38 protein-coding genes are annotated in these 43,544 nt (G+C 39.4%); 12 read left to right on the top strand and 26 right to left on the bottom strand.

The features are described 5' to 3' along the window. Positions 1-89: 89 nt before the first annotated feature. The 13 genes from ACR65F_RS16840 to ACR65F_RS16780 all read right to left on the bottom strand — a co-directional run bounded on the left by ACR65F_RS16840 (position 90) and on the right by ACR65F_RS16780 (position 14,488). Positions 90-929 carry a DUF3888 domain-containing protein gene (locus ACR65F_RS16840; protein ID WP_440505129.1) on the bottom strand — a complete coding sequence of 280 codons (840 nt, stop codon included), beginning with the start codon at positions 927-929 and terminating at the stop codon, positions 90-92. Positions 930-1,211: 282 nt separating this feature from the next. After that, complete coding sequence (locus ACR65F_RS16835) at positions 1,212-2,651, bottom strand: M1 family metallopeptidase (protein ID WP_440505128.1); 1,440 nt, start codon at positions 2,649-2,651, stop codon at positions 1,212-1,214. Between the two features lie 536 nt (positions 2,652-3,187). Next, positions 3,188-4,177, bottom strand: a complete 990-nt coding sequence (locus ACR65F_RS16830; protein WP_440505127.1) for a phosphotransferase — start codon at positions 4,175-4,177, stop codon at positions 3,188-3,190. 334 nt (positions 4,178-4,511) lie between these two features. Beyond that, positions 4,512-5,009 (bottom strand): P-loop nucleotide/nucleoside kinase family protein, encoded by a 498-nt coding sequence (locus tag ACR65F_RS16825; RefSeq protein WP_440505126.1) that lies wholly within the window; start codon positions 5,007-5,009, stop codon positions 4,512-4,514. Positions 5,010-5,226: 217 nt separating this feature from the next. Next, entirely contained in the window at positions 5,227-5,691 is a 465-nt protein-coding gene (locus tag ACR65F_RS16820) for a GNAT family N-acetyltransferase (protein WP_440505125.1), read from the bottom strand. A 996-nt stretch (positions 5,692-6,687) separates the two neighbouring features. Continuing rightward, complete coding sequence (locus tag ACR65F_RS16815; RefSeq protein ID WP_440505124.1) at positions 6,688-6,864, bottom strand: hypothetical protein; 177 nt, start codon at positions 6,862-6,864, stop codon at positions 6,688-6,690. 102 nt (positions 6,865-6,966) lie between these two features. Next, positions 6,967-7,533, bottom strand: coding sequence for a hypothetical protein (locus ACR65F_RS16810; RefSeq protein WP_039044250.1), 567 nt, complete (start codon positions 7,531-7,533; stop codon positions 6,967-6,969). A gap of 712 nt (positions 7,534-8,245) precedes the next feature. Further along, a complete protein-coding gene (locus tag ACR65F_RS16805; RefSeq protein WP_440505123.1) occupies positions 8,246-8,689 on the bottom strand; it encodes a GNAT family N-acetyltransferase in 444 nt (147 codons plus the stop codon). A gap of 804 nt (positions 8,690-9,493) precedes the next feature. After that, positions 9,494-9,721, bottom strand: a complete 228-nt coding sequence (locus tag ACR65F_RS16800; protein ID WP_440505130.1) for a TIGR04104 family putative zinc finger protein — start codon at positions 9,719-9,721, stop codon at positions 9,494-9,496. A 271-nt stretch (positions 9,722-9,992) separates the two neighbouring features. Next, on the bottom strand, positions 9,993-10,265 hold the full coding sequence (locus ACR65F_RS16795; RefSeq protein WP_440505122.1) for a YesK family protein: 273 nt from the start codon (positions 10,263-10,265) through the stop codon (positions 9,993-9,995). A 123-nt stretch (positions 10,266-10,388) separates the two neighbouring features. Further along, on the bottom strand, positions 10,389-10,811 hold the full coding sequence (gene fosM / locus ACR65F_RS16790) for a FosM family fosfomycin resistance protein (RefSeq protein ID WP_440505121.1): 423 nt from the start codon (positions 10,809-10,811) through the stop codon (positions 10,389-10,391). A 154-nt stretch (positions 10,812-10,965) separates the two neighbouring features. Continuing rightward, the gene (locus tag ACR65F_RS16785) at positions 10,966-11,739 is read right to left on the bottom strand and encodes a GNAT family N-acetyltransferase (RefSeq protein WP_440505120.1); all 774 of its coding nucleotides are present in this window, start codon (positions 11,737-11,739) and stop codon (positions 10,966-10,968) included. Between the two features lie 949 nt (positions 11,740-12,688). After that, positions 12,689-14,488: a DNA/RNA non-specific endonuclease gene (locus ACR65F_RS16780; RefSeq protein ID WP_440505119.1), complete on the bottom strand. Its 1,800-nt coding sequence runs from the start codon at positions 14,486-14,488 to the stop codon at positions 12,689-12,691. Between the two features lie 2,121 nt (positions 14,489-16,609). Here ACR65F_RS16780 and ACR65F_RS16775 point away from each other — a divergent pair. Continuing rightward, a complete protein-coding gene (locus ACR65F_RS16775) occupies positions 16,610-17,575 on the top strand; it encodes a S8 family peptidase (RefSeq protein ID WP_039043389.1) in 966 nt (321 codons plus the stop codon). A gap of 620 nt (positions 17,576-18,195) precedes the next feature. Here the strand turns inward: ACR65F_RS16775 and ACR65F_RS16770 are convergent. Together ACR65F_RS16770 and ACR65F_RS16765 are read right to left on the bottom strand one after the other, a co-directional pair. Further along, complete coding sequence (locus tag ACR65F_RS16770) at positions 18,196-20,241, bottom strand: CocE/NonD family hydrolase (RefSeq protein ID WP_440505118.1); 2,046 nt, start codon at positions 20,239-20,241, stop codon at positions 18,196-18,198. A 15-nt stretch (positions 20,242-20,256) separates the two neighbouring features. Beyond that, the gene (locus ACR65F_RS16765) at positions 20,257-21,771 is read right to left on the bottom strand and encodes a BCCT family transporter (protein ID WP_039043387.1); all 1,515 of its coding nucleotides are present in this window, start codon (positions 21,769-21,771) and stop codon (positions 20,257-20,259) included. Between the two features lie 248 nt (positions 21,772-22,019). Between ACR65F_RS16765 and ACR65F_RS16760 the strand changes: the two genes are divergently transcribed. After that, the gene (locus ACR65F_RS16760; protein ID WP_440505117.1) at positions 22,020-22,676 is read left to right on the top strand and encodes a TetR family transcriptional regulator; all 657 of its coding nucleotides are present in this window, start codon (positions 22,020-22,022) and stop codon (positions 22,674-22,676) included. 39 nt (positions 22,677-22,715) lie between these two features. Here the strand turns inward: ACR65F_RS16760 and ACR65F_RS16755 are convergent, their stop codons facing one another. The 3 genes from ACR65F_RS16755 to ACR65F_RS16745 form a co-directional block, all read right to left on the bottom strand. Continuing rightward, entirely contained in the window at positions 22,716-23,453 is a 738-nt protein-coding gene (locus ACR65F_RS16755) for a DUF4309 domain-containing protein (protein WP_440505116.1), read from the bottom strand. A gap of 98 nt (positions 23,454-23,551) precedes the next feature. After that, positions 23,552-25,348 carry an adenylate/guanylate cyclase domain-containing protein gene (locus ACR65F_RS16750; RefSeq protein WP_440505115.1) on the bottom strand — a complete coding sequence of 599 codons (1,797 nt, stop codon included), beginning with the start codon at positions 25,346-25,348 and terminating at the stop codon, positions 23,552-23,554. A 7-nt stretch (positions 25,349-25,355) separates the two neighbouring features. Beyond that, positions 25,356-26,498 (bottom strand): HD domain-containing phosphohydrolase, encoded by a 1,143-nt coding sequence (locus tag ACR65F_RS16745; protein WP_440505114.1) that lies wholly within the window; start codon positions 26,496-26,498, stop codon positions 25,356-25,358. 131 nt (positions 26,499-26,629) lie between these two features. Here ACR65F_RS16745 and ACR65F_RS16740 point away from each other — a divergent pair, with 131 nt between their 5' ends. Continuing rightward, positions 26,630-26,980, top strand: a complete 351-nt coding sequence (locus ACR65F_RS16740) for a DUF3307 domain-containing protein (RefSeq protein ID WP_440505113.1) — start codon at positions 26,630-26,632, stop codon at positions 26,978-26,980. A gap of 69 nt (positions 26,981-27,049) precedes the next feature. On the opposite strand, the gene ACR65F_RS16735 is transcribed toward ACR65F_RS16740, so the two are convergent. Continuing rightward, a complete protein-coding gene (locus tag ACR65F_RS16735) occupies positions 27,050-28,099 on the bottom strand; it encodes an NAD(P)/FAD-dependent oxidoreductase (protein ID WP_039043383.1) in 1,050 nt (349 codons plus the stop codon). Between the two features lie 118 nt (positions 28,100-28,217). Here ACR65F_RS16735 and ACR65F_RS16730 point away from each other — a divergent pair, with 118 nt between their 5' ends. The 4 genes from ACR65F_RS16730 to ACR65F_RS16715 all read left to right on the top strand — a co-directional run bounded on the left by ACR65F_RS16730 (position 28,218) and on the right by ACR65F_RS16715 (position 32,010). Further along, complete coding sequence (locus tag ACR65F_RS16730; RefSeq protein WP_440505112.1) at positions 28,218-29,012, top strand: ABC transporter ATP-binding protein; 795 nt, start codon at positions 28,218-28,220, stop codon at positions 29,010-29,012. Between the two features lies 1 nt (position 29,013). Beyond that, entirely contained in the window at positions 29,014-29,940 is a 927-nt protein-coding gene (locus ACR65F_RS16725) for an iron-hydroxamate ABC transporter substrate-binding protein (RefSeq protein WP_039043381.1), read from the top strand. Positions 29,941-30,007: 67 nt separating this feature from the next. Continuing rightward, a complete protein-coding gene (locus tag ACR65F_RS16720; RefSeq protein ID WP_082003388.1) occupies positions 30,008-31,006 on the top strand; it encodes a FecCD family ABC transporter permease in 999 nt (332 codons plus the stop codon). Next, the gene (locus ACR65F_RS16715) at positions 31,003-32,010 is read left to right on the top strand and encodes a FecCD family ABC transporter permease (RefSeq protein WP_440505111.1); all 1,008 of its coding nucleotides are present in this window, start codon (positions 31,003-31,005) and stop codon (positions 32,008-32,010) included. The genes ACR65F_RS16720 and ACR65F_RS16715 overlap by 4 nt, the downstream gene beginning before the upstream one ends. A 41-nt stretch (positions 32,011-32,051) precedes the next feature. On the opposite strand, the gene ACR65F_RS16710 is transcribed toward ACR65F_RS16715, so the two are convergent. Further along, the gene (locus ACR65F_RS16710) at positions 32,052-32,807 is read right to left on the bottom strand and encodes an SDR family NAD(P)-dependent oxidoreductase (protein WP_440505110.1); all 756 of its coding nucleotides are present in this window, start codon (positions 32,805-32,807) and stop codon (positions 32,052-32,054) included. A gap of 289 nt (positions 32,808-33,096) precedes the next feature. Between ACR65F_RS16710 and ACR65F_RS16705 the strand changes: the two genes are divergently transcribed. Both ACR65F_RS16705 and ACR65F_RS16700 read left to right on the top strand, forming a co-directional pair. Further along, positions 33,097-34,506, top strand: coding sequence for a purine-cytosine permease family protein (locus ACR65F_RS16705; protein WP_440505109.1), 1,410 nt, complete (start codon positions 33,097-33,099; stop codon positions 34,504-34,506). A 156-nt stretch (positions 34,507-34,662) separates the two neighbouring features. After that, positions 34,663-36,159, top strand: coding sequence for a BCCT family transporter (locus tag ACR65F_RS16700; RefSeq protein ID WP_440505108.1), 1,497 nt, complete (start codon positions 34,663-34,665; stop codon positions 36,157-36,159). Between the two features lie 113 nt (positions 36,160-36,272). Here ACR65F_RS16700 and ACR65F_RS16695 read toward each other — a convergent pair whose 3' ends face one another. Together ACR65F_RS16695 and ACR65F_RS16690 are read right to left on the bottom strand one after the other, a co-directional pair. After that, entirely contained in the window at positions 36,273-36,500 is a 228-nt protein-coding gene (locus ACR65F_RS16695) for a hypothetical protein (RefSeq protein WP_039043376.1), read from the bottom strand. Between the two features lie 21 nt (positions 36,501-36,521). Continuing rightward, entirely contained in the window at positions 36,522-36,758 is a 237-nt protein-coding gene (locus tag ACR65F_RS16690) for a hypothetical protein (protein ID WP_440505107.1), read from the bottom strand. 180 nt (positions 36,759-36,938) lie between these two features. Here ACR65F_RS16690 and ACR65F_RS16685 point away from each other — a divergent pair, with 180 nt between their 5' ends. After that, positions 36,939-37,853: a S1C family serine protease gene (locus ACR65F_RS16685; protein WP_440505106.1), complete on the top strand. Its 915-nt coding sequence runs from the start codon at positions 36,939-36,941 to the stop codon at positions 37,851-37,853. Positions 37,854-37,895: 42 nt separating this feature from the next. On the opposite strand, the gene ACR65F_RS16680 is transcribed toward ACR65F_RS16685, so the two are convergent. From ACR65F_RS16680 to ACR65F_RS16665, 4 genes are all read right to left on the bottom strand, one after another. Next, on the bottom strand, positions 37,896-38,039 hold the full coding sequence (locus ACR65F_RS16680) for a YfhE family protein (RefSeq protein ID WP_251659676.1): 144 nt from the start codon (positions 38,037-38,039) through the stop codon (positions 37,896-37,898). Positions 38,040-38,107: 68 nt separating this feature from the next. Next, positions 38,108-39,028: an HPr(Ser) kinase/phosphatase gene (gene hprK, locus ACR65F_RS16675; protein WP_125103355.1), complete on the bottom strand. Its 921-nt coding sequence runs from the start codon at positions 39,026-39,028 to the stop codon at positions 38,108-38,110. Between the two features lie 530 nt (positions 39,029-39,558). Then, entirely contained in the window at positions 39,559-40,317 is a 759-nt protein-coding gene (locus ACR65F_RS16670; protein ID WP_440505105.1) for an SDR family NAD(P)-dependent oxidoreductase, read from the bottom strand. Then, a complete protein-coding gene (locus tag ACR65F_RS16665; protein WP_440505104.1) occupies positions 40,304-41,248 on the bottom strand; it encodes an MBL fold metallo-hydrolase in 945 nt (314 codons plus the stop codon). Before ACR65F_RS16665 ends, ACR65F_RS16670 begins: the two co-directional genes overlap by 14 nt. Positions 41,249-41,398: 150 nt before the next feature. Here ACR65F_RS16665 and proC point away from each other — a divergent pair, with 150 nt between their 5' ends. After that, the gene (gene proC / locus ACR65F_RS16660; protein ID WP_440505103.1) at positions 41,399-42,232 is read left to right on the top strand and encodes a pyrroline-5-carboxylate reductase; all 834 of its coding nucleotides are present in this window, start codon (positions 41,399-41,401) and stop codon (positions 42,230-42,232) included. Between the two features lie 59 nt (positions 42,233-42,291). After that, complete coding sequence (gene namA / locus ACR65F_RS16655; protein ID WP_440505102.1) at positions 42,292-43,311, top strand: NADPH dehydrogenase NamA; 1,020 nt, start codon at positions 42,292-42,294, stop codon at positions 43,309-43,311. The last annotated feature ends 233 nt before the right edge of the window (positions 43,312-43,544 follow it).

The raw sequence follows: 43,544 nt of genomic DNA, 5'->3' as shown, positions 1-43,544 counted from the left end.
TGTAGATTCTCCTCATCTCTTTGGTTGTATTCTACAAGACCCTAACTTTATTGTCCAAGTAAGTGTAGCCTATACAAAAGCCTACTGAATTAATCAGCAGGCTTGTTATTCCCCCAAATATACCATGGTAATTTATAATCCATTTTCTTTCCTTGTTTACTATTTTTATCTGTTACTATCCAATTTCCAGCTTTCTTTTGTACTTTATAAATTACATTTGTACCACCGGACTTTTTGAAGAGTATATAACCTGTGTTGTCTTTCAGAAAAGTAACAGGGTCAATGACATTTTTATTGGGTATCTTTCTCTCAGGAACCAGTATGTTGGTTTCTATTTCTTCCGCAATAGTAAAAAGGGATTTAAATTCATTTTTTATTTCTGCTTGATATTGCAATTGATTGTATTTGTAAGCAGTGTAAGACTCCAGATTCAAATTAAAAGACTGTTTTATATCTGAAAGTGTTGCTTTATAAAATTCATCTATATCTTTTTCTAATTTATCTCCCTTATGCTGAAAGCTAATTGTTTTAACACCAGATGGGTCTACATTGAAAGTCATTGTTTCCTTCCCAAAAGGAGGGTCATCTGCATGCTCAAATGTTGTGACTTGGACTTTTACATTAAAATCAAAACTTCCCTCATGCTCTCTTGTAATACTCAGAATCTTAGCATCATATAAACCATATTGCTTGAGATAACCATAATAATTAGTAATTTCCTTTTGTATAGATGGGTCAAGTGTTGTAAGCAATGTATCATACATAATTTTATAATCAGGTTGCTCACTTTTTGAATTAAGATTTCCTGAAGTAGTTAACAAAGCATCTTTGTATAAGTCCTCATTCATGGGTTTTTCCGTAATCATTTTATGGTTAATAATATAGATAGTAAGAACAACAAAAGATAATATCACCAGGATTTTCCTCATCGAATACTCCTTTAATATGGATTTAGTTAATGAGTATTTTCCCCTGAAATCATTTAATTATTCTTCAACTACCTGACGTTATTGTTGTGCAGCCCTTATGAATGAATTGTCTCCGATGCTTTAACAAAGTTTTATTGTAATAGCTAGATTACTAACATAAATATGATTAGAAACGATATCGTATAAAGTTTTCTCTTAGACAAATTATCCTCTCTTTTCACAAGGTCGTTAATATTTGATTTTTGGATAACAGCAGTTTATTAATGACACTTGCGGAGGTTGTTAATCATTCAGTTCCAACCAAGTTTCAAACTCAGAGATGTCTTCTAGGTTAAAATAGTATTGAGCAAATCGTACGAATTCCTTTGTGTTTACTTCTTTATATTTATAAAACTGGTAATAGTTTTTTAAAAACTTTTCTGCCTCTTCTCGGCCTCCATCTTTTTCAAATAATCTCCATAACATTGTGGAAGATTTTCCATAAACATATGAACTCACATTAGATTCGTATTGGTCCAGCGGTAAATTTACTGGATGCTCTAGATGTTCAATTTGTTTGTACATGGATTCATAAGGGACACTTTCTTTCGTTTTTGAAAAGTGATATAGGCTCGTAGCAAAGCTCGTGAAGCCTTCATCTAACCATGCATCACGATAAGGATCGTTGCTGATAATTCCATAAAAATATTGATGAGCAATTTCATGTATTACGATATCTTTAAGTGCATTGGGATGGATCGAACTCCCCTCACGAATTGTATGAGCCGTCACAATACCGGGGTATTCCATTGCTATCCCGTCTATTACCACATCTAATTGTTTGAAAGGATAAGGTCCCATAATGTCTTCGAAATATTTTATAGCAGTCGATGCTTCGTCACCAATTTCTTTATATAATTCTTGATTTTCTTCTTTTAGTCCAAACACCCGAATGGCAATGTCCCCTTCTTTCTCCATTAGTGTTGGGTTTTTTAAAATAGCTAGAAAAACTTCCTTCACATTCTTGACTTCAAATGAACCTTTGTTAGGACTAGGAAACACTTCGTGATCAAATGAAGATACTAAGTTGTACTCTTCAGGAATTTCATAAGTTAATTTGAAATTACTAAATGTGGTATGGTAAGTCTCTCCTCTATCCCTGTACTCTTCCTTATTCCATTGATGATTTCTATACGTAGCCAGCATTGGATAAAATTGAGCTAGATGAAAATTTTCATTACTCTTGGTAAATCTAAAACCCTCTTCAGGAAGGGTTAAATCATACGAAAAATCCACTCTAATTTCTTGATTGGGCTCCAGTTTGTCCGAGAGCTTAATGTATAATGTATCCTTCTCCAAAGTAAAGATTGCTTGTTCTCCATTAATCGAGATGTTATGAAAATCGACGGTGGAAGGGTGTTCCAAATCAGGTGAAACACTTTTTGTATACATATTAGGGATAAAATAAAAAACTAATTGTTCCCAAGGATCCTCTGAGATATTTATTATTTCGACCGATGTTTTTAATCTGAATTTTCCGTCCATATCCATTTTCAAATTAATATCATACTCACTTGTGTTGCCTGGTGATACAGTTTGGGGTGAAAATTTTTTCTTTACGGGATTTTCAATTCCTATTTTTTCTTCACTTGCAATTTGTGGGGTAAGTTTCAGAAAAACAAAAAACAACAAAAATAGAACGATGAAAGATAATATTAATAGTTTTTTTCTAATGATCTTCACTCCATTTTTTAATTATCATCATATAAGTTAATTCTATTCTTGAAAAATTGTTAAATTCCTATAGTTCGATTCCTTATCTTTAAAATGTCCCAATTCCTTCCTTTTTTTTGTAATATTCACTCATTTTAACCGATGAATTCTTACTAGCATTATTTCTATTCTGTAGTTGGAGAATCCTGTTTTTCCATTCGGCCGGTTCTTCGTTTTGAGCGATAAACTTCTACCAGCAATCCCCCGTTTTCTTATCGAATATGATTACATTGCTTTCATCGGCTGGAATACGTTCGTATCTGTATTGCTCTCCTTTTGACGGGCTTACATTATTGCTAAGTGATTTTGCAACCAGCCACGAACCTAAAAGAATACATACTCCTAAAAAGAGGAGAGCTATAAACTGCAAATTCTTACTCATACCCCCCATACTGTCGTTATATTAGCGATTTGAAACACAGTCCTTATCCAGTAACTGCACCTGCTTGTTGAGTGGCTGCTCTATTGACTTGGTCAGATAATCTATATCTACTAAAGAGGAGAACCTATATTTCCTCTAACATGAACTCTAATTCTTTTTGATTTTCCGATAGCCATAGCATTTCCTTTGCAAAACGTTCTGATGGCCCACTATGCAAATCCATACTTGAAGTTATCCACCATGTACTTTCCATAAACCACAACATTCTAAGAGAGCTAATTATTGACCTTTTTTCAATTAAATGTTGCTCACTATATCCTTCTATAAATGCCTGAACAAGAGAGACATTGAGTTCATATTCATTTAATGCCCCAGATATAATTGCCCTAGCGATATCAAGATGAGGGTAGTCATATTTCATTCTATCAAAATCTAGAACAGCGCTTATTTTCTTCTCTTCAAACAATAAATTGTCTACCCAGAGATCCCGATGAGCCCAACCAGTTTTATTAAGATCAAAATCTCTCAAATCTATAGTTTCCGTTACTTTATATTGCGTTTCTACTATCGGTAACAAATGCGATTTCCCAGTACTTTTCGCAATATCCCAAACGGACTTCCAATGGCTTAAGCGATCCTTACGACTTGGTGGGATGAACACAGGGTGGCTCGTAACGCTAAGTGTACCGTCGTTTAACAAATGATGCATATACCCGGTTACGCGACCTAAATCATACATTTGATGATCATTTAACTTTCCTGGAGGGATTACTATTCCATTACAATAATCCATTAACATAAAAAGTTCGCCCTTCTCAGATTCAATAAGAAACTGACCATCATGAGAATAAAGCTTTGGGCATGGAAGGCCATTATTATATAATCGCATTTGTTGTGAATGAGCTAGTACAAGTTCTTCACGGGTATATTTTTTGTATCTTTCCTTGTTGAATTGCTTTATTAAAAAAACACCAGAATCTGTTATTATTTTCCACTTTAAATTTAGCCAGCCTCGTTTTATAGGTGTAGCTTCTGACACCTTAAAACCAAAACAACGATTACAAGTATTAATAAGATCGTTTAGTATCATTTCTTCCGTTAATAAAGAATCCATGCTTCATCTCCTTGAATTCTCTTTCATTTCTAAGCGATTTTAATAAAGTTTCATTACTAAATAGCTCAGATTCTGTATACCTAATCGCGCTCAATAAGCTATGTATGTTTTCAGAAAATAATTAGCTACTTTTTGATTTTATACGTCTTATTATCCAGACAATCAAGGCAAGTACGAAGACTATCAAAATTAAACCTGGAATGCCCACACTAGTTAACAAAGTAAATCATTTTTTTATATTTTTCAATTATTTTTTAGCTGTTTGAAGCGTAATGGTTATGCAATAAATGCCCCCGTTAGTTGAAATCTACACAAAGTTATATTGAATTCTTTGTTAATCCTTTCCACTAAACTCTAAAATATTTAACCCCTCGGATGCTTCTGGTGCTTCAAAAAAATTAGTAACATGAATAAACACCGCTTCCGTGTCAAAATCTGCTCGTTCAGGTTGTTCATTTCTCCTTTGTGCAATTTGACTTAGACATTGTTCGTTATTTAGATTAAGGAAAATTAGTTGATGGTTCGCATTGACCTCTAACACCATATCCAAAAACCACGTTCGCAGCTTTTGAGTATTAGCTGGAAAGTCCATCACCACATCTGTTCCAACACTTAGTATATTTTGGACATGTTTTTTCACAAATGGCTTGATCTGCTCTGAATATTTCAGATAATCTTCAAATGATTCGATTTGATTAGGATAAAAAGATGCGAGCAATTCATCCTCAGACAACAGTACCGCATGTTTTTCTATTGATAATTGTTTTGATTTGGTTGTTTTCCCTGCACCCATTTTCCCACAGAAAAAGTATAGCGTCCCCGATTGTTTCATATTTTTAAACCTCCTAGCTTATTTTAATAATTGTTTTCCCACCTTGTAAAACATGTTCTTCGACAAAAAATGGCCAGATTTAAGAGCAGTACATCTATCACAACTGCCCCCGTTTGAAGCGCAAGCCTTGTGCCTTTAAAGCCCCTTTTTGTTTAAGACTCGGAATCGAGAAATCTAAAGCTGGCTCTAATAATACGTATCTCGGATTACAATCCACTTATAAGGTTTTCTCCATCGATATTCTCGTATTTAAATATCCTAGCTTCTTGTATAATCGGTAAGCCCCCTCATTTTTTCCAAAAACACTTAACCCAATTGATTTTATTCCCTGTTCTTTGAGCGTATCTTGAAGCTTTTCAATCGTATTTGTCCCAAAACCTTTTCCTCTATGATTTTCATCTATTAAGATATGGTATAAGTATGCTCCATTAATCTCTGGAATTACGCTGTACCATAGGAGACCTAAATGTTCATTTGAGTCAGCGTGTATTACTTTGTGTACACATTGCCCCTCCGTAGCCAATCCATCCTTAAACATATCATCCATCATCATCTTAGATTCCTCTAGCGCTTGCTCAGCTGTTAAGTTGAAATTTTGAGTGATTTTTTCAGCATTGTCAGAAATCATAAACTCTTTATACCTTATAAATTCTACTTCATCCAAATTACTTAATTTAATCATTATATCTCCCTTTCTATAAAACTGTGCCTGAACCTTGATATCTTACATTGGTAGAGGGAAGGTGTTGTGGCCTCGGTATTAATACTATTTATTGAAAAGCGATTATACTTATTGCACAATCGTTTGCGATAGGTAAGCCTTTGAAATCATCTCTAGCTTTTCCCCTGCTCCACACAAAGCTTGCAAGTTTCCCTGCACTTTGCGTTCCATCTAACTTCGTATACTAGACTATAAGTTCCTCGTTACCCTTTGACTAGAAGATACTTGATATCTTTCTTCTAAGGGCTCGCACTGTGGAAATCCCCACGTTCCTACCCGATCGGTGCGATGAACGCTTGGAAAATAATCGTTCATTCCGCTAGACTTGGGGCTGTTCCTCCACTTCCATTACAGAAGTTTCATCAGTCATACCCCTACCCTCACAAGGATGAATGGATTTCGGCATGTGCCTTATAACAACCATTTCGGATGACAGTTCTTGTTTCAATGTTCCTTGCTTTCCAAGGCCCTTACAACATAGCTTTTCGTTCTAGACGTAAGTGTTTCCTATAGGCCCGTGAGCTGGATATCGCCTTTGTTCGGTATAGCGTATTTCAGAGGGGGCGCATTTACTAAACACCACTCACCCCATCGTTGGATGGGCCATAGCTTTCACTATGTTCACTCTATAGACCCATACCTTCAGAAATTCGTTAGTTCCTTTAGAGTGGAACATTCTCACCCTATCTAGTTTTTCAACCACCCGGCATACCAGTTGGCATATCTTTTCTAAAGAATGGCTCTAGCCTTCTTTCTGCCCACTCTACCTGAGCTTCGAACCCTATGAACTGTCACTCATAACGCACGCAGGAGTATCGGTGAGATAGTTTCGGAATACATGGTTTCCTCATTCCTATCTTCTGTTGTAAAGTTGAAATTTGTATTCTAGATTCCCTGTGTTTTCGTGCCGAAGGGATTTATCACAGAACTTGTCGCGCGCGCCCTATAGTTGAAGTATTAAAAAGGACCAGTGTTTTGGTCAATCCGTCCCACTTCCCGTAAAGCATCGCTTCCTGCTGAGTTCTGATTCAATGATTTTTCCTGTTCTTCAAAATTGTGTTTTCGTCCAGTCAATAAATCCACGAGATAGGCACCTACAATCACAGCTACGAAGAAACCCCAGAAAATCCACATTATATTCCCTCCCTTCTTTTTAATACATGCGTAGTATTTAGATAAAAGTTACATTTAACTTTAATTCAACTAAAAGCGTGGCCTGATTGAAGAACAAGCTTCTTATTCGTCTGAAGAGAATAACTCCTCAGATAGTCCGTTGTCTTCACCATATTCAAACTTGCCAATTTTACCATTCTCCTTAGTAGAGAACAGAACAACTCCAGATACATCTGCTGTCCTTTCTTTCTCACCATCTTTTGTATAACCGACAGTTGCAGTGAATGTATATCTGTTGGAATCCTTTTCAGGTTGTTTAACGACTGTGTCTTTCAAACTTAATTCGTAACCTGAAAATGCTGCCGCAGTAGGATATCTTAGCCCTTGTATTTGAAGAAATGGGACTAGATAATCTTCTGTAAAATAATCTCCATATATTTCTGTGATGTACTTATCGAACTTCTCATTGACCTGCTTACCATCCACAATCTTTGTGTTATCAGGATTATCAAGCAAATCCATCATCTTTTTATCAGGACCGTTGAACTGAAGCTTAATGACTTTTTCGACAATACCTAGATTGGGATCACTTGCGTCATCATTTGAACAGGCAGCGAGTAATCCCCCAGTAAGAAGCAAGATAAAACTAATAAATGACACTTTGAACAATTCCATTTTTTTATTTGACATAATATTTCCCTCCCTTGCTTTATTTACGCAATTCGTTTCTGTAAAGATTCAATTGTCATTACAAATCATTTTTTTTACTCATCCATTTGGCCCGTTTGATGAATGGACACTTTATTTATAGTACTCGCCGTTGCTTAGAGCGGAAGACGGCCGACTCCGTAGGGATCAGCGTGCGCCTTGAGACCCCGCAGGGAGCGTTTTTTGCGACCGAGGAGGCTCAAGCCACGCCCCTCGGAAAGCGTTCCGTCTGGAGCGCAAAGCAACAATTTGCATACTAGATAGTGGCTTTATTGTTGTACAGGCTTCTTCTGCATATGCCCCCTATTGCTAGCGAATGATATGACTTCACTTTTTAGACTTAACCTTAACAAAATACATAACTACAACTATAATGAGTGAAGCTAATATGGAATAACATGCGAGACTAAAGAAAAAGTCTGGATAAGAAGCTTCTACAAATGAAGTCATGCCATTAACGTCCGTTGTACTTTTTGTTCTAGGTATAAGTACAAATTGCAATAAAAAAGAAATAATAAACGAATACACGGCTGTTTTCACTAAAAATTTCTCTACCTAAATCACCTACTAACATAATTAAGATTCTGGCCCATTTGCAGCACGGGTCTTATTCTTTTATTGCGCCCGTTAGTGAAACAAGAACGCTTATGAAAAAATCGTATCTTTTTATGGAGATTAGTTCCATTTTATACACTTAGACATATTTTTCTGGTATGTACATCCGCATATAAATATAACCATCTTCTATATCGTTTGAAAATTCAAAGCCTAAGTAGCTCCAAAATTTTTGTGCGGGTATATTTCCTAGATTAACTGGTAAGGAAATCCTAATTGCACTGTGTTCCTTGCACAAATATTCAACGCAAAGCTTAGCAGCTGCTGTTCCATAACCTCTTTTTTGAAAGCGGCTATCGATCATAAAATTTACGATTTGAGGGTTGTTTTCGACAATAAGCATTGAAACATAGCCCACCATCTCATTATCGGCATAGATTGCAAATGGGCGTGCATCATCACCAAATACCCACGCTTCGGCTAATGACCACGATACAGGATCTATAAAGTCCTCATTTGCATCCGTTATATTCAAGCTTAAACATTCTTGATAATTGTCCTGATTAATTGTTCTTAACTCCACCAAAAAATATCACCTTCCAAATATAGTTAAGGATGTTTAATGTAAATAATTCAACTTTTGAAAAGTTGAATTAGCAAAATTAATACAACAAAATGGCACGATTCTTGAATGCACGCTTTATAATAACTACACTCCGTTGCTTGAAGCGGAAGACGGACGACTCCGGAGGGATCAGCGTGCGCCTTGAGACCCAGCAGAGAGCGTTTTTCGCGACCGAGGAGGCTCAAGCCACGCCCCTCGGAAAGCGTTCCGTCTGGAGCGTAATGCAACAATTTGCATGCTAGATAATGGCCCGATTCTGGCACAACTTTTATTCCGTTAATGCCCCGTTACCTGTTTATTTCTAATATCCTTTCTTAATTATATGTGATACAAAAATAGAATTGAAGTAAGAAAAACTATACTTCATTCGGAGTTATTACTACTTTTTACACCAAAGCTTAAGTATAGAGAATAAAAGGTTCCACCGAGAAAAAAGATTCTCCCTAGAAAATTCATAACACGGTTACCTTGCTCCCCCAAGCTACCTATTGTTACGGACATCATAAAAACACCAATAAGCATTAAAATTATCAAAGAAATTTTTTTCACTACATAATCCTCATTTCTTAATAACTCCTGCATCATTACTTTTTCAGGTTAATCTTCAGCAATTTTTTATTCTACCTCGTCATTTTCATCTCTAGTTACTCGAATCTAAAAAATGGCCCGTTTGCGATATTGGCGCGATTATTTGTGCAGCAATAGCGCCGGATTCTGGTACAAAGCTTTGCAATTAAATCCCCCTATTCTTGGCCAAACACTTCACTGTTCGCCTATGTACCTCTCTTTACTACTCAATTCCACAAAAAATGGATATAAAAGAAAAACGATAACAGCGAAAACAGGAAGTAAGCTAAACAGGATAATTACTGGTATATCAAAGAAGATTTGGATTAGTAGTGGTGATAAAATAATTACAGTTAGAAAGTTGATCCTCTTTTTAGATTTCTGTGTTTGATATTGCTTTTCTCCGCAGTTAGGACAAGTCATTGCAGGGTCCAACGTTGTCGTTTTTTTATTGTTTGTTTCCAATTCCACTCTTTATTACAATTCTGGCAAGTCGGCATTATATCCCACCTCCCTAAATCCAACGTCCATAATTAAATGTCCCGATTGATGAACGGACGCTTTATTTTTAGTATTCGTCGTTACTTATAGCGAAAGACGGACGACTCCGAAGGGATCAGAGTGCCGTCTCAAGCGGAAAGTAACAAGTTTCGCAGACGGTTAACAAATATAGCGCATGTCATTTGTTATTTTTCTATAACTGCTTTTTTGCCATGATATTCGCCATCATAAAAGAAGCTATTGCAAAACTAACTAAAAAGAAGGCAAGAAATAAATAGGCAGCCCCTTCAAATCCTCTAATTGTTACAAAGCCGATGTAAAATAGAATGATTGCGGCTATAAGTGTTACGATTCCTGGTAAATTTCTTACAGGTAGTGAAAAATTCTTTTTGATTAAGCCCCAAGTGATCAACAATATAATACTTCCCGATATAACAGCCACTAGGGAAGGTGCTAAAACCATCATTCTAATCCGTCCCTCCATTTTTTAAAAATTCATTACTTTACTATTCCACTCTAGGTAACAACATCATCAATGAATAGGGAGATATTCTGTAGACCAGAATAGCCTGGATTCTGAAAGCTTCGTTTAATTATAAAATTCCATATGTGGTTTATGCTGTTTATAATAATCTAACCTAGATTGCAATGTACCAGTGTGAAATTCAAACTTATGTCCATCTGGATCAGTAAAATAAATAGACTTCTTATCTCTTTCATCTCTAGGACGGCCAGTTAAAATGTTTACGCCTAACCTCTCCAACTTGTCATACGCATTATAAAACTCAACTTCTTCAATCGTAAAAGCAACGTGAGTATATGAATGACTTATTTCATTACGTGGAACATCTTTTTCCAAATTAAGTGCCAACCACATTCCATTTAAATCAAAATAGGCAGTGCTTCTCCCTTTAACAAGCAATTTAGCATCAAATACATCTTGATAAAATTCAATAGATTTATTCAAATTAGAAACAGAAAATAAAAAATGATTAAGTCCCTTTACAACCAACTATATCACCCCTAAATATTCACTCTCTATAATGGTCTTATTACTTATTTGGCGCAGAAGAATAGCGTCCGATGCTGGCTCATTTTGAAAGCAATTCTGCTTTTTCCTGACTAAAGAAATGAACAATCACTTGAGTTACATCTTCAAAATAAAATCATTTTATGTGATTAATAAAATAAGTATCATATGATTCTTTAAATACGTAACCAAGCTTTTTTGCTAGTTCAACAGATTCAAAATTTGCTCCATCCCAACTGGGGTACTTCCCACTGTCCAGGTAATCCAAAATCAGGGCAGCGGCCACTATAGTGGCTAAACCTTTTCTTCTATATTCGGGATGTGTAGCAATTTCAATCTCGATACCACTATCAAATACACTAAAAGATGTCGCTGCAGCAACAATTATACCTTCGTGTAGTACGGCATAGCCCACACCCCTTTTAATAAAATCATCTACTGATTCAAATTGACTTACAAAATCTTCTGATAGAACATTAAAGGAATGAGCAATTGCTATGTTGTTATCAACCTTCTTAATTTCGTAGCCTTCTGGTAATGAAGACATTAAGTTAACTATGTGTATCCTATTTAAGTGCCCAGGGTTTTTTTCAAAACTGTATCGTTGGAATTTTTCAATCGCACCACTATGAACTGTTTCTATACGATTTTTCCATTCATCAGAATCCACAATTGCTAGGGTGAATTCAGGAAGATTATATAGCATTTCTTCTGCTTCCTTTGTACTTGAATCACCAGCATAAAACACAAAAATTCCTACAGTTATCTGGGCAACCATTGGATTCTCCAGGTCATCCACCCAAGCAGTTCCCATATGACCTTGTAGATATGAAAGAACAATTGTGCTATCAAAACTTTTAAACATAGGTACTAATTTTTTCCTTACTTCAGCATTTGCTTCATAGATCATTAAATACCTACTCTCGAAAATTTATTGTTGAATTAATATTCTACTCATCTTATATCATCATTGTTGGGAGCAATTATTCTTACTCAATTTGACTCTATTCGTTGAATAGCATGACTTACCTCACTTGCTTTGATTATATCAGAGTCACCTTACAAATTCTGTGATTTCTGATTATTAAATATCGCTATCTTGAAAACTGATAAAGTTCAAGAAAATGAAAAAAGCACCGAGCTTCACGGTGCTTTTTGTCAATCAAATCGTGTTATTTGATGTGTTTTCACTCTATTAATGAAAAGTTCGTTTGAATTGATCACGAGATAATGAATTGGATATGCCTGATGCTTTAGCCGCGAGACTTTGTGAGCGATTTATCGTAGTTTATGATTACTGCTCTAGAGTTACAAGCACTTTTTTGTATTTATGACCAATTTCCAGGGGCTATTATCAGACTTTAAGATTTATGAGCATACCTTGGAATTCATGAGCATTTTCCATCATTCATGAGCACATATGGAGCTCTAAGAGCATTTATTTCTCTTTCTCAGGATTTACCCTTTGGATTAATCGATATATCAACCCATCTACCGTAAAAAAGAAGCTGCAGAGGCAAACATTTTCCACTGAAATCCTCTACAGCTTTCATGGTAATACACATTTACGTGAACGTTGCATCAAGTGAGATCGCGTTCCATCTTATCTTCCCACTTCTTGTGGAACACTTCATTATCATTTTCCCACGCTTTCAATTCGTTCATGAGGTAGTATTGAGTTTTATCAGCAGTCATCTTAACTCTAATTTAAACTTCTTATTATTTATAAAGCCTTCATGTATTCGTTACTTACAATTAAGGATTTACCTCTCCTCTTCAACTGCACTAATTGATTAGTGACCGAGTCGTTCCTACAAAAGGAACAATGGATAAATTTTAATGCTTCGCATGTTCAAACTTCAGAGTTTGATATCTTGAGATGCACTAATGACATATCCAATTGTCGATTCTAATTGATTGAGTGGGTCGAAATTACGTAAGTCTTCAAAATCGAGACCTGTAATTGCTTCAATCTTTAAAATTGGTACTTGATATGTTTTATATTCACCGTAAGCAAATTCCAAATCCTCAATAAGACTTTTTTGAGTCTGCAAATAAGCAGTTGCAGATAGGTTCCCATCTTTCTTAACAATGACAGCTATTTTCCAAAACTCTGCCGGTATCTGAACTCCTCTGTAAATAATGTCATCTATCCGAAAAACTGGTCCAGTAAATACTGTCACTTTAAGATTCAAGTTTTCGGCATTGTATAAAATATAATTCTCCAGATCCAGCCAACTTTTTTGATTCAACTTACTGTGCTGTGGAGCACAATTTGTAAAATGGAACGTATCCGCATTCCCCTTTTCCGCTGACTCTCCCCAAACAGGATCACGACGACGGACAAAATGTCCCCTATCAAGTGAATTATTTTTATATAATTCAGGACCGCACTGGTACTCTACTTCCATTCGAGAATCAAAATACCAATTGTTATTACGGCCTATCTTCATCAATTGATTGCCGTCAATATTCACCACCGTATAATAGGCTAAACGGCGTGACTTGCTCATAACAATTGAAAAATGCGTATAATGGAGCACACTGCTTCCGTCTTTTAACTGGGCGATATCCTGTTCAAGATCCGACCTGAATGCCGGAAGAGGAACTTCAAATTCTTCACCAAGAAATTGAACGTCATACCCGGTGGAACCTTCATACCATGAATCGCTTAACTCCTCAACTATGATCTCTTCAGTAGTATGATCGTGGACTTCCCAATCATTTATAATCTCATTCATTAACATTTTTTGATCATCACTAAAGCTGGCGCCTTGGTCCATAACAAACTGGATAATGCTACTTATGCGAATGCCTTCATTGGCTATGAATTCTGCCCGGTTCTTTGGATTTGGAACGCCTGCATGGTGGAGAGAGATTACGATCCATTCGTCATTATAGACTGGTGAACCAGAGGATCCAGGCATGGTATCTGTTGAGTAGTGAATAAAGTCGTCAAATACATCCATAATTTGATTCTCTCTAATCGCTACAGCTTTAGGTGCCCCTGATGGATGTTGAATAATTGATACACATTCACCAACCAATCCTTTGCCCGTTTGTGAGATGAGAGGCAAGAACCCAAAATCACTGACGTTTGTACCATCAGCAGACACTTCCTCTATCGAGACTAATGTAAAATCAAGCTTCTGATCCGTAATAAATAAACGTTTGGGTGTTAAATGGAAGGTTTTCATTGGACGTTCCTTTAAGTCAAGACCGACTTCATAGTTGAATTGTGCGACACTGTACTGAGCCGTTTCGTAGTCCCCCAAAACATGTTTATTTGTAAGTAATAATGATGTTGATACAAGAAAACCTGTAGCATGTCCAAGAACCCTGCCTACACTATCACGGATTTCGATTCTACAAACGGATTTGGCCGCTCTTAGACCAGCTTCAAGATAAGAAATGGGAAATAGATCATCTTGACCAATAATACGCTCAATTGCAAGTCCATCATGCGGATCAATAATCGCTTTACGAAGTGCGACTCTTTCGGGAGTATCTACTTCTAAAGGACTTTTTGTTTTCAGTTCACTAGCAATTCTTTCGCGTTCACTAGAACGGGCGATGTAACGCTTTAATGCTTGTTGACGCTGCAAATCTACAAGATTCATATTAAGACTTTGGAACTTATCCATACGTGTAATAGACATGTTTTCCCCTCCCTAAATTATTAGATCAAGCAATACAGGTTGAAGTGAAGATTTATTTTGACTCTGTTTTGGCTTCCCTGAGTAAGGCGCTTACTATAAATTTATACTTGTATTCATATTCCCTAATTATAGGGTATTCAACTATTGTAAATATTCTAACATTTCTATTTTTTATTCTCTAGTTACTTTTTCAGTGGATATTAAAAGATTTTTGAACCAATAATAAACCATTATTTTACTTTATCCATTCGAAACCTTTTTCATTACTTATATGTGGACCGTATGAGTGATATAGAGGGGTAAACATTTTAAGGTTATTGGTTTAAGACATTCAAAAAAACGTTCGGACACTTTTATGTCCAAAACGTTTTTATTTTTGCTTCCCTATATGATTTGGATATTCACTTCATAATTTATGAAAACTGCTTCTCCATAATTTTTCAGTTTACTAAAAATGCATCTTGATTTCGATTTAGTTGAGGTGAAGTTTGAAAGGCTTTTAAACACTCCCAAAAGAAAAGAGGCGAAAAGCAAAGACAACATACGAAGTAATAAGCTTATTTCTATTACTTTCCGGTGGATGGATTGCTTTTATGATGGGGGCGTTGTCATCCATCTTTTCTTAACAAGAAAAAAGTAACCGCCCCCCCATCGGCAGACAAGTGGACAATTACTTTTTCTTTTTCGGCCAAATGCACTTTATCCAACTATTTACATAGTTGGACGATAAGTAATATTGACCAGTAATGCATCTATTATTCTATCATTCTGGGACTGATTTTTCAAACACTTATTTATTTTAAATACGGAGTCTTGTTTTTATATACGGAAAATAACCAGTAGGAGTAAAATATCTCACGCCTACATGCAATTGTTGGCCTAAATATCTTCAGTCTTAGACATTGATTTTGAGATTAATCTTGAATTAATTCTTTTGTATCATATAACGTTTTCTAAATTTAAGACGACTTTATAGATAAACGACATTATTTTTAATATGCAATTTGGACTACAACTTGATAAATTTATTTTTTATCACAGTTAGACTAGTGATTACGTTCTATATATTATACCTTTTTAATAAGTCTCCAGAATCAATTATTCATTATACCTATTATTTAATTATACTGAATAATCAGACTGTGGTATAATTCACATGAAGATATACCAGTATTATCCTTGGTTTATAGTGGGTTTAGAATAAAATTTTATGAAGTTCTTGATGTGCAACAGATCGATAAGGGCGTAATTGGATTAACTCCTGAAGCAAGATTATTTATTGTAAACGTATTGAATATAAAGTGAATGTTGTCTTTATATCGTTCAAATAACATCAATGAACTAATCGAAGACAATAAAAAAACGAGATGTACCTTCCCTCAACTAAGCAGGAAGGCTAGTCCCCGTGATTTTCTATAAATATTAAGCATATAAATACTGATTGTACATATACATAATAGTAGGGGGAACTATATAACTTCCCCCTACAGCAACTGCATCTAGATTTCAGTCCATTTACGAAGAATGCAGGACCGTTTGTCGGGCACTTCCAAAGTAAGGGAGGTGAAAACCAATGACAACATACGAAATACTAAGCTTACTTCTATCACTTTCTGGTGGATGGATTGCTTTTATGTCGGTGTCGTTGTCTGCTATCTTTTTTTTATCGCGAAAGGAGTAACCGCCCCCCCATCGGCAGAAGTGTGGACAATTACTTCTTTCTTCTCGGCCAAATGCTTTTTTTCCAACCATTTACAACGTAGTACAGTGCTTAAAGATTTGGCATGCTTTTGTTTCACAGTTTAATAGTGTTGGACTGAGTGCCTAACCGCCCAGTCCTCATTTATTCTATGTTTTATTTTTTATAATATGATGAATTGCCGACGGATGTGCAATATTTTTTGCCGGATGCATGTGTCTATCTAGACTTCTATTTTCTCCGTCATTGCTCCAAGAAATAAAAGATTCATTTCAATTCAATATATTGGTAGTGTTCAGTTTTAGTTTGTAGAAACACTATAAATAGAAACAACTAAATTAGTAATTTCCCTATATCAGTGACTATATGCTAGAGAGTTCCTTTTTAACAAAATTTCCGTTAATCCAATGAGGAGGGATAAAGTGAAGAATTTTGCTCATGTAATTCCATTCGAAGTGATTATTCAAATGACAGAGGCCAATGAAGTTCCACCTGGTGTGAAATTAATTCAAGCACCCGCAATTTGGAAGGAAACAAAAGGAAATGGCATTACGGTTGCTATACTGGATACAGGATGCGATAGTAGACACCCTGATTTACAAGATCAAATTATAGGCGGTCGGAACTTTACGGACGATGATGGAAGTAATCCCGACATTTTCCTCGATTACAACGGTCATGGCACTCATGTAGCTGGAACGATTTCCGCACAGGAGAACGATGAGGGCGTTGTCGGAGTAGCTCCTGAAGCAAGTCTGCTTATTATAAAGGTATTGAATAAAAAAGGATCCGGGCAATATGAGTGGATTATCAATGGTATCAACTATGCCATTGAACAAAAAGTGGATATAATTTCCATGTCGCTAGGTGGTCCAACTGATTTGCCTGAACTTCATGAAGCGGTAAAAAAAGCGGTTGCTAATAATATACTCGTAGTTTGTGCAGCTGGAAATGAAGGCGATAGCGACGATTCAACCGATGAATTCGCCTATCCTGGCTGTTATAACGAAGTCATTTGTGTAGGTGCTATTAATCTTGAAAGAAGACCTTCCGATTTTTCCAACTCTCATAATGAAGTCGATCTAGTTGCTCCGGGTGAAGAAATTCTTTCTACGTATTTAAACGGGGAATTTGCAACATTAAGCGGAACTTCAATGGCTGCCCCACATGTCTCTGGAGCTCTTGCCCTCATCAAAGGGTTGGTCAACAACAGTTTCGGTAGAGAACTTACAGAGCCAGAGCTTTATGCCCAGCTAATAAAAAGGACCGTTCCACTAGGTTTCTCACAAAAGATTGAAGGGAATGGGCTCGTTTACTTGACGGTGCTTGAACATTTGACAGGTATACTTGAGCGAGAAAGTAAAGCTGTGGTTTTGAGTTCACAATGATTTGAACAAATTGTGGTTCACTAGCTTTTTTCAGACATCTATAATTAAAAAAAGCGGCAGGGATTCCCCTGGCCGCTTTTTCTTAGCCCGATTACCGTAGAAATTGAAGTTCATCTTGTTCCAAAAAGGTGTCCTATTATGAGTGAATAATCCAGCTAATGTGGAAAGGAAACATCAGTTGTTTACTTTTCTGATGAGATTCTTAAAAACATGGGTCTTGGGCTCTCGTCTTTTAAATAAGGAGTAATTTTCAACATTGATCGCGAGATAATAATTTGGATGTGCCTGATGCTATGACCGCGGGACTTTATGAGCGATTTATGGTAATTTATGATCACTTCTCTAGAGTTATGAGCACTTTTTTGGATTTATGATCACTTTTCAGGAGTTATGATCAGATTTTTTAATTTATGAGCATATCTTGGAATTTATGAGAATTTTTCATGATTTATGAGCACATATGGAGCTCTAAGAGCATTATTTACTTATTCTCAAGATTCCCCTTTCGATTATTCGCTATAACAACCCATCCATCAAAAAAAAGAAGCTGCAGAGGCAAACAGTTTTCACTGAATTCCTCTACAGCTTCCTTGGTAATACGATTTTACGCGAATGTTACATTAAGTGAAATCGCGTTCTATTTTTTCTTCCCACTTCTTGTGGAACACTTCCTTTTCATTTTCCCATGCTTTCAATTCGTTCATGAGGTAGTAATGAGTTTCGTCCGCAGTCATCGTACTCTTTGTTTCCAAGTACGTCTGCCACTCGCCTTTACCGACACTTAACGTCCAATCGCATTCTACGCGCGCACTGAGTGGATCATTTTCTCTTATGGTATAGACATTTCGATTGGTGCTTCCGTATTCGAGTCCATTGCTATGCAATTTTCGCTTGCCTTCATCTGAAAAGTCATCTAATGTCCAGACTCCGGTTGCTGCATCTTGCTTCACTTCTCGTGTACGACCTGCTTCACGCAAAATGTCCTTCTCTAGTACTTCCGCTGTTTCCGCTTGAGCAAAAGGTTTTAACGTCTTATCCAGATCTGTCGGATTTCTAAGTGGCAAGACTAGTGATGTTTCTTCTCCAGTTTCAACTGTGAAGGTAACCGCTTCAGGGAAAGGCCAAATGTGTGGCCAATAGTTCGGTGACACCGCAAGTTGCCAATGGTGACCTTTTTGCAACGTATGACCGATGACATTCATCTTCACTGTTACGTCGTAAGGTTTTCCTGGTTCTAAATAACTTGGGTTCTCATCGCTATCGCGGTGTGTAAGATTTAACACGCCCCACGTGATACGCGTCGAAGAACCGTCGGGCGCAACATCATTGAGTCGGACAACTAGATGTGCAGCTTTTTTATCTGAAGTAATTCTGCAACGGAATTCAGGTTCACCTAGAATTGGTTTGTCTTTTTCAACAGGTGCTGCATCGAACACTACTGCCATGCCATTTTCAATTCGCTGATCCGCTGGTAGGTCCCCTGGCTGGCCAAATGGACAGAATACGCCTGCATACAATCCGTGTTGTTGAACGGAAGATATGATTACTTCTTTCCCGTCAGCTGTTTCACTCAAGTTTTTTCCATTTAAGAACAGTTGCTTTTCTTTAACATTTGCTGGTGGCCATTGTTCTTCTGCCACCCAGTGTCCTGGACGACATAAATACTCTGTTTGTGGTGGAACGCTATCTTGCATATAAACGCGAACCATCGGCTCATCCATGATGCCTGTCCGTTCGTCTTTTAGCCATTCATCCCACCAACGGACCGCTTCTTGTAAGAATCCGATTTGTGGACCTGGTACCGCCATTTCAGGATACTCGTGTGCCCACGGACCGATTAGACCTTTTTTCGGCCCTTTTAAACCTGTTAATAATCTTGGAATCGCATTCGTATAACCATCTGCCCAGCCGCCAACTGCAAAGACTGGAATCGTTACATCATCGTAATTTTCAATGACTGAACCGTGTTTCCAGTAAGCATCTCTGCGCTGATGACGCACCCATTCTTCTGCATATGGAGGAGTCAGTTCCATGCGCTCCAACCAATTTTCTCTCCACGACTCGCCCCTGACTTCAGGATATTGCGGACGTGCATTATACGCAAACATTGTACTAGCCCACCAAAGCATATCTGAGGCAAGCATTGCGCCCCCTTTGTAGTGGACGTCATCTGCATAGCGATCATCTGTAGAACACAATGTGATAATCGCTTTTAGTGCTGGATGTTGGCGCGCTGCGATTTGGAGTCCATTGAAGCCACCCCATGATTTACCGATCATCCCAACACTACCTGTTGACCATGACTGTTTTGCAATCCAATCCAATACTTCTAATGCATCATCTTGTTCTTGCTTCAAGTATTCATCATACAAAATGCCGTCTGAATCTCCAGTTCCTCGAATATCGACCCTTATGCTCGCATATCCGTGCCCTGCAAAATATGGATGACGTAGAGAATCACGCAATGCAGTAAATTCGTTTTTACGGTAGGGTAAGTACTCAAGAACTGCTGGGACCTGTGTTGTTTCTGCGTCTTCCGGCAGCCAAATGTGTGCAGCCAATTGTGTTCCGTCTGAAAGCGGAATCATGACGTTCGATAATTCTTTCGTTTTTTTCGGGAAGGTCGTGCGGATTGTACGATTTGTTTCTCTTACGTTAAATACCATGAGAAATGCCTCCAATTATTTGTTTAGGTTTTCATTTGGAAAATCTTCGCGCAACCATCTTACGAGTGAAACGAGAAGCAAAATATAGATGATGAAGATTGGAACTGCTACTACGACTGCCGAGGTTTGTATAACACGGAGACCTCCTACTAGTAGCAACGAGATTGACAGTACTGCAAGAATAGCGCCCCAAATCATTCGGTGCCAACGTGCAGGATCTTCACCAGGCTGTAATTCTTTCGTTGCAACGGCTGCTAAGATGTACGTTGCAGAGTCCATCGATGTCGATAAGAAAATAACACCAACGATCACAAAGAATGGCAACACGAGTACATCTAGCGGTAGAGAACGAAGGATTTCGACGACAGCTGCTGGTCCACCTTGTTCAGAAAGTGTTTTCGCAATATCGGCAACTCCTTGTAACTGCAAGTTCATAGAATAGCCACCGAAGACCATGAAATAGACCCAGCCTCCGATTGACCCCCACAATAGCATATGGGTGATCAATTCACGCAACGTGCGCCCTTTGGAAATCCGGGCGACGAATAATCCCATGAACATTGCAGTTGCAGCAAACCAAGCCCAATAGAACACAGTCCAACCTTGTGGGAATCCGCCTTGGGAAATCGGATCTGTATGAAAACTCATGAACGTGAAGTTTTGAAGCATCAATCCAAAACTGTTCGAGAAATACGTAAGTATAAACGAAGTAGGTCCTGCGATGAAAACAAAGAGAGCAAGGGCAATTGCCAAGTAGATATTCAAATCACTTAGTCTTCTAATCCCTTTTTGTAAGCCTAGGTAGGCACTCGCTGAATAGATAATAGTGATGAGTGTGACGATAACGGCATCCAATCCGAGAGACGGTTCAATGGAAAATATGGAGCCGACAACAGCAGAAACCATTGGAACACCAAGTCCTAAAGAAGTACCAAGACCACCTACTAAACTCCAAATGACGAGGACATCGATTAACTTTGCTACCCAACCATCTGCATATTTACCAAGAGCTCCTCTTAGTGCAGTACTGATTTTAAGAGATGGACGTTTCTTCACAAAGTACGAGTACGCAATTACGACAGTTGGAAATGCATAAAGTGACCACGCTGAAATACCCCAATGGAACAATCCATATGTAAGTGACCATTCTGCAGCTTCATTGGTACCAGGTTCAATTCCAAAAGGCGGACCTGAAAAGTACGAAATCGGTTCAATCATTGCCCAATACATAATGCTTGTTCCCATTCCAGCGGTAAACAGCATAGCGCCCCAACTGAAACTAGAAAACTCGGGTTTTCCCTCCCCTAATTTAATGCGACCAAATTTACTAAACGCCAACCATATTAAAAATATAAATAGCCCAAATGTGAGAAATTGGAATGCCCAGTCCATTTTAAACGTGATGAACGTCATGACGTCATCCAGGACAGGTTCAGCACTTTCTCTAAAGACTACTAGCAACACAGTTGCCAGTAAAATGAATACTATTGACGTCCAAAATACGAAAGGATCTAATTTCGTTTTTTGCATCCTTCAACCCCCTTTTGTTGTTTCACAAACGCAACTTTGATAACGCTTTCAAATAACGTATTTCAATTGTTATTGAACAAGATTTGTGTAGTCAAAAAAGATTGCGAGTTCTTCATTCTTAATTTATAATCATGATTATATTGTGAACGCGTTTATACTATCAGAATAAATTCGCAAGTACAAGTATAATGAATTAGACTGGTAGTATTGTACAATTACTGATAACTGAGAAAAGCGAGGCGCTTTATTTGGATAAGAAAATGCTTCAAAAGAGTAGAATGTGGAAGTACTTTGTCGAGGCGGCCACTGAAATCATTGAAGAAGAAGGTGCGAGAGCAGTTACAATTCGTAAGGTTGCAGACCGTGCTGGTTATAATAGTGCAACCATTTATAATTACTTCGACGAGTTCTCACACTTGCTGTTTTTCGCATCGATGAGATTGATGAAGGATTATACGGTTGAAGTGACGAGACGCATGAATGAGGAATCTTGTGCCTTAGATCAATATGTAACTGCATGGGAATGTTTTTGTGAATATTCGTTTAAACAACCAGATATCTTCCACTCAGTTTTCATCCGCGATCTAGGAGATAATCCCGACCATTTGTTGGAGAAGTATTATGAATTCTATCCAGCGGACTTAGTGGATGTTCCTGAAGAAATCAGAATGAGTTTACTTGAACAGAATGTTGTAAAAAGAGGCAATCCCATCTTGAAAAGAGCTGTAGAGCAAGGCGGTCTAGATGCAGATAAAATCGAGTCGCTCAATGAAGTCACTATTTTAATTTGGCAAGGAATGCTAATGAATTTCCTTAATAATCGGATTGAGGCAACTCCTGATGAAGCCGCAAGTCGGACCATGTTCTATGTAAAAGAGATTATCGATCGGTTGAAGTCCGAATAAAACATACAAAAGCCATGCGGATTTGCCGCATGGCTTTTTTCAGGAGACGAGCAACAAGTTGACATGGTCCGCTTTGTCTTTCTCAGTCATGACGAACTGGATCTCGTAGTTTCCTAATTCATAGATATAACTCGTTTGATTGGAATCTTTCAGCATTCTTTTTTCATCTGGGTTACCCAATTGTTCTACTAAATCTTTTGAACTGATGCCACCTAAATTTGTTTGTCTTTCAACGTTCGTTCCAAGGTAACGTGCTTCAACTAATAGACCCTTTTCATTATATCTGAGATCATAGGAAGCTTGCCCCATTGACCCGGTATATCGATCGAATGTGTCCTGGCGTTCAGGCTTTCCAATTGTATTATAGACGTCAGTTTGAGTGGTTCTCCCCACGTAGAAGTTATCATTTAAATGATATACTTTCCCTTTCTTTCCATCTAAAACTAAGTCGTTCAATGTATCAATTGCCATTTTCTTTTGTTCTTTATCAATTGACTCATCAGCAGTGCCTGCTTGGCCAGATTGCCCTTGGTTATCATTTTCTTCTGACGCTGATGTTCCATCGCTGTCTTGTGCTTCATCTGACTGGGACTGTTCGTTATTAGAAGTCTGATCTTCTTCATAATTTTGACCTCCAGCGTTTCCATCTGTTTCGTTTTGAACAGAATCGCCCATTTCCTGTTGGGTGGAATTGGTGGTTTCGTCCGTTGGAGATGCAGAACAGGCAGCTAGACCGCCAGAAAGTAATATAGTGAGTAGCATAAGATTTTTTTTCATAATCATTCTCCCTCCTATATATGGATGTTTACCTTTCTTATTTTCCCTGTTCACTTTCAAATACACGTAAAACGAAAAAAAGAGCTAAAATAGCTCTTTCAATCTACGTCACCAAGTATAGGATTCAATCTGACCAATTGAATAGGTGATGCCATTCCATGTAGTTGTGTCGTGAATTCCGTTACCAATCCTAAATCTGCCTTGACTTCCAGCTCATCGAAAAGTTTCTTTTTCAACACAATGTCTCCCCCAGTGCTCTGTTGTTGAACACGCGCTGCCATGTTAACAGTTCTGCCAAAGTAATCTAGCACACCATTTGCATTGACCGCAATCACTGGCCCCTCGTGCAAACCTATCTTAATAGTGACCGGATTATTCAACATTTTGTTTAGGGAGGACACAGAGGATTGTATATCAAGCGCTGCTTCCAACGCATGAATGTTAGAAGAGAATGCCGCCATAATGGAATCTCCTATTGTTTTTACAATTGTTCCATCATGGGAACGAATTAGATTGCCAAGTGAGGTGAAATGTTTTTGGACATCACTATATGCGCTTGCATCCCCAACCCGTTCATATAACAGAGTTGAATCCTTCAGATCAGTAAACAGAATGGTCAGCTTACCTACCCCGATTTGCATGCCTGGCGCAAGAACTTCTGCGGGCAGCAAATCCCGGAACAACTGAAGTGAGGTTACTTCACGTGCTGTAAGCGCATATTCATCCCATTTCGTCTCTTCAAATACCACGACATATTCTTCATCACTCGTGTTAACAATTGAAATGTCTGAACTTTGCATAAGAAATTGTTCGACAATACCATTAGGTTGAATATGTATTTGCGAAGATTCAATGTTTGGTTGATAGGTAAATGGAACTTTGAAATTATGCTTCACCACCCGAATTTGCATGTCCTTAGGAATACTAGTCCACGGTACATGTGTCGTCGATTGAGGTGGAATCCGAAACTGTCCAATTGTATGTGGTGAATTAGTTGGTCCGTTTATGCAAAACGTTACTTTGTTCGTTTTTCGAATCGCACCGTTCACTTGAAAAGTCATTTCTACATAGTTTTCAAAATCAAGTTCGAAGTCCACACCGCATAGATCACAATGCACCGTTTTTTTCACATCTTTTAAGACGGAGGCATGATCTTTAGCGACTCGACAGTTCGGGCACATCAAACTCCACTCATAATCCAATACTCCGGCTTCACTCGCAAACAAGAATAGACGAACTGCTTGTTGTTTAGTAAATCCATGTTCAAATGCCCATCGATAGGGCTGAATTGACGTCACAGCTTCATCTGATTCCGTTCGAATGGTTCTAATGAGCGCTTTGACAAGTGCCTGATCAAGCGATAATTCGGTCAAGTGGTGTTCTGCATCAAGTAAAACGCGTTCGTCTATTTGAATGGCTTTCTGTTCTCTTGCTGTTGGCATATGCTCCTTTGTCACCGCAGCGTCTTCGACATAAGTAAATGTTTGAAGGAGTTGAGGAATAATTCCTTTTGTTAATGCCACTTTTCCTAAAAGAGAACGATACTCAAACAATCCTGTAAGTGTCAACTTCGTTTCTTCCTCGTCCACTTTCGTAACTGACACTTTCCAAATCGCACGCTCCACTGGCCCTTTCGTATAATTACGCTCAACCGTGTAATAAGATTCACGAACCCATTCAAATACGTTTTCATCCCATTCAACCTCTATCAATCCATAAGCTTTTCCTTTTGCTTTTCGAATGAGCTGTTGGGTCCTGGTTCTAAAGGGAGTAAAGTTGACTGGAAACAATCCGATGTATCGGTTTAAGCGATTGGTATCGGAAACTAGCTCCCATACTACTTCAAGTGGCAATTTAACTAGACGGGTTTCTACTATGGAAATAGTTTTCGACACTTTCACTTCACATCCTATCGGTATAACTATCACGAATTGCGACAAATTCATCTAAATGGTCTAGAAATAGATCTATTAACGTAGGATCAAATTGTTTGCCCCGTTGCTCAGACATGTACGACACGATTTTTTTAAGTGGCCAAGCCTTTTTATACACGCGGTCACTACCTAGTGCGTCAAATACATCAGCGATTGCGGTGATCCTTCCAAATATATGAATCTGTTCTCGCTCCAAACCTCTAGGATATCCGCCGCCTTCCCATCTTTCATGATGCTCGTAAGCGATAATGGCAGCTGTTTTTAATAATTCACGCTCTGATTTCCGAAAAACATTATATCCAACGACTGTATGCAACTTCATTTCTTCAAATTCTTCGGGCGTTAACTTTCCAGGCTTCAGTAGAATTGAATCGGGTGTTGCCACTTTTCCTATGTCATGCATGGGAGATGCGTAACGAAGAAGAAGCGATTGTGGTTCAGAGATACCTGCAAGTTGAGCCAACTTATAAGAATAGATTGCCACACGTTTGACATGATTACCGGTTTCTTGAGATCGACTCTCGCCTATTTCCCCCATCGTTTCTATAATTTCTTTTTGCGTTTCCAGTAACTCGTTATGTAACATGAACGTATCAAGAGATTTACCAGCATACGTTGAGGCAAATGATAACAACGTTTCATCCTTTTTTGTAAAGTGGGAATCTCCAAGCTTATTAATAGCCTGGAATGCACCAATTATTTTTCCTTCTTGGTTAGTGAATGGGATACACAGTATAGAACGTGTATGATAACCTGTTTCCTGATCGACTGCAGTATTGAATCGTTCATCTAAATAAGCATCTTCTACATTAATCACCGTTCCAGTTTGTACGCTTCTTCCCACAAACCCACTCGTATCCGATATTGTAATTCGTTCTACCCCATGTCCTGCGACCGTCCAAACAGTCTGCGATATAGATTCATGGAGCCAAACGGTACATCGATCTGCCTGTACTAACTTTGTACCTAAATCAGCTAATAACAAAAGCATCTTCGCAATGTCTGTTTCAGTGGACATTTTCCCCATATATTCAAAAATAGTAGATAAAAGTAGATCTGACTGTGGAAATTCAGAGGAGTCAGGAGTCGTTAATGCAAGTGATTTTTCCATTTACTAATTCCTTTCTAAAAAACTGTTGTCACGTTTCTCTCTATTTGTAATAATAGTATCATGAAACAATCATAAATACACAACTAAAGTCATTACTTTCAATGAAAAATCAGTAACACGGAGGTAACAACGTGACATTGTTCTCATATTTAATAATAGGTCATCTGATTGGCGATTATTTACTTCAAACGAGTTGGATGGCTGCAGGAAAAGCCTCAAAGTGGGCTCCACTCTTAACGCATTGTTTCGTTTATACATCGGCTGTAAGTGTTGCATTTTTAATAGGCACAGGAAGGATTTCTTTATGGGTAGTTGCCATTATTTTTGTGAGTCATGTCATTTTGGATCGCCGTCGTTTTGTTGCATGGTGGGCGAAGACGATAATGGGCATAAAAGATGGAGAACCTGCGTGGCTGATAATTATGGCGGACCAAGTCTTTCATATTATAGTACTTTCCATCATTGCACACATTTGGGGATAAGAACGACAAAAAGAAGCAGAGCCTAGTGCATCTGCTTCTTTTTGTGGGGAAGTAATTTCATATTTAGGTTTAACTGATTAACTGCTGTACAAGTTTTTTGTTACGTTCTTTGAAGACATCATTGTGCGAGCTCACCATGCCTGCCTGGGATGCTTTTGGATCTAAATACATTTTGGCACTATTTACAGCGTTTGCAGCGTCTTGAAATGCCCCCGCGATGAGATTGACTTTACTTTCATGGAAAAGGACATCTCCAGCAGCAAAAATCCCAGGAACTGAAGTCCCGCTCATCGGTGTTCCAGCAATTCGGTGGTCGTTTGTGAGCTCAAGGTTCGCTTCGCTGCCTCCTATTAATGAGGTATCCACTTCATATCCATGGTTAATGACCACATCGTCAACTTCCAGAGTCAATCCGGATTCTTCTAGACAATGTTTTAATTCCACTTTTTCGATTGACTGGTGATCAGCTGATGCTATCAATTTGTCAATCCTTGTATTAAAGTGGCACACTACTTGACTCTGAAGCAATTGCTGAACTTGTGCTTCATGTCCGTTTAAATCACATTTCCGATATGTTAAAATCACTTCTTTGGCAATAGGTTCTAGCTCATTAGCCCAGTCGATTGCAGCATTTCCGCCACCTGATATCAGGACACGCCTTCCTTTGAAGTGTTGTAGTGACTTTACGGTGTAATGTAAATTCGAGACTTCGAACCGCTCTGCGCCTTCTATTTCCACTTTTTGTGGCTTTAGAATACCTCCGCCAACAGCAAGAATGACTGTTCTGCTATAGTGTTTAGCACCAGAAGCGCTAGTCAAGACAAAATTTCCTTCATCATCTTTTTCAATTCCAGTTACTTTTTCATTCAAGACAACTTCGGGGTTAAACGTCATGCCTTGCTCCACTAACTTATTAATCATTTCAGCTGCAGGTGCTGGTGTGACGCCGCCAACGTCCCAAATCATTTTTTCTTGATAAACATGTAGTTTCCCACCTAGTTCCGGTTGAAATTCAATGATTTTGGCGGACATTCCACGTAACCCACTATAAAAAGCAGCATATAATCCTGCAGGTCCTCCACCAATAATCGTCACATCTACAATTGTTGCTTGAGACATACTTCATCCCCCTAAATTTATATTTGACTTCTTTAGGATCACTCTTTATAGTAGCATTATACCGATAATGAGAATCATTATCAACGTTTATTGTGTATAAAAGATGGGAGTGCTCCGAATGGTACGTTTGGCAACTGAAAACTTACAGATTGCTTACGGTGAACAAATCATCGTGGACGACCTATCCGTTACGATACCGAATAAGAAAATAACTGCGATCATCGGGGCTAACGGATGTGGAAAGTCGACTTTTTTGAAAGGGATGACACGTCTCATTCCCCGCCTTTCAGGGAAGGTATTGTTGGATGGGGGAGATATTGCTGATCATAAAACAAAAGCGCTTGCTCGAAAAATGGCAATTCTTCCGCAAACACAAGAAGCTGCGAGTGGTCTAACAGTGTCGGAACTCGTTTCTTATGGGAGATTCCCCTACCAAACAGGACTAGGTCGGTTGACAGCATCTGATTTCGATGTCATTAACTGGGCTCTTACTGTTACAAATACGGATTCTTTCCGTGATCGTCAAGTGGATGCTCTTTCAGGCGGTCAACGTCAGAGGGTCTGGATCGCAATGGCGCTTGCACAAGAAACGGAAATCATTTTCCTTGATGAACCGACAACCTATTTAGACATGGCACATCAGTTGGAAGTTCTTGAACTATTACAGAAATTGAATGCTGAGCAGGAACGAACCATTATCATGGTGTTACATGATTTAAATCAGGCTGCCCGCTTCGCTGATTATTTGATAGCGATGAAAGATGGGAAGGTCATTAAAGCGGGTTCTTCTGAAGAAGTAATAGAACCTACAACTTTGCGTGAAGTTTTTAGGATTGACGCAGAAATCGGAATGGATCCGAGAAGCGGTAAACCGATGTGTATTACATACGATTTATTAAAAGGAGATTACTAACATGAAAAAGGCACTATTATTCTTAACGCTTGCACTGGTTCTTGTTCTAGGAGCTTGCTCTTCTAAAAATGAGGATGCTTCCAAGGAACCTTCAAAAGACGGAGCCGCGAAAGATTCAGGAACGATTACCTATGAATCTGAAGATGGCCCAATAGAAGTTCCAGCAAATCCACAGCGCGTTGTCGTTTTGTCATCATTTGCAGGACATGTTATGTCACTTGACGTTCCTATTGTCGGTGTGGACTCTTGGTCAAAAGATAATCCTCGATTTGAATCGAAACTGAAAGATGCTGAAGTAGTGTCTGATGAAGATTTAGAAAAAATCATTGAACTGGAACCGGATTTAATCATTGGACTATCTCCATTGAATAATTTGGATCGGTTAAAAGAAATTGCTCCCGTAGTCACATTCACTTACAATAAAGTCGATTATTTGACTCAATATGTTGAAATCGGAAAGTTATTGAACAAAGGTGAGGAAGCTCAAGAATGGGTCACTGATTTCAAAACGCGTGCACAAGAAACTGGCGAAGAAATTAAAGCGAAAATCGGTGAGGGTAAGACCGTTTCAGTTATTGAAAACTTTGACAAGCAGCTCTATGTATATGGAGATAGCTGGGGACGCGGAACAGAAATCCTATTTCAAGAGATGAAGCTACCGATGCCTGAAAAAGTCAAAGCAGATGCATTAAAGGATGGTTATTTCGCTCTTTCTTCTGAAGTACTTCCTGATTATATGGGAGACTACGTTATTTTAAGTCGCAATAACGATGGCGATAATTCCTTTATGGAAACTGAGACATATAAGAATACTCCAGCTGTTAAAGAAGGTCATGTATTTGAAGCTGAGTTGAGTGAGTTCTACTTCAACGATCCTCTAACGCTTGAGTATCAGCTTGAGTTTTTCAAAGAAAACTTTTTAAAGTAATCGTTATTCAAGAAGGATTCTTTCACCTTGAAAGAATCCTTTTCTTTTGCGAAAGGAGTCCTGGCTAATGAATCTGCGAACTATGCCATTTTCAATTAAATTCTTTATAGCTTGCATCGGATTGGTAGCTTCTCTATTCCTTGCAATGATACTAGGTGCAGCGAATATTTCCGTATCTGATGTGTGGCTAGCAATTATAGGCGATTCAAGTAAAAATAGTTTGATTTTAAGAGAGATCCGTTTTCCACGGGAACTTGCTGCGTTACTAGTCGGTTCTGCTTTGGCTGTTTCAGGTGCCATCATGCAAGGGATGACAAGAAACCCTCTAGCTGATCCAGGATTACTTGGCTTAACTGCAGGTGCTAATGCCGCTCTCGCCATTGCAATCGCACTTGTTCCTTCCCTCAATTATTACGGGATTATGATCGCTTGTTTTCTAGGAGCAGCAGCTGGGGCTCTAGTAGTCTTCGGCATCGCTTCTGCAAAGCGTGGTGGCTTCTCACCTTTCCGTCTTGTTTTGGCAGGCGCTGCAGTCTCGACTTTCTTCTTTGCGGTTGCTGAAGGGGTCGGAATCTATTTTAAGGTGTCCAAAGACATTTCCATGTGGACAGCTGGAGGTGTGATTGGTACAACTTGGTCTCAACTTCAAATTATTACTCCGGTGATTGTTATCGGGATAGGAGTCGGCCTAATTTTGTCCAAGCAACTAACTCTACTAAGTTTAAATGAAGAAGTAGCTGTCGGATTGGGTCAGCATACATTCAGGATCAAAATGATTTTGTTCATCCTAACTATTCTTCTGGCTGGATCTGCCGTTGCTCTGGTAGGAAATCTGGCGTTCGTGGGACTTATGATTCCGCATATCGTTCGCGCAATAGTTGGCACTGATTATCGGTTTATACTGCCAATGTCTGCAGTTGTTGGTGGTGCATTCATGTTGCTTGCGGACACATTAGGTCGGACGATGAACGCACCATACGAAACACCCGTTGCTTCACTCGTTGCAGTCATGGGCTTGCCGTTCTTCCTAATTATTCTCCGTAAAGGAGGGCGAGCTTTCTCATGATTCAATCTAAAGTGTTAAGAAAACAGCGTCTCTTATTGATCATATTTAGCATCCTTTCTCTCGGAACTGCAGTTGCAGCCATTGCACTCGGGCCAGCTTCCGTAGATCCTGGTCGCATCTTCCCTGCACTTTTCGGCAATGGTACATTTAAAGAAGAATTTGTTTTGTTTTCTATTCGTCTCCCCCGTATAGCCATAACGTTCTTAGCAGGAGCAGCCCTTGCGCTTTCTGGCTCGATTCTTCAAGGAATCACACGGAATGACTTGGCGGATCCCGGAATTATTGGCATTAACGCTGGGGCAGGTACTTCCATTGCAGTATTCTTTCTATTTGTACCTGTTGAAACAGGTGCGTTAGTGTATTTGATGCCGATTGTCGGGTTAGTTGGGGCATTTTTGACCGCATTTCTAATCTATCTCTTCGCTTACGATAAAAAAACAGGAATGCAGCCGGTTCGATTGGTGTTAACAGGTGTGGGGTTTTCTCTAGCACTATCCGGTGTCATGATCGTTCTCACTTCTTCAGCGGATCGTGAAAAAGTGGATTTCATTGCGAAATGGTTAGCGGGAAATATTTGGGGGTCTGATTGGCCATTTGTCATTGCACTATTGCCCTGGTTACTTATTCTTGTTCCATTCGCGTTATATAAAGCGAACCGATTGAATGTATTGGGGTTAAGTGAATCTGTTGCCATTGGAATTGGGGTTTCTGTTGAGCGGGAACGTATTATTCTTCTCATCACTGCAGTCGCACTCGCAGCTTCAGCTGTTTCCGTTACTGGAGGAATTGCTTTTGTTGGGCTGATGGCTCCTCATATTGCAAAGTCTTTAATCGGTCCACGCAGTCAGCTCTATCTTCCAATCGCTATTCTACTTGGCGGCTGGTTATTATTGCTCGCAGATACGATCGGTAGAAACATATCCAGCGTTGGGATTATTCCAGCAGGATTAGTCGTTTCCTTAATCGGTGCTCCCTACTTCATCTATTTATTATTACGAAAATAATAAAAACACGATCCTCAGTTTCAGAGGATCGTGTTTTTTGGTTAGCGTAATTTAGTTGCGCCACCGTCAACCATGATTGTTTGTCCAGTGATGTATGATGCATCTTCACTCGCAAGGAAGACTGCAACTCGACCAATATCGCCTTCCAATTCGCCAAGACGACGCATTGGAATATTGTTGATCATTTTGTCAAATGCTTCAGGCTGGTCTTTTTTCCACTGTTGGATACCAGGTGAATTGGCAATCGGTGAAATTAAGTTCACGTTGATGCCGAACTGACCCCATTCGTTTGCTGCTACGCGAGTAATCGCACGAATCGCTTCTTTTGCAGCCGCATACGTACCTTGCATAACATCTCCATTAATACCAGCACCTGAAGAGAAGTTAATGATTGTCCCTTCAGACTCTTTCAAGTGTGGGTATGCTGCTTGCATCAAGTAAAACGTTGGATAGAACCCAGTGTTAAAGGAGAAATCCATATCCGCTTGAGTTGCGTCAGCTAGCAAAACTTGACGTGATGCGTGTGCGTTATTGACAAGAATGTCTAGTTTTCCATACTTGTCGACAACTGTTGCGATGATATCTTTCAGCTTGTCGCGATCTGTAAGGTCCGCTTGAATGAACATGCTTTCAGGTTGGAACTCCTGAAGTTCTTTCACCATTGCTTCGCCAGTTTCAGCGTTTAAGTCAACGATTGCCACTTTCGCGCCTTCCTTAACGTATGCTTTTGCCATACCACTTCCGATACCACCGGCACCGCCAGTGATTACTGCTACTTTACCATCTAATTTACCCATAAGTATCACTCCTTTTCATCAATACTAGTTTAACACTTAAATAGTGTCAAATAAAGTTTCCTGTTTCAGTATTCCCCTTTTTCGCTTCAATACACGGAAGTTAGAATTCTCTGTAAATCACTAATTGAATCATGGTTATCTTTACTCAACTCTGTATAGAATATAGGTATGTCAACTGCATCCCTTGATATATCTTTTGTTTTTTTGTTATGCTTCTACAGTGTATAACTTGCGAAAAAATAATTGACTGAACAGGAAGGAGATGCATGTATCGATTAGGAGGAATTGAATGAAATCAGTAACTAATACTACAAATGAATATAACGAAGAAATAGAAGAACTGGAAAGTGACTATTCGCTTGACCGAGTTCCTCGAGAAGACCGTACGAAAAGTTGGTTAAGCATTACCAACATTACATTCGGAATCGCAACAGCCATTTTTTACTTCCAAATGGGAAGTGTCATGGCTCTCTCTTATGGGGCAGCAAATGCTATGATTTCTTCAGCTTACGCAATCATTGTCGCAGGGATATTAGGAACAGTTATCGCCTATTTGTCTGCGAAATCTGGGATGAATGTAAATCTCCTGTCACGCGGTGGAGGTTTCGGATATATCGGTTCCTCACTTACATCACTGATTTACGCATCTAACTTCATTATGTATTGTGCGTTTGAAGGGTTAATTTTAGTATCTGCAGTTCACCACTTTTTCCCTACCCTCCCAAAGTGGATTCTCATCATCGTGTTCGGATCAATCGTCATCCCCTTGAATTGGTTCGGAATTGAACAGCTTGATAAATTGCAAAAGTGGTCAATGCCAGTATTTGTTGTGTTTTTAATCACTGCAATCATTATCTCGTTTTATAAACCTGCAGTGTACACCGGAGCCGTATTCTCCTATATGCCTGAGGGTGTCACACTAGGTGGCACCGCATTACTCATGTGCATTGGTATGCATAATGGTATCATGGGTCTGACAGCTCTCCTCGCTTCAGATTATGCACGTTTTTTAAAGCCTAAGGATATTAAACTAGGCTCTTTTATGATTGGTTTTATCCCTCAAATCTTTTGTTTTGGAGTAATGGGTGGTTTAGGCATCTGGTTTGGTGTTCGTTTTATGGAACCCGATCCAGGAGTTTATATTGTCCTGTTGCTCGGTATTGGCGGAGCTTTGTTTACTATGATTACTCAATTACGCATTAACGTAACGAATATTTACAGTAGCTCGTTGTCGCTTTCAAACTTCTTCGAAAACATGTTTAGGTTTACTCCGGGTCGTCGTTTTTGGGTCGTTGTATCAGGGGTTAGCGCAATATTACTTATGCTTGCAAATATTGTCGATCATTTAAGTACGATGATGACATTCCAAGGCGTATTTTTACTCTCTTGGGCAGCGATTCTAGTAACGGATGCTCTTGTCGTCAAAAAACTCATGAAGATCGGACCCAATTATTATGTTGCTCGTCAAGAATATTTGTATCGCTGGAATCCAGTCGGTGTAATATCACTATTAGTTGCAAGTCTTCTCGGAACCCTTGCTGCACTTGGATATATGGGCATTTTCTTAGAGTCTACAGCAGCATTTTTCGCCGCTGTTCTTGCTTCAATACTTACTGTACTTCTCGCAAAGGTAACCAAAGGAAAGTATTATTTGCTTCGTGAGCCTGACGATATCCACGAAAAGGACCGCTTAGCTTAAATCGTTTTTTTAAAATGCCTGTGATGACACTATTTTTTCGCATTTAAGAAAAGGAGGATGTTCTTACATTCTCCTTTTTATATTCTTTTGCATTTTCAATTCTTTATTGCTATAGTTAATAACCGTGAAATCACTACAATTATCTTAGGGGGAATCATGAGAAAAATTTCAAACGTTTTTTACATTACGATTGGACTGATCATTTTGGCAGTTGGCTACGGTGTGCTCGCGCCGGAAAGCTTTGCCGAACAAACCGGAAAGGTTCAAAACTTCGTCGCATCTACCTTTGGTTGGTATTACCTCATGCTGTTATCCGTACTCGTTATCATTTGTATGTTCCTGATCTTTAGTCCATTCGGGAAAATAAGACTTGGGAAAGATACAGACAAACCCGAGTTTTCAACAGTATCCTGGATTGCCATGCTATTCTCAGCCGGTATGGGCATCGGACTTGTCTTTTATGGCGCTGCAGAGCCACTTTCACACTATGCTGTCATGTCATCGACAGGCGAGCTCAATACACCAGCTGCATTTAAAGAAGGCTTACGTCAATCCTTTTTCCATTGGGGTATCCATGTATGGGCAATGTACGGTTTTGTCGCCTTATCTCTAGCATTCTTCCAGTTCCGTAAGGGAGAACCTGGTTTAATTTCTTCAACATTGAAGCCGATTTTTGGGAATAAGATGAATGGCCCTTGGGGTGTTCTTGTGGATGTTCTCGCTGTGTTTGCAACCGCTTTCGGTGTTGCAACTACTCTCGGCTTTGGCGCTGTACAAATTAATGCAGGGTTGAATTATTTGTTTGGAGTTGAAATAGGAACTCAGTCTCAATTCATCATCATATTAGTTGTAACTGTACTTTTCATCATGTCAGCTTGGAGTGGTCTTAGTAAAGGGATTCAATACTTATCCAATTTGAATCTTGTACTCGCAATTGCGTTACTGGTTTTAGTTGTGATACTTGGTCCAACCTTATTAATCTTTAATATGTACTCAGACTCCCTTGGGGGTTATATAGCGAACTTCGTGAAAATGAGCTTCTCCACTTCCCCATTGAATTCAGAAAACCGACAGTGGTTGGATATGTGGACCATCTTTTACTGGGCTTGGTGGATTTCTTGGGCACCTTTCGTTAGTATGTTCATCGCACGTGTGTCCAAAGGACGTACAATTCGTGAATTCATGATTGGTGTTATGATTGCACCGACAATTCTTTGCACATTCTGGTTTACAGCTTTTGGAACGACTGCGATTGAAGCTCAGAAAGCGGGAGTCGTCAATCTCGCGGATAAAGCTACTGAACTCGTGGTCTTTGAGTTGTTTAGTACATTACCTTGGGGCGTATTCATCTCCATTGTTGCAATTGTCCTGATTGCTTCCTTCTTCATCACTTCTGCGGATTCAGCGACATTTGTGCTAGGCATGCAATCCAGTTATGGATCACTGACACCGCCGAATAGTATCAAACTCATATGGGGTGTACTTCAGTCGGCAATCGCGTTAATTTTACTTTCTGTTAATGGGTTAGATGCATTACAGAATACAATTATTATAGCTGCCCTCCCTTTCTCGTTTGTCATCTTGTTGATGATATTCTCTCTTTTAAAAGCATTAAGTACAGAGTTGAATCTCATTAAAGCAAAGCGGAAATAAAAAAAGACGTCCTATCGATTCATTAATCGATAGGACGTCTTTTTAATATGATTTTTTTAGGCACAAGAAACCAACTATGCATCTAACGTTCCTCATACTATTAAATTTCTTTTTTAGTAAACTTGACGAGTGTTGTGTTTTTCAGCAGTTTTGTAAGCGTCGTACATTCCCCATATCCAAACAATTGGATACGTGATAAACCCAATTAATACAAACATAAGAAGTGAATTGATAACTTGCACTCCAATTAGTATGAGACCTTTCAGGATCTGACCATTATAAATCTGTCCGACGCCGGTCCAAAAAAAGCTAAGTACAGCTGCTAGTCCTGGGCTTTTCATAATACGTTATTACCTCCTTCATTAAAAAAATATCCCGATTACAGCTAATGCTGCTACAATCCAGAAGCCTCCGGTAGCAATCGCATCGCCTGAAATAATCGGTTTTTTTTGCAAGAAGTCGATAGCGTGTATATCCTTTTTCAATTCACTGATTTCGTCCTCTAACGCTCTCACTTTAGTAGTAAGAGCATGCACTTCTTCAGTCACTGTACTTGGATAACGTTCTGGTTCCGTCTTCTTCAATGCATTTTCATCCACCGTAACACATCTCCCCTCAAATAGACACAAATACACTTATGGAAAGTATATCAAGTATAATGGTGAGTAGATAGGTTTTTCAGTTAATTCTTTTCAGAATTGATCATCACAATCTATGATACACTTTTGGTTAACCCCTTTTACCGCAATTGCAGGAACGTATACTGGAGGTCTATACATATGAATCAGGACGATCAGAAGAATCAAGATGAATTCAACCGAGAAAATCATTTCCCAGCAGACGAAGACGATAATGTTTCTGAAGCCTACGAAGTTAACGAGGGCGACCAATTAGAAGGACTCGAACTTACGCAAGAAGAAATAGAAGAAGAGGAGTTTCGCCAGCTTGTTTTGGAAGCACAACGGGAAGCACTTGCAAAAGAAGCTTACCTTCGTAACAATCCGCAGCCAAGAAAACGCAAAGTCCCTAGATGGATTGTATGGCTCATGGCATTGGTTTTACTTTTTCAGCCTGTCGCTTTCATTTTCGATATCTATTCATTACCAGCAATCGATTTTTTAAAAACATCAGCAAAGTTATCTAAACGGGAGGACATTACAAAGTGGAAACAATCCGTTGCTGTTGTATTGACCGAAGATGGAAAAGGAACGGGTTTTTCTGTATCTCCTAATGGCTTGATTGTGACAAATAATCATGTGGTCGAAAATACAAAACAGATTACAGTCTCATTTGAAGAGCAAGGTCGCTTTTCAGCCTCTCTTGTTGCACAAGATTCCGTTAATGATTTAGCTATTTTGCAAATTAAAAATCCACCAGATGTTCCATCGCTAAAACTAGCGGAAAGCCCCACTTACACACCTGATTCCAAGGTCAGATTCATCGGAAATCCTTTGAACTTTTTTGGAATCGCAAATGAAGGAAAACTGATAGGAGAAAGTGAATGGGCGGGGCGTAATGTACCTATTATTCTTTTGGATGCACCGGTTTACAGAGGTAATAGTGGAAGCCCCGTTTTCCAAAATGATGAGGTCATCGGTGTTGTCTTTGCGATAACCGAGCTTGACTCGCACGGTAAAGTTGGGATGTTCATACGGTCAAACGAAGTGTTGGAGTTATTAAAGGAAGTCGAATAGACAAAAAAGTCCGGAAGCTAATATGGCTTCCGGACTTTTTTGTTAGTATTCGTTTTTACGTTTATTCGTATTTTTCGTTGCTTTGTCCGCTTTCTTAAAGTCGTCCACATATTCTACTTCTTGAGCTGAAGAAAGTTTGTTGTTTTTCTCAGTCATCATTTCATGTGGCTCTTTCTTTTCCGTCATTAGTCATCCTCCTTCAAAACTAGTGTACAAATAGTTTTTCCAGATAAAGACGAACTATTCCTGTCAGATCATTCCTGTTTGAATTCAGGCTCCAGGCGTTCCATGAATTCCTCAAGCGCGCTATACCCTTGTTGTTTTAAATACCAGTTGTTTGCAGCTGCTTCGATAAGCCCAGCGACATCCCGCCCTGGTTGTAATTGGATTTGAATATAAGGTATAGGTACACCCATGTACTCAGTAAACTTCTCGTCTAATTCCAGTTCATTGTTAAGTGAGTTGTCTTTCCACTCTGTCAATTCGATATCGAGAGCGATTCTAGTCTCTTCTTGAAACGCAGCACGTCCATATAAACGAACAACGTTCATTAAACCGATACTCCTAAGCGCCAAAAATTCCCGGTTGGTCTGGTTATGAGTACCGAGTAACGTTTGAGGACTGAGTTTTCGAAGTACGACGATGTCATCCGCTACAAGCCGGTGTCCCCTGCCAATCAGTGTATGTGCAGTCTCGCTCTTTCCTACGCCGGATTTACCACGCAGTAAAATTCCAATTCCCGCTACATTGACGACTACTCCATGAATTGCGATTTCTTCTGCCATCGAGCTAATGACAAATGCGTCTAATTTTGCACTCGCCACACCCATAGAATCCGGAGTTCTTAAAACAGGAATTCCGTTTTCCGTACAATACGTATGTAATCCATAGGGTTGGTCCTGATTGGAAGTGATTAAAATACAAGGTGGATCATATTCGACAAGATTCGAAATTCTGCGTTTGCATTCATCATCAGTAAGCGTATGTAAATAGTTGACCTCGTTTTTACCGAGTATTTGAATATGTCCTCTCGCTATGAACTCAAACGTATCCATGAATTCCAACCCTGGACGACGAACTTTTGTTTTTTTCAGCGGTCTTTCCAAGTGGTCGCTTCCGGATAGAATTTCAAATGAAAATTGGTGTACAATGTTTTGTACGGTTAGCTGTATCATGAAGGAACACCTTTCGTGTACGGTTTGTTTAGTCTCAGTTTATCATAAACATTTTTCTAATGCAGTGTTGTATTATATTTTCTAATATCTATGTTCACCTCATCTTAAGATTCCGCAATAGATATTCAAAGAAAATAAAAAAGAATTTTTAAAAATAGGTTTATAGGTTGTTTTGCCGGGTATAGATTACTACAAGGCGAAATCCAGGAAGGCGCTAAGCGCTTACTTGGAGAAATGCACAGCCTTGGCGGGAAATTTGCTGTACTGACGAAGCATCACCGTAAGATGAGTTACGAGTGTTTGTAAGACCAGTAAGAAGTAAGTTTTTTGTGCAAGTGCAACCTAAACAACCGTTTCTCTTCGATTTAAAGAACGATGAAGTGAAATGCGTGCAAGAAGAGTTTGCAGTATGCTTTCGATCTACCCGTCAGCTACACGCAACTAGTTAAAACAAATTTTCCGCGAATGAAGAGGCGTCCGATATATGGACGCCTCTTTTTCAATTCTCAAAATTAGGTGCGGTTTTGGATTTACTTCATCTTTTTCATGAAAAATGGTTTTCCTATACGTTCCACTAAGTCTGGAGCTATTGCATGAAGTTTGCTCGTCAGACCCATCACTCGTGGCATATCCACTTGTCGTTTAGGCTGACGAACCATCTGAACGACACCTTCTGCTACTTCCTCTACAGTAAGCAAATGCTTACCAACTGCCCCCCTGTAGGTACCACTTTCATCTGCTTTGTCTAAAAAGGCTGTGTCGATTGGACCTGGATGAATAACAGATACGTCGATTCCATATTGTGCAACTTCCATACGTAACGCATTCGTGTATCCAATCAATGCATGTTTCGTCGCTGCATAGACAGCTGCTTTTGGTGTCGCCACTTTTCCTGCTTGGGAACCAATATAAATTAGATGTCCACCTCTACGTTCCATCCATGACGGTAGTATCCTTTGTGTAAGCTGTATCGGTGCTGTCACGTTCACTGAAAACATTTGCTCAACCTGTCTATCTTCAGTTTCATGAGCAAGTGCAAACTTTGCAACTCCTGCTGAGAAAATAATGACATCCGGCATTTCCAGCTCACGTAGCAAGTGATCAGCCGCTCCCTCACCTGTTAAATCTAGTTGAATCGCATATGCCCCAAGAGCTACAAGCTTAGCCAGAATTTCTTTTGAACGCCCCGTCACTTGGACACGATGACCTTCAGATATTAGCCTCACTGCAGTTTCATAACCAACTCCACTTGTAGCTCCTGTTATTAAAATTGTTTTACGCTTTCTCATACCGATGAATTCCTTGATCGTCTGTTTTTAGAACAACCTTGCCTAGCTCTAATAAGTAATCCATTTGACCAAGTGTCTCTGAGAGTGTCAGACCAAGCTCCCTTTTATAGGCAGCTGGAAATAATTGCACGGTCAATTCGAAGACAGATTGCGGACCAACTGACAGCATATCGTAAACCTTCATTGCCCGCTCGTGCTGTTTCTGCAGTCGCTTCTCAATAAGGTCATGAACACCAGTTACAGGCATTCCATGTCCGCTGTAAACCTTCTCTACAGGCAGGTCAAGCAATCGTTTTAACGAAGCGTTATATTGCAACATTGTTTTTGGTCGGGGATATTCAGGACTTTTCGGAGGTTCTACGAGTGGATTCGAAGAAACCTTTTCCAGCAATAAATCACCACCGATAAGTTCGTTCCGTTCAGGATTCCAAAATGATAAATGACTTTGAGCATGCCCTAACGTCTCAAGAGTCGTCCACCCAGGATGTCCCGGTATTTCGTCCCCTTCAGTTAAAATATGATCAAGTGGACGCTCTGCCATGAAATCAGCAGCGCGTTTCATCTTCCCTACAATTCCTAGCGCTTTTTCAGGAACCCCTTGCTCTATAAATCGCTCCATATAAAATTGGTCGTGAAATTTTATAAAATCCGGGTCTCTCGTTAGCCAGAGATTATTGTACTCATGGCCGTAAAGTTCTGCGTTCGGAAATGCATCCGCCCAACCTGAATGATCTGGATGATGATGTGTAAGAATGACTTGTTCAATATCCTCCAACGTATATCCGGATTCTTTAAGCCCTGCCTTTATCGCCTCAAGAGCTTCGGTTGTCTTCGGACCCGCATCGAATAGACTCAGTGTATCGCCCTTCACTAAAAATGCATTAACATCGCCAACAGCATATGGCGTTGGTATCGTCAGTTGTTGAATCATGGTTTTGCCTCCAATATTGAATCACTATTCATTCTATTGTACATGCTTTTTGTACGTTCGTCATGTATCGATAACTGAATCATCAGTTGACTTATTTCAATAATCGCATAGACTGATTGAATACACGTATCTAGGAAAAGAGGGAATTCCATGGAAAAAATCGTATTTGTTGGTGCCGGATCGATGGCGGAAGCTGTGATTTCCGGGATCTGTAAGCAAGGTACTGTTACGCCTTCTAATGTTTTTGTCATGAACCGAGCAGATGAAGCGCGCCTTCAATTGTTACAAAATACGTATGGCATCTCAATTGTCAGTGCGGACAAAAATGAGCTCAGCAACGCTGATTTAGTCGTATTGGCTACTAAACCTAAAGATGTTTATACCGCAATGGAACAGATTTCTCCTTTACTTAACGAACGAGCAGTTGTCCTTTCTGTTCTAGCTGGTGTTTCAATGGATACAATTGAATTAGGTCTAGGCAAACACGGTATTGCTCGCTCCATGCCGAATACATCTGCAGCAATTGGGAAGTCAGCTACTGGTATCGCATTCAATAGTTCGATGAAATCCATTGAGAAGCAAGAGATTCTTGCATTATTAAGTTCGATTGGCATCGTAGCGGAAGTTGAAGAGGATGACTTACATGCTGTTACAGCCCTTTCCGGGAGCGGACCAGCCTATATCTACTATTTAGCAGAAGCCTTAGAGACAGCCGCCATGCGCGCTGGAATTGAACAGCCGATTGCGCGCGACCTCATTATTCAGACAATCGAAGGGGCTGCATGCATGTTACGACAAACTCAAGAGGAGCCAGCACTTCTAAGAGAAAACGTGACTAGCCCGGGTGGCACGACGGAAGCAGGGCTTCGCGCACTCACTTCCGCAGGATTCCAGGAAGCCGTCTTCAGTTGCATTGAGCATGCTGAAAAGCGCTCTAGAGAGCTTGGATCCACCGAAGTTAAAGAGAGTACGAGTTCTTCCTAAAGGAATTCCTACGCTTTTTTGCTATAGTAGAGTCATTCATGAAAAGGAGTGACTCGGAAATGGCTAAATTATTTGAACCGTACACGATCCGAAATCTTACATTAAAAAATAGAATTGCGATGTCTCCGATGTGCATGTATTCTTCTCAAAATGAAGACGGTAAAGTCGAAGATTGGCATCGTGTCCATTATGGCTCAAGAGCTGTCGGTCAATCAGGGCTGATTATCCTGGAAGCGACAGCTGTTCAGCCTCAAGGAAGAATCAGCCCACAAGATCTCGGAATTTGGGATGACACCCATATTGAAGGCTTGACTGAACTGACACGCCTCATTAAACAACACGGTGCTGCGGCTGGAATCCAGCTTGCGCATGCTGGCAGGAAAGCGACGGTAGATGGTGATATCCAAGCGCCGAGTGCCATTGCGTTTAGTGATGAATACAAAACACCTGTCGCAATGAGCAAGAAAGCTATTGCAGAAACTGTTAAAGCATTTGCTCTTGCAGCAAAACGTGCTGCAAATGCAGGATTCGAGTTACTGGAAATTCACGGGGCACATGGTTATCTTATTAACGAATTCCTATCCCCCCTTTCCAATCATCGTACTGATGAGTATGGTGGAAGCGCAGAAAATCGATATCGGTTCCTGAGCGAAATCATCGATGCCGTCAGAAAGACATGGGAAGGCCCTTTATTTGTTCGAATATCTGCTGAAGATTATACAGAGGGTGGCATGACTTCTGAGCAGTACATCGAAATAGCTAAGTGGATGAAGAACCAAGGCGTAGACTTGATTGACGTGAGTTCTGGAGCTGTTGTTCCGGCAAAAATCGATCCGTTCCCTGGCTACCAAGTTCCTTATTCAGAAACAATCCGAACAGGTGCTGAAATCGCAACTGGCGCAGTGGGCTTAATCACCTCGGGATTGCAAGCTGAAGAAATCTTGAGAAATGAACGTGCTGATCTCGTTTTAATCGGTAGAGAACTGTTACGAGACGCGTATTGGCCGTATCAAGCTGCCCGTGAACTTCATACAGAAATTGAGGCTCCTACGCAATATAGCAGAGCCTGGAGATTTTGACCGAAATATATTACGCAAACTGTAATATAGGGTCAATCTCTTCAGAATGTCAGAGATAACTATAAAAAACGCTTCTGCTTAGATCTACTCCGTTCAGTTGAAAGTTACAAAACACAAAGTAAAGCAATAAAAAGACCGCTAATTTTCATATGAATTTGGGCTAACCTAAATTAATGAGACAATATAAAACACCTTCGAAGTGGTACACTTTTAAAAAGTACTTACATCGGAGG

This window comes from Sporosarcina sp. SAFN-010, from assembly GCF_059415065.1.
The sequence above is the reverse complement of the archived record's forward strand: the minus strand, read 5'-3'. Positions and strand labels throughout refer to the sequence as shown.

Coding starts and splice junctions, on each gene's coding strand:
- ACR65F_RS16780 (WP_440505119.1), bottom strand. CDS start 14,488: ATGTCTATTACACGTATGGATAAGTTCCAAAGTCTTAATATGAATCTT.
- ACR65F_RS16800 (WP_440505130.1), bottom strand. CDS start 9,721: ATGACTTGTCCTAACTGCGGAGAAAAGCAATATCAAACACAGAAATCT.
- namA (WP_440505102.1), top strand. CDS start 42,292: ATGGCTAAATTATTTGAACCGTACACGATCCGAAATCTTACATTAAAA.
- ACR65F_RS16825 (WP_440505126.1), bottom strand. CDS start 5,009: ATGAAACAATCGGGGACGCTATACTTTTTCTGTGGGAAAATGGGTGCA.
- ACR65F_RS16830 (WP_440505127.1), bottom strand. CDS start 4,177: ATGGATTCTTTATTAACGGAAGAAATGATACTAAACGATCTTATTAAT.
- ACR65F_RS16725 (WP_039043381.1), top strand. CDS start 29,014: ATGAAAAAGGCACTATTATTCTTAACGCTTGCACTGGTTCTTGTTCTA.
- proC (WP_440505103.1), top strand. CDS start 41,399: ATGGAAAAAATCGTATTTGTTGGTGCCGGATCGATGGCGGAAGCTGTG.
- ACR65F_RS16665 (WP_440505104.1), bottom strand. CDS start 41,248: ATGATTCAACAACTGACGATACCAACGCCATATGCTGTTGGCGATGTT.
- ACR65F_RS16810 (WP_039044250.1), bottom strand. CDS start 7,533: ATGTCAAATAAAAAAATGGAATTGTTCAAAGTGTCATTTATTAGTTTT.
- ACR65F_RS16685 (WP_440505106.1), top strand. CDS start 36,939: ATGAATCAGGACGATCAGAAGAATCAAGATGAATTCAACCGAGAAAAT.
- ACR65F_RS16700 (WP_440505108.1), top strand. CDS start 34,663: ATGAGAAAAATTTCAAACGTTTTTTACATTACGATTGGACTGATCATT.
- ACR65F_RS16730 (WP_440505112.1), top strand. CDS start 28,218: ATGGTACGTTTGGCAACTGAAAACTTACAGATTGCTTACGGTGAACAA.
- hprK (WP_125103355.1), bottom strand. CDS start 39,028: ATGATACAGCTAACCGTACAAAACATTGTACACCAATTTTCATTTGAA.
- ACR65F_RS16755 (WP_440505116.1), bottom strand. CDS start 23,453: ATGAAAAAAAATCTTATGCTACTCACTATATTACTTTCTGGCGGTCTA.
- ACR65F_RS16705 (WP_440505109.1), top strand. CDS start 33,097: ATGAAATCAGTAACTAATACTACAAATGAATATAACGAAGAAATAGAA.
- ACR65F_RS16720 (WP_082003388.1), top strand. CDS start 30,008: ATGAATCTGCGAACTATGCCATTTTCAATTAAATTCTTTATAGCTTGC.
- ACR65F_RS16715 (WP_440505111.1), top strand. CDS start 31,003: ATGATTCAATCTAAAGTGTTAAGAAAACAGCGTCTCTTATTGATCATA.
- ACR65F_RS16795 (WP_440505122.1), bottom strand. CDS start 10,265: ATGATGGTTTTAGCACCTTCCCTAGTGGCTGTTATATCGGGAAGTATT.
- ACR65F_RS16785 (WP_440505120.1), bottom strand. CDS start 11,739: ATGATCTATGAAGCAAATGCTGAAGTAAGGAAAAAATTAGTACCTATG.
- ACR65F_RS16770 (WP_440505118.1), bottom strand. CDS start 20,241: ATGGTATTTAACGTAAGAGAAACAAATCGTACAATCCGCACGACCTTC.
- ACR65F_RS16745 (WP_440505114.1), bottom strand. CDS start 26,498: ATGGAAAAATCACTTGCATTAACGACTCCTGACTCCTCTGAATTTCCA.
- ACR65F_RS16670 (WP_440505105.1), bottom strand. CDS start 40,317: ATGAGAAAGCGTAAAACAATTTTAATAACAGGAGCTACAAGTGGAGTT.
- ACR65F_RS16840 (WP_440505129.1), bottom strand. CDS start 929: ATGAGGAAAATCCTGGTGATATTATCTTTTGTTGTTCTTACTATCTAT.
- ACR65F_RS16710 (WP_440505110.1), bottom strand. CDS start 32,807: ATGGGTAAATTAGATGGTAAAGTAGCAGTAATCACTGGCGGTGCCGGT.
- ACR65F_RS16765 (WP_039043387.1), bottom strand. CDS start 21,771: ATGCAAAAAACGAAATTAGATCCTTTCGTATTTTGGACGTCAATAGTA.
- ACR65F_RS16820 (WP_440505125.1), bottom strand. CDS start 5,691: ATGATTAAATTAAGTAATTTGGATGAAGTAGAATTTATAAGGTATAAA.
- ACR65F_RS16735 (WP_039043383.1), bottom strand. CDS start 28,099: ATGTCTCAAGCAACAATTGTAGATGTGACGATTATTGGTGGAGGACCT.
- ACR65F_RS16695 (WP_039043376.1), bottom strand. CDS start 36,500: ATGAAAAGCCCAGGACTAGCAGCTGTACTTAGCTTTTTTTGGACCGGC.
- ACR65F_RS16815 (WP_440505124.1), bottom strand. CDS start 6,864: ATGTGGATTTTCTGGGGTTTCTTCGTAGCTGTGATTGTAGGTGCCTAT.
- ACR65F_RS16680 (WP_251659676.1), bottom strand. CDS start 38,039: ATGACGGAAAAGAAAGAGCCACATGAAATGATGACTGAGAAAAACAAC.